This window comes from Phyllobacterium bourgognense (genome assembly GCF_003337575.1).
Lineage (GTDB): Bacteria > Pseudomonadota > Alphaproteobacteria > Rhizobiales > Rhizobiaceae > Phyllobacterium > Phyllobacterium bourgognense.
The window spans coordinates 113172-168733 of the sequence record NZ_QPJM01000010.1 but is presented as its reverse complement, the minus strand read 5'-3'; the positions used below and the strand labels follow the sequence as shown (position 1 = coordinate 168733).

General features: G+C 57.2%; 60 protein-coding genes (2 of these 60 cut by a window edge). 26 read left to right on the top strand and 34 right to left on the bottom strand.

The window, feature by feature from the left end; all coding sequences use genetic code 11:
* From C7476_RS17760 to C7476_RS17745, 4 genes are all read left to right on the top strand, one after another.
* Window positions 1-1685, top strand: partial view of a propionyl-CoA synthetase gene (locus C7476_RS17760; RefSeq protein ID WP_114431213.1) — the 3' portion only. Its footprint begins 223 nt before the window's first position; only the last 1685 of its 1908 coding nucleotides appear in the window; its start codon lies beyond the left edge, outside the window; it ends in the stop codon at window positions 1683-1685.
* Between the two features lie 83 nt (window positions 1686-1768).
* Entirely contained in the window at window positions 1769-2068 is a 300-nt protein-coding gene (locus tag C7476_RS28215; RefSeq protein ID WP_181872494.1) for a DUF1127 domain-containing protein, read from the top strand.
* A gap of 29 nt (window positions 2069-2097) precedes the next feature.
* Window positions 2098-2697: a DJ-1/PfpI family protein gene (locus C7476_RS17750; protein WP_114431242.1), complete on the top strand. Its 600-nt coding sequence runs from the start codon at window positions 2098-2100 to the stop codon at window positions 2695-2697.
* Window positions 2684-3394: a helix-turn-helix transcriptional regulator gene (locus C7476_RS17745; RefSeq protein ID WP_114431212.1), complete on the top strand. Its 711-nt coding sequence runs from the start codon at window positions 2684-2686 to the stop codon at window positions 3392-3394. Before C7476_RS17750 ends, C7476_RS17745 begins: the two co-directional genes overlap by 14 nt.
* 50 nt (window positions 3395-3444) lie before the next feature.
* On the opposite strand, the gene C7476_RS17740 is transcribed toward C7476_RS17745, so the two are convergent.
* A complete protein-coding gene (locus C7476_RS17740) occupies window positions 3445-4140 on the bottom strand; it encodes a DUF1013 domain-containing protein (protein WP_114431211.1) in 696 nt (231 codons plus the stop codon).
* Between the two features lie 227 nt (window positions 4141-4367).
* On the opposite strand from C7476_RS17740, the gene C7476_RS17735 reads away from it, so the two are divergent.
* Window positions 4368-6566, top strand: a complete 2199-nt coding sequence (locus C7476_RS17735) for an esterase-like activity of phytase family protein (RefSeq protein ID WP_114431210.1) — start codon at window positions 4368-4370, stop codon at window positions 6564-6566.
* Window positions 6567-6631: 65 nt separating this feature from the next.
* Here C7476_RS17735 and C7476_RS17730 read toward each other — a convergent pair whose 3' ends face one another.
* A complete protein-coding gene (locus tag C7476_RS17730; RefSeq protein WP_114431209.1) occupies window positions 6632-7636 on the bottom strand; it encodes an NAD(P)H-quinone oxidoreductase in 1005 nt (334 codons plus the stop codon).
* A gap of 95 nt (window positions 7637-7731) precedes the next feature.
* Here C7476_RS17730 and C7476_RS17725 point away from each other — a divergent pair, with 95 nt between their 5' ends.
* The 3 genes from C7476_RS17725 to C7476_RS17715 all read left to right on the top strand — a co-directional run bounded on the left by C7476_RS17725 (window position 7732) and on the right by C7476_RS17715 (window position 9626).
* A complete protein-coding gene (locus tag C7476_RS17725) occupies window positions 7732-7917 on the top strand; it encodes a DUF1192 domain-containing protein (RefSeq protein WP_114431208.1) in 186 nt (61 codons plus the stop codon).
* A 146-nt stretch (window positions 7918-8063) separates the two neighbouring features.
* Window positions 8064-9305, top strand: a complete 1242-nt coding sequence (locus C7476_RS17720; protein ID WP_114431207.1) for an MFS transporter — start codon at window positions 8064-8066, stop codon at window positions 9303-9305.
* 57 nt (window positions 9306-9362) lie between these two features.
* Window positions 9363-9626 (top strand): ArsR/SmtB family transcription factor, encoded by a 264-nt coding sequence (locus tag C7476_RS17715; RefSeq protein ID WP_114431206.1) that lies wholly within the window; start codon window positions 9363-9365, stop codon window positions 9624-9626.
* 115 nt (window positions 9627-9741) lie between these two features.
* On the opposite strand, the gene C7476_RS17710 is transcribed toward C7476_RS17715, so the two are convergent.
* A complete protein-coding gene (locus C7476_RS17710; RefSeq protein WP_114431205.1) occupies window positions 9742-9921 on the bottom strand; it encodes a YdcH family protein in 180 nt (59 codons plus the stop codon).
* 226 nt (window positions 9922-10147) lie between these two features.
* Between C7476_RS17710 and C7476_RS17705 the strand changes: the two genes are divergently transcribed.
* From C7476_RS17705 to C7476_RS17685, 5 genes are all read left to right on the top strand, one after another.
* A complete protein-coding gene (locus C7476_RS17705) occupies window positions 10148-10351 on the top strand; it encodes a YdcH family protein (protein ID WP_099997693.1) in 204 nt (67 codons plus the stop codon).
* A gap of 87 nt (window positions 10352-10438) precedes the next feature.
* Window positions 10439-10936, top strand: a complete 498-nt coding sequence (gene purE, locus C7476_RS17700) for a 5-(carboxyamino)imidazole ribonucleotide mutase (protein WP_114431204.1) — start codon at window positions 10439-10441, stop codon at window positions 10934-10936.
* A gap of 2 nt (window positions 10937-10938) precedes the next feature.
* Window positions 10939-12012 carry a 5-(carboxyamino)imidazole ribonucleotide synthase gene (locus C7476_RS17695; protein ID WP_114431203.1) on the top strand — a complete coding sequence of 358 codons (1074 nt, stop codon included), beginning with the start codon at window positions 10939-10941 and terminating at the stop codon, window positions 12010-12012.
* A gap of 166 nt (window positions 12013-12178) precedes the next feature.
* Window positions 12179-12304 (top strand): type B 50S ribosomal protein L36, encoded by a 126-nt coding sequence (gene ykgO, locus C7476_RS17690; RefSeq protein WP_091880250.1) that lies wholly within the window; start codon window positions 12179-12181, stop codon window positions 12302-12304.
* Between the two features lie 62 nt (window positions 12305-12366).
* Window positions 12367-12972: a tetratricopeptide repeat protein gene (locus tag C7476_RS17685; RefSeq protein WP_114431202.1), complete on the top strand. Its 606-nt coding sequence runs from the start codon at window positions 12367-12369 to the stop codon at window positions 12970-12972.
* A gap of 152 nt (window positions 12973-13124) precedes the next feature.
* On the opposite strand, the gene pyk is transcribed toward C7476_RS17685, so the two are convergent.
* Both pyk and C7476_RS17675 read right to left on the bottom strand, forming a co-directional pair.
* Window positions 13125-14561: a pyruvate kinase gene (gene pyk, locus C7476_RS17680; protein WP_114431201.1), complete on the bottom strand. Its 1437-nt coding sequence runs from the start codon at window positions 14559-14561 to the stop codon at window positions 13125-13127.
* Window positions 14558-14983, bottom strand: coding sequence for a DUF1036 domain-containing protein (locus C7476_RS17675; RefSeq protein WP_114431241.1), 426 nt, complete (start codon window positions 14981-14983; stop codon window positions 14558-14560). Before C7476_RS17675 ends, pyk begins: the two co-directional genes overlap by 4 nt.
* A 631-nt stretch (window positions 14984-15614) precedes the next feature.
* Between C7476_RS17675 and C7476_RS17670 the strand changes: the two genes are divergently transcribed.
* Together C7476_RS17670 and C7476_RS17665 are read left to right on the top strand one after the other, a co-directional pair.
* Window positions 15615-15920 carry a DUF1244 domain-containing protein gene (locus C7476_RS17670; protein WP_112524550.1) on the top strand — a complete coding sequence of 102 codons (306 nt, stop codon included), beginning with the start codon at window positions 15615-15617 and terminating at the stop codon, window positions 15918-15920.
* 120 nt (window positions 15921-16040) lie between these two features.
* The gene (locus C7476_RS17665) at window positions 16041-16310 is read left to right on the top strand and encodes a DUF2312 domain-containing protein (protein ID WP_370637210.1); all 270 of its coding nucleotides are present in this window, start codon (window positions 16041-16043) and stop codon (window positions 16308-16310) included.
* A 316-nt stretch (window positions 16311-16626) separates the two neighbouring features.
* On the opposite strand, the gene C7476_RS17660 is transcribed toward C7476_RS17665, so the two are convergent.
* The gene (locus tag C7476_RS17660) at window positions 16627-17568 is read right to left on the bottom strand and encodes an aldo/keto reductase family protein (RefSeq protein ID WP_245426402.1); all 942 of its coding nucleotides are present in this window, start codon (window positions 17566-17568) and stop codon (window positions 16627-16629) included.
* Between the two features lie 162 nt (window positions 17569-17730).
* Between C7476_RS17660 and coxB the strand changes: the two genes are divergently transcribed.
* The 5 genes from coxB to C7476_RS17635 are packed head-to-tail and all read left to right on the top strand — an operon-like array spanning window position 17731 to window position 23367.
* The gene (gene coxB / locus C7476_RS17655) at window positions 17731-18720 is read left to right on the top strand and encodes a cytochrome c oxidase subunit II (protein WP_342633351.1); all 990 of its coding nucleotides are present in this window, start codon (window positions 17731-17733) and stop codon (window positions 18718-18720) included.
* A 13-nt stretch (window positions 18721-18733) separates the two neighbouring features.
* Entirely contained in the window at window positions 18734-21247 is a 2514-nt protein-coding gene (locus tag C7476_RS17650) for a cbb3-type cytochrome c oxidase subunit I (RefSeq protein ID WP_114431238.1), read from the top strand.
* 7 nt (window positions 21248-21254) lie between these two features.
* Window positions 21255-21632 (top strand): hypothetical protein, encoded by a 378-nt coding sequence (locus C7476_RS28210; protein WP_181872490.1) that lies wholly within the window; start codon window positions 21255-21257, stop codon window positions 21630-21632.
* Window positions 21629-22282: a cytochrome c oxidase assembly protein gene (locus tag C7476_RS17640; protein ID WP_245426401.1), complete on the top strand. Its 654-nt coding sequence runs from the start codon at window positions 21629-21631 to the stop codon at window positions 22280-22282. The genes C7476_RS28210 and C7476_RS17640 overlap by 4 nt, the downstream gene beginning before the upstream one ends.
* Entirely contained in the window at window positions 22282-23367 is a 1086-nt protein-coding gene (locus tag C7476_RS17635; protein ID WP_114431198.1) for a c-type cytochrome, read from the top strand. Before C7476_RS17640 ends, C7476_RS17635 begins: the two co-directional genes overlap by 1 nt.
* A gap of 43 nt (window positions 23368-23410) precedes the next feature.
* On the opposite strand, the gene C7476_RS17630 is transcribed toward C7476_RS17635, so the two are convergent.
* The 8 genes from C7476_RS17630 to C7476_RS17595 form a co-directional block, all read right to left on the bottom strand.
* Window positions 23411-23656 carry a hypothetical protein gene (locus C7476_RS17630; RefSeq protein ID WP_114431237.1) on the bottom strand — a complete coding sequence of 82 codons (246 nt, stop codon included), beginning with the start codon at window positions 23654-23656 and terminating at the stop codon, window positions 23411-23413.
* Complete coding sequence (locus C7476_RS17625) at window positions 23613-24110, bottom strand: nuclear transport factor 2 family protein (RefSeq protein ID WP_181872488.1); 498 nt, start codon at window positions 24108-24110, stop codon at window positions 23613-23615. Before C7476_RS17625 ends, C7476_RS17630 begins: the two co-directional genes overlap by 44 nt.
* Before the next feature lie 65 nt (window positions 24111-24175).
* Window positions 24176-24394 carry a hypothetical protein gene (locus C7476_RS17620; protein WP_114431196.1) on the bottom strand — a complete coding sequence of 73 codons (219 nt, stop codon included), beginning with the start codon at window positions 24392-24394 and terminating at the stop codon, window positions 24176-24178.
* 38 nt (window positions 24395-24432) lie between these two features.
* Complete coding sequence (locus tag C7476_RS17615) at window positions 24433-24630, bottom strand: hypothetical protein (RefSeq protein WP_114431195.1); 198 nt, start codon at window positions 24628-24630, stop codon at window positions 24433-24435.
* An 8-nt stretch (window positions 24631-24638) separates the two neighbouring features.
* Complete coding sequence (locus tag C7476_RS17610; protein WP_114431236.1) at window positions 24639-24824, bottom strand: hypothetical protein; 186 nt, start codon at window positions 24822-24824, stop codon at window positions 24639-24641.
* Window positions 24825-24902: 78 nt separating this feature from the next.
* Window positions 24903-26879, bottom strand: a complete 1977-nt coding sequence (locus C7476_RS17605) for a protein-L-isoaspartate(D-aspartate) O-methyltransferase (protein WP_114431194.1) — start codon at window positions 26877-26879, stop codon at window positions 24903-24905.
* Window positions 26880-27010: 131 nt separating this feature from the next.
* On the bottom strand, window positions 27011-27658 hold the full coding sequence (locus tag C7476_RS17600) for a DUF6766 family protein (RefSeq protein WP_114431193.1): 648 nt from the start codon (window positions 27656-27658) through the stop codon (window positions 27011-27013).
* The gene (locus C7476_RS17595; RefSeq protein WP_114431192.1) at window positions 27631-27864 is read right to left on the bottom strand and encodes a hypothetical protein; all 234 of its coding nucleotides are present in this window, start codon (window positions 27862-27864) and stop codon (window positions 27631-27633) included. The genes C7476_RS17600 and C7476_RS17595 overlap by 28 nt, the downstream gene beginning before the upstream one ends.
* A 162-nt stretch (window positions 27865-28026) precedes the next feature.
* Here C7476_RS17595 and C7476_RS17590 point away from each other — a divergent pair, with 162 nt between their 5' ends.
* Window positions 28027-28230: a CsbD family protein gene (locus tag C7476_RS17590; RefSeq protein ID WP_114431191.1), complete on the top strand. Its 204-nt coding sequence runs from the start codon at window positions 28027-28029 to the stop codon at window positions 28228-28230.
* A gap of 365 nt (window positions 28231-28595) precedes the next feature.
* Window positions 28596-29684, top strand: coding sequence for a flavodoxin family protein (locus tag C7476_RS17585; RefSeq protein ID WP_114431190.1), 1089 nt, complete (start codon window positions 28596-28598; stop codon window positions 29682-29684).
* 98 nt (window positions 29685-29782) lie between these two features.
* Here C7476_RS17585 and C7476_RS17580 read toward each other — a convergent pair whose 3' ends face one another.
* The 12 genes from C7476_RS17580 to C7476_RS17525 form a co-directional block, all read right to left on the bottom strand.
* Window positions 29783-30961, bottom strand: coding sequence for an acyltransferase family protein (locus tag C7476_RS17580; RefSeq protein WP_114431189.1), 1179 nt, complete (start codon window positions 30959-30961; stop codon window positions 29783-29785).
* 316 nt (window positions 30962-31277) lie between these two features.
* Window positions 31278-31655 (bottom strand): cytochrome o ubiquinol oxidase subunit IV, encoded by a 378-nt coding sequence (gene cyoD, locus C7476_RS17575; protein ID WP_114431188.1) that lies wholly within the window; start codon window positions 31653-31655, stop codon window positions 31278-31280.
* The gene (gene cyoC / locus C7476_RS17570; protein WP_114431187.1) at window positions 31655-32275 is read right to left on the bottom strand and encodes a cytochrome o ubiquinol oxidase subunit III; all 621 of its coding nucleotides are present in this window, start codon (window positions 32273-32275) and stop codon (window positions 31655-31657) included. The genes cyoD and cyoC overlap by 1 nt, the downstream gene beginning before the upstream one ends.
* Complete coding sequence (cyoB, locus tag C7476_RS17565) at window positions 32272-34224, bottom strand: cytochrome o ubiquinol oxidase subunit I (RefSeq protein ID WP_114431186.1); 1953 nt, start codon at window positions 34222-34224, stop codon at window positions 32272-32274. The genes cyoC and cyoB overlap by 4 nt, the downstream gene beginning before the upstream one ends.
* 1 nt (window position 34225) lies before the next feature.
* Window positions 34226-35080 carry a ubiquinol oxidase subunit II gene (gene cyoA / locus C7476_RS17560; RefSeq protein ID WP_114431185.1) on the bottom strand — a complete coding sequence of 285 codons (855 nt, stop codon included), beginning with the start codon at window positions 35078-35080 and terminating at the stop codon, window positions 34226-34228.
* An 82-nt stretch (window positions 35081-35162) separates the two neighbouring features.
* A complete protein-coding gene (locus tag C7476_RS17555; protein ID WP_245426405.1) occupies window positions 35163-37115 on the bottom strand; it encodes a pyrroloquinoline quinone-dependent dehydrogenase in 1953 nt (650 codons plus the stop codon).
* A gap of 29 nt (window positions 37116-37144) precedes the next feature.
* Entirely contained in the window at window positions 37145-37504 is a 360-nt protein-coding gene (locus C7476_RS17550; RefSeq protein ID WP_114431183.1) for a hypothetical protein, read from the bottom strand.
* 282 nt (window positions 37505-37786) lie between these two features.
* Entirely contained in the window at window positions 37787-38971 is a 1185-nt protein-coding gene (locus C7476_RS17545; protein WP_114431182.1) for a M20 aminoacylase family protein, read from the bottom strand.
* A 31-nt stretch (window positions 38972-39002) separates the two neighbouring features.
* Window positions 39003-39776 (bottom strand): amino acid ABC transporter ATP-binding protein, encoded by a 774-nt coding sequence (locus C7476_RS17540; RefSeq protein ID WP_181872487.1) that lies wholly within the window; start codon window positions 39774-39776, stop codon window positions 39003-39005.
* The gene (locus C7476_RS17535) at window positions 39763-40677 is read right to left on the bottom strand and encodes an amino acid ABC transporter permease (RefSeq protein WP_114431181.1); all 915 of its coding nucleotides are present in this window, start codon (window positions 40675-40677) and stop codon (window positions 39763-39765) included. Before C7476_RS17535 ends, C7476_RS17540 begins: the two co-directional genes overlap by 14 nt.
* 6 nt (window positions 40678-40683) lie before the next feature.
* Window positions 40684-41538 (bottom strand): ABC transporter substrate-binding protein, encoded by an 855-nt coding sequence (locus C7476_RS17530; protein WP_425374001.1) that lies wholly within the window; start codon window positions 41536-41538, stop codon window positions 40684-40686.
* 45 nt (window positions 41539-41583) lie between these two features.
* Complete coding sequence (locus tag C7476_RS17525) at window positions 41584-42546, bottom strand: substrate-binding domain-containing protein (RefSeq protein ID WP_114431179.1); 963 nt, start codon at window positions 42544-42546, stop codon at window positions 41584-41586.
* 97 nt (window positions 42547-42643) lie between these two features.
* On the opposite strand from C7476_RS17525, the gene C7476_RS17520 reads away from it, so the two are divergent.
* Window positions 42644-43978, top strand: coding sequence for an aminotransferase-like domain-containing protein (locus C7476_RS17520; RefSeq protein ID WP_114431234.1), 1335 nt, complete (start codon window positions 42644-42646; stop codon window positions 43976-43978).
* 84 nt (window positions 43979-44062) lie between these two features.
* On the opposite strand, the gene C7476_RS17515 is transcribed toward C7476_RS17520, so the two are convergent.
* Genes C7476_RS17515 through C7476_RS17495 form a run of 5 tightly spaced genes read right to left on the bottom strand, consistent with a single transcriptional unit; the run spans window position 44063 to window position 49845 of the window.
* Window positions 44063-45178, bottom strand: coding sequence for a porin (locus C7476_RS17515; RefSeq protein WP_114431178.1), 1116 nt, complete (start codon window positions 45176-45178; stop codon window positions 44063-44065).
* Entirely contained in the window at window positions 45175-45432 is a 258-nt protein-coding gene (locus tag C7476_RS17510) for a hypothetical protein (protein ID WP_114431177.1), read from the bottom strand. The genes C7476_RS17515 and C7476_RS17510 overlap by 4 nt, the downstream gene beginning before the upstream one ends.
* A 1-nt stretch (window position 45433) precedes the next feature.
* Window positions 45434-46669 carry an aminomethyl transferase family protein gene (locus C7476_RS17505; RefSeq protein WP_114431176.1) on the bottom strand — a complete coding sequence of 412 codons (1236 nt, stop codon included), beginning with the start codon at window positions 46667-46669 and terminating at the stop codon, window positions 45434-45436.
* A gap of 4 nt (window positions 46670-46673) precedes the next feature.
* Window positions 46674-48239, bottom strand: a complete 1566-nt coding sequence (locus tag C7476_RS17500) for a phytoene desaturase family protein (RefSeq protein ID WP_114431175.1) — start codon at window positions 48237-48239, stop codon at window positions 46674-46676.
* Window positions 48226-49845 (bottom strand): phytoene desaturase family protein, encoded by a 1620-nt coding sequence (locus C7476_RS17495; RefSeq protein WP_114431174.1) that lies wholly within the window; start codon window positions 49843-49845, stop codon window positions 48226-48228. Before C7476_RS17495 ends, C7476_RS17500 begins: the two co-directional genes overlap by 14 nt.
* Window positions 49846-50125: 280 nt before the next feature.
* Here C7476_RS17495 and C7476_RS17490 point away from each other — a divergent pair, with 280 nt between their 5' ends.
* Genes C7476_RS17490 through C7476_RS17480 form a run of 3 tightly spaced genes read left to right on the top strand, consistent with a single transcriptional unit; the run spans window position 50126 to window position 53209 of the window.
* On the top strand, window positions 50126-50797 hold the full coding sequence (locus tag C7476_RS17490) for a TetR family transcriptional regulator C-terminal domain-containing protein (protein ID WP_245426400.1): 672 nt from the start codon (window positions 50126-50128) through the stop codon (window positions 50795-50797).
* A 22-nt stretch (window positions 50798-50819) separates the two neighbouring features.
* Window positions 50820-51902, top strand: a complete 1083-nt coding sequence (locus C7476_RS17485) for an extracellular solute-binding protein (protein ID WP_114431173.1) — start codon at window positions 50820-50822, stop codon at window positions 51900-51902.
* Entirely contained in the window at window positions 51899-53209 is a 1311-nt protein-coding gene (locus C7476_RS17480; RefSeq protein ID WP_114431172.1) for a flavin monoamine oxidase family protein, read from the top strand. The genes C7476_RS17485 and C7476_RS17480 overlap by 4 nt, the downstream gene beginning before the upstream one ends.
* Here C7476_RS17480 and C7476_RS17475 read toward each other — a convergent pair.
* The 3 genes in view from C7476_RS17475 to C7476_RS17465 are tightly spaced (at most 7 nt apart) and all read right to left on the bottom strand, a layout consistent with a single transcriptional unit that may run on beyond the window.
* Window positions 53173-54246, bottom strand: a complete 1074-nt coding sequence (locus C7476_RS17475) for an ABC transporter ATP-binding protein (protein ID WP_114431171.1) — start codon at window positions 54244-54246, stop codon at window positions 53173-53175. The genes C7476_RS17480 and C7476_RS17475 overlap by 37 nt on opposite strands.
* Window positions 54247-54253: 7 nt before the next feature.
* The gene (locus C7476_RS17470) at window positions 54254-55075 is read right to left on the bottom strand and encodes an ABC transporter permease (protein ID WP_114431170.1); all 822 of its coding nucleotides are present in this window, start codon (window positions 55073-55075) and stop codon (window positions 54254-54256) included.
* Window positions 55072-55562, bottom strand: the 3' portion of a protein-coding gene (locus tag C7476_RS17465) for an ABC transporter permease (RefSeq protein WP_114431169.1). Its footprint extends 427 nt past the window's final position; 491 of the gene's 918 nt are visible here — the last part of the coding sequence; the start codon falls outside the window, past its right edge; the stop codon is at window positions 55072-55074. Before C7476_RS17465 ends, C7476_RS17470 begins: the two co-directional genes overlap by 4 nt.

Sequence of the window (55562 nt, the reverse complement as noted above, 5' to 3'; positions counted from 1 at the left end):
TCCACGACAGCGCGGTCACCGGGACCCAGCGCAAGATCACCTATTCGGAGCTTTTGAGCGATATCAATGCGCTGGCAGCAGTTCTGACAGACAAGGGCGTAAAAAAGGGCGACCGCGTCATCATCTACATGGCCATGGTGCCAGAGGCCGTTGTCGCGATGCTTGCCTGTGCTCGCATCGGGGCCGTGCATTCGGTGGTCTTTGGTGGCTTTGCAGCGCATGAGCTTGCCACGCGCATCGACGACGCCAGGCCAGTGATGATCATCGCGACCTCGTGCGGCCTCGAACCTGGGCGGGTCGTCGCCTACAAGCCGATGCTCGACAAGGCTATGGAGCAGGCTACACATAAGGTAAGTGCCTGCCTGATCCTCGTCCGCCCGCCGCAGCCGCACGAGATGGTCCAGGGACGCGATTTCGATTATGCGGAGGCGGTTGCCGCTGCGGCGGGACGTGAAGTGCCATGTGCCGCGCTGAAGGCCACGGACCCGCTCTATATCCTCTATACCTCCGGTACGACTGGCCAGCCCAAGGGCGTCGTACGCGACAATGGGGGGCATCTGGTGGCACTTGCCTGGTCGATGGGTGCGATCTATGACACAAGGCCGGGCGATGTGTTCTGGGCGGCCTCAGACATAGGCTGGGCCGTGGGCCATTCGTATATCGCGTATGCGCCACTGTTCATCGGTGCGACGAGCATCGTCTATGAGGGTAAGCCGGTTGGAACGCCGGATGCGGGTACGTTCTGGCGCGTCATCTCCGAACACAAGGTCAGAGTGCTATTCACGGCGCCGACGGCGTTCCGGGCCATCAAGAAGGAAGACCCTAAAGGCGAGTTCATCGGCAAGCATGATATCTCGTCACTGAAATACCTGTTCCTTGCTGGGGAGCGCGCCGACACGGACACGATCAAATGGGCGGAGGAAAAACTCGGCGTTCCGGTCATCGATCATTGGTGGCAGACAGAGAGCGGCTGGCCTATGGCTGCCAATCCGGCTGGGCTTGGTATGTTAACGGTCAAATACGGTTCGCCGACAGTGCCGATGCCGGGCTACGATGTACAGGTGCTGGACGATGCGGGACATCCGGTGAAACGAGGCGAACTCGGTAATATCGTCGTCAAGCTGCCATTGCCGCCCGCTTGCCTGCCGACGCTGTGGAATGCCGACCAGCGTTTTCGCGAGGCTTACACCACCGAATTTCCCGGATACTACAAGACCGCCGACGCAGGCATCGTCGATGAAGACGGTTATGTCTACATCATGAGCCGCACCGACGACATCATCAATGTCGCCGGACATCGCCTCTCCACCGGCGCGATGGAAGAGGTGCTTTCAAGCCACCCCGACGTCGCCGAATGTGCTGTGATCGGCATTGCCGATCATCTGAAAGGGCAGGTGCCTTGCGGCTTCATCGTGCTCAAATCCGGTGTAACGCGGGACGAGACCCAGATCGAACAGGATTGCGTCGCGTTGATTCGCGAGAAGATCGGTCCCATTGCGGCTTTCAAGACGGCACTGACGGCAAAGCGCCTGCCCAAAACGCGCTCCGGCAAGATTTTACGGGGTACGATGCAGAAGATCGCCGATCAGGAGCCGTGGAATATGCCGGCCACGATCGATGATCCCGCGATCCTCGATGAGATCAAGTTGGTGCTCAATGCACGCGGGATCGGCGTCAAAAATTAATCCGCGCTCATGACATCCTCCTGACAGCAGGTTGTCAGGAGGGGTGTGAGATAGTGTCTCCGTAGTCAAAAGGAGACAGGGATATGACTTACGTAGATTTTGGCATTACCCGCACAGTAAGGCGTCTGCTTTCGGATTTCACAGCGTACCGTGAAGAACTGCGTACGGAGCGTCATATCAGTACGCTTCCAGAGCACATCCTGAAGGATATTGGCTGGCCGGATGCTTACGCCGAACGCCTCGCACGTCGAGGCTCTATGCAAGAAAACGAGGCTGGCACGGAAAGTGCCAGCTCCGACCTCGCTCCATGGCAGCTTGGATGGCCGAAGGCTCGCCGGCCGAGAAAAGTCAGCAAATCGGGTTATTTCGGACTAGAATGCTGAGATAATCGGCCAAAATGGGAGCGAAAGATATGGAGCAGAAAAAGACGATCGGGTTCGTTTTCGTCGATAAATTCGCCGATTGGGAATTCGGATTGCTTTCAGGATCGGCGGTCGACTGGTTTGGCGCACGTACAGTAGCGCTGTCGCCGTCGACCGGTCCGGTCAAATCCATTGGCGGTCTCAGACTGGTGCCGGATCGTGGTGTCGCGCCTGAGGAAAATGCCGACCTCGATGCGGTTGCAGTCATCGGCGCCGAGACCTGGCCAAGCGAGGATGCTCCTGACATTGCGCCCTTATTGAGCGCCACATTGGCACGCGGCGGTATCGTTGGCGGCATTTGCGGCGGGACTTTGGCTTTGGCTCGCGCCGGGCTTTTTGAAGGGCGAAAACATACGAGCAATGGCGCCGGCTGGATACAGTCGAAAATCAACGACTACCCGGGATCTTCGCTTTACCAGGACGTTCCCCATGCGGTGCGGGACGCGCACATTATCAGCGCTCCAGGATCTGCACCCGGTACATTCACGACCAATTTCCTCGAAGCTCTTTACCCTGAAAAGGCCGGGCAGGTTGCGGAGATGCGCGAATTCATCGCCAGAGAGTATAGGACCGACAATGCGCAGGGCTGACCGCCTTTTCCAGATTGTACAGAAGCTGCGCGGCGGGCGCCTGGTAACCGCGCGTCAGCTTGCCGAAAAGCTCGAGGTTTCCGAGCGCACAATCTATCGTGACATCGCTGACCTGCAATCGACCGGCGTGCCGATTGATGGCGAGGCCGGCGTCGGCTACATCCTGCGCGAGGGTTTCGATCTGCCGCCACTGATGTTTACACGCGATGAAGTTGTGGCGCTCGTCGCCGGTGCGCGGCTGATTACAGCGTGGGGCGGTGCATCCATGGCCCGCGCTGCGGAAGAAGCCATCATCAAGATCGGCGCCGTTCTGCCCAAAGAGGAACGACCGCGCATTACGAACACTCATGTTCATTCGACTAGTTATAACATCAGTGACAACGACCGGGCACTCATCGATCTTGCGGAAAACGCTGCGGAACAATGCCGTATCCTGTCGATAACTTATACTGACCTCGACGGTAACGAGAGTGCCCGTGACATCCGGCCGCTTGGTTTGTGGTTCTGGGGCAAAGTGTGGACATTGATCAGCTGGTGCGAACTGCGCAACGATTTTCGTACGTTCCGCATTGACCGGATCGCCAAGGTCGAGAAGATCGACCGGATTTTCCGCCAGGAGCGCGGCAAGACCCTGGCAGATTTCTACCGCCGCGTAGAGTTGAGCGAAACACCCGATACCAAGGCTCGTGCGTCATGAAAAAAGCCCGGCACCGCCGGGCTTTTTCAATTGTTTTGTTTTTGTGAAGTCTATTCTTCGTCTTCGTTTTCCTGATGGCCTTTGAGCGACGACAGCTTGGCGAATACCTTGTCGGCGTCGAGCTCCTGGTCCTCTTCGCGGACCGTTGGCTGAATGTCGAGGTTTTCGGTTGCCGATGCGGGGAGCAACGTATCGCCGCCTTCGCCTGGCTGCTGTACCGGCCGACCGCGGGATGAGCGCTCCACCTCAATGTCGAGGTCGATCTGCGAGGACAGGCCAAGCGTGACCGGATCCATCGGCTGAAGGTTATTTGAATTCCAATGCGTACGATTGCGTATCTGTTCGATGGTGGATTTTGTCGTGCCGATCAGCCGCGAAATCTGCGCGTCCTTCAATTCCGGGTGGTTGCGAACCAGCCACAGAATGGCATTCGGGCGATCCTGGCGCTTCGAGAGCGGTGTGTAGCGCGGACCCTTGCGCTTGGTTTCTGGAACGCGAACCTTTGGCTCCAGAATTTTCAGTTTGTAGTTGGTGTCGGCCTCGCCTTTGGCAATTTCCTCGCGCGACAGCTGGCCAGTGATCAACGGATCAAGGCCCTTGATGCCTTGGGCGGATTCGCCATCGGCAATCGCCTTCACTTCGAGCGGATGCAGCTTGCAGAATGCAGCGATCTGATCGAAGGACAGCGCAGTATTGTCGACAAGCCAGACGGCCGTTGCCTTTGGCATTAGAAGCTGGGTGGCCATAGATATAGTCCTCTCGTTCGTCCGCTCCGGGGGCGCGGGACGTGGGTTCAACCACAATTTCCGGGAATTCGGCGCCTATATAGCGTTATTTTGTTCGATGAGCAAGAATCGGTTTCGATCACAACCTGGTACAACCCGGCGTTTCATCAAACTGTCATCAAATTGTCATTCCATTGCAATGCGGCTAGGCGAACGATCCTCCAACAATAACAGGAGGTTTCCCGAACATGTCGCGCAAATCGCTCTATCTTGGGCTCTGGACTGCCCTGGCAGCGTCCGTCGCCATTCCCGCCGCTGCTGAACCGGTTTTCAACCGTATTGCAAGCTTTCCGGTCGCCGACAATCTGCCAAAAGATGCAGACAAGTCGAAGCCGACATCGTCGGAAATCATCACTGCATCGGAAGATGGCAAGACGCTGATCTATTCCGACAGCCCCTATGGCGCAATCGGCTTTGTCGACATCACCGATCCGGCTGAGCCGCAGACAGGCGGGATCATCAAGGTCGAGGGCGAGCCAACTTCGGTTGCGACCGTTGGCGGAAATGTTCTGGCCGCTGTCAATACGTCCGAAAGCAAAGCCAAACCTTCAGGACGGCTCGACGTTATCGATATTGCCACACGCAAGCTCAAGGCGACCTGCGACCTCGGCGGACAGCCGGATTCGGTTGCGATCTCCCCCGACAAGACTTTTGCCGCCGTAGTCATCGAGAATGAGCGCGACGAAGAATTGAACAATGGCGAAATACCGCAGATGCCCTCGGGCAACCTCAAGATATTCTCGTTGAAAGACGGCGCCCCGGATTGCGCGACCATGAAAACGGTGGACTTGACGGGTCTTTCGGAGATTGCACCATCGGACGCGGAACCGGAATTCGTTTCCATCAACAGTCAGAACCAGATTGCGGTGACCCTGCAGGAGAACAATCACATCGCTGTTGTCGATGCGGCGACCGGCAAGATCGTCAGCCATTTTGCCGCAGGTACTGTCGATCTGGACAAGATCGATGTGAAGAATGACGGCGCTTTCAAGTTCGACGGTAGCATGAAGGGTGTGCTGCGCGAGCCGGACACCGTCAAGTGGCTCGACAACGATCGCTTCGTTGTTGCCAATGAAGGCGATTACAAAGGAGGTTCGCGCAGTTTCACCATCTTCACGAAGGACGGCAAGGTAGCCTACGAGTCCGGCCCTTCGCTCGAATACAAGATTGCGGAAGCCGGACATTATCCGGACAAGCGCAACAAAAAGGGTGTTGAGCTCGAAGGCGCCGAATTCGCCAAGTTTGGCGATACGCCATATCTCTTCGTTGCCAGCGAACGCGGATCCATGGTCGGCGTTTACAAGGACACGGGTGCCGATCCGGAGTTCGTTCAGCTTCTGCCCTCAGGCATTGGACCGGAAGGCGTTCTTGCGATCCCGTCGCGTAATCTTCTGATTACGGCGAATGAAACGGACCTCGTCGAAGATGGCGGTGCCCGGTCGCATGTCATGATCTATGAGCTCAAGGATCAGAAGCCCAATTATCCGCTCATCGTCTCGTCAACGAAAGATGATGGGACGCCTGTCGGCTGGGGCGCGCTATCTGGTCTCGTCGGTGACCTGAAGGAATCCGGCAAGCTCTATGCCGTATCGGATTCGATTTATTATTCCGCGCCGACAATCTATACGATCGATGCCAAGCAGACGCCGGCAAAAATCACTAACGCATTGGTTGTCAAACGTGGCGGCCAGGCAGCCCAGAAGCTCGATCTTGAAGGTATCACTACCGATGGCGATGGCGGTTTCTGGCTTGCCAACGAGGGCGATCAAGCGAAGCTTGTCCCGCATGCCATCCTCAATGTGAACGACAAGGGCGAAATCAAGAAAGAAATCGCGCTGCCGGACGACCTGCTGCCAAACCAGATCCGCTACGGTCTCGAAGGTATCACCCGTGTTGGCGAAGGCGATGACGCTGTGCTCTGGATGCTGATCCAGCGTGAATGGAAGGACGACGAGAAGGGTTTCGTCAAGCTCCTGCGCTACGATATCAAAAAGAAGGAATGGAGCGCGGTTTCCTATCCGCTCGACAAGACGGAAAAGGGCTGGGTGGGACTGTCCGAGATCACTGCGCATGACGGCCAGCTTTACATCATCGAGCGCGACAACCAGGTCGGTGCAAACGCCGTCAACAAGCGGCTCTATCGCGTGGCGCTCGACGGGCTGAAGCCTGCCAAGATCGGCGAAAAGCTTCCGGTTGTCGAGAAGACGCTGGCGCATGACTTCATGGGTGACCTCAAGGCCAGCAATGGTTATGTCGCCGAGAAGCTCGAGGGCTTTACCGTCGACTCCGACGGCAATGGTTATGCGGTGACCGACAATGACGGCGTCGACGGTTCTTCCGGCGAAACCATGTTCTTCAATATCGGTAAGGTTCAGGCAACAAACTGAGCCGGTTTTGCCGGGCTTTCGCGTCCATCCTCCCTGGTCGGGGAGGGTGGACATTTTCTTTTTAATCAACTCACATCGAGCACGATCTTGCCGATATGGTGCCCGTCCTCAATGCGTTCATGGGCCCGCCAGGCTTCATGCAGCGGGTAGATCATATCGATCACCGGCGCCACACGGCGCTCGATCAGCAGGGGCCATACTTTGAGCTCGAGTTCGCGTGCGATCTCCGCCTTGAACTCGACCGGACGGTTGCGAAGGGTGGACCCTGTATGGGTCAGACGTTTAACCATCAGCTTCGATATGTCCGTTGTGACTTTGGTACCGTTCAGGAAGGCGATCTGCACGATACGGCCATCAAGCGCGGCTGCCTCATAATTGCGTTCCGTATAGTCGCCGCCCACCATATCGAGAGTGAGATTGACACCCTTGCCGCCGGTCATCTCCTTGATCGCCTCGACGAAATCTTCATTGCGATAATTGATCGCGCGGTCGGCACCAAGTTTCTGGCAGGCTTCGCATTTCTCGTCCGACCCTGCAGTAGTGATTACTGTGGCTCCGAAGGCCTTGGCCAGCTGGATTGCCGTGGTGCCTATTCCGGACGATCCGCCATGCACGAGAAAGGTTTCGCCGCTCTGCAAGCCGCCGCGCTCGAACACGTTGTGCCAGACGGTGAAATAGGTTTCCGGAATTGCTGCGGCTTCTATGAAGCCGTAGCCCGCTGGGATCGGCAATGCGTTGGTTTCATGTACCACGCAATATTGGGCATACCCCCCGCCTGCAACGAGCGCTGTCACTCGCTCGCCCACGCGAAATCGCGTTACACCTTCGCCAACCGCGACGACATCGCCGGCGATTTCCAGACCAGGGATATCAGACGCACCGGCTGGCGGGGGATAAAACCCTTGCCGTTGCAGCACATCGGGCCGGTTGACGCCGGCGGCACGTACCTTGATGAGGAGCTCGCCGGCTTTGGGCGCCGGAACGCCGCGCTCGCCCGGCTTCAGGACCAAGGGGCCGCCCGGCGCGGTGATTTCGATCGCCGTCATCGTCGTCGGAATTGTTTCGGCCATGGTGATCTCCCTCTGAATTGATTCGCCAGAATGATTTGCAATTCCAAGCAGTTGGGCTGTATCCTCTAACACTAGGACGACAAGTGGAGGAAATAATGTCACTTTTCGACGAAGAACCAAGGCGCAAGGTTGTTCACGATATCGGGCAAGATCTGTCGTTGTTATCGGTTGCCGAACTCGACGAGCGGATTGTCCTGCTGCGTTCCGAGATCACACGTCTTGAGGAGGAGCGCTCACGCAAGGGTGACAGCAAGGTCGCTGCCGAGGCGCTGTTCCGTTGAGCCGACTAGAGCGGAGAACGATTCCATTTGGTTCTCCGCTCTAAGTTTTGCGGGTGACCTAAAATCTCCGCATTGCTGATTGAGACGAAGTCATCACCAGCCTGCTCCAGGCTGGCTCCATTCCCCATTCGCTTGAAGGGTTTGCCGTGTTCCGTTCGTTCATTCAGGTCTTCGCGCTTCTCTGTGGCACCTCCTTCCTCGTTATGGCATCCGGTCTCCACGGATTGCTGTTGCCATTGCGCGGTGGCGCGGAGGGTTTTTCGACGACGTCTCTTGGTCTTTTGGGAACAGCCTGGGCGGGTGGTTTCATCACCTCCTGCTTGCTCGCGCCACGCTTGGTGCGCCGTGTGGGGCACGTCCGTGCCTTCAGCGCCTTTGCATCGATCGCCGCGATTGTCGCGCTCCTTACCGGGATTCTCGTCGATTCGACTGCCTGGATCGTCCTTCGCGCTTTGACCGGCTTTGCCATGGCAGGCTCCTACATGGTGATCGAGAGCTGGTTGAACGAGCGCGCGACCAATGCCAATCGCGGGCAAATTTTCGGCCTCTACATGGTGGTGAATTTCGGTTCGATCACTGTAGGGCAGATGATGATCGGCTTCGGCGACGTGCATACGGGCACGTTCTTCATGCTGTCCGGCATTCTCTTTTGCCTGGCACTCATTCCAACCGCGATTTCCACGGCCAGCAGCCCGAAGCCCCTGACCGAAGTGCAGCTCGATCTGAAGGCACTTTATCGCAATTCGCCGGTGGCTTTCCTTGGCTGTATTCTTATCGGCATCGCCAATGGTGCGTTCGGAACGCTTGGCGCCGTCTATGGCGCGGAGACGGGCATATCAACCACAGAGATCGCTCTGATGATGAGTGCATCGGTCATGGGCGGTGCGCTGATGCAGATCCCGGTTGGCCGCATGTCGGACCGTACGGACCGGCGCTATGTTCTCGCCATTGTCGGGGGTGCTGCGGCAGCGATTGGCCTTTTGATCTTTCTAATCGCGCCACACCACGCCTATGCCATTCTGGCGATGACCGCCATATATGGCGGTTTGGCCTATACGCTCTATCCCGTGGCCGTTGCCCATGCGAACGATTTTTCGGATCAGCAAAGCTTTGTCAAAGTCACGAGCGGGCTCCTGTTGCTTTACGGATTTGGTACGATGATAGGCCCCATCCTTGGAGCCTGGGCCATGGAAAGCATCGCGCCTGAGGGTCTATTTGCCATCACGGCGCTGGCGCATATTTCCATCATGACTCACGCGATTATAAGGTCACGTATGCGCGCACCCGTTCCTATCGAACTGCGCGACAACTTCCAGACGGTTCATTCCGAACGCGCAACGCCCGAGGGTGTGAGGCTGGATCCGCGTGCCGAGACGCTGCCCGAATAGTCCGGTCCAGTACGAAATTCGTTGACATTGCCGCTGGTTTAAAATGACTATTCTCACATGGTCGAAACGGATGCCTTTGCAGCAATTTCTGATCCAAACCGCCGCTATTTGCTCGAGGAGCTCAGACGCGGACCAAAAACTGTGAACGAGTTGGCGATCGGCTTGCCGATTTCCCGTCCCGCCGTCTCCCAACATCTCAAGGCGCTTTTGGACGCGCGGCTTGTATCAGTCAAAGCCGAAGGCACGCGGCGGATCTATGCGGTCGATGACAACGGATTCCTTCATCTGAATCTCTGGCTCGATCAGTTCTGGAACGAGTAATCCGCTGAAAAGCAAAAACCCGGCTCACCGCCTATGCGGGAACCGGGTTTTTTCTGGTTGCCAGTACAACGCTTCTTCAAGCTATCGACTGGAATTCTGCGGTCCTTCTGGGTCGTTAGTGGTGAGTGACGGCTGCTTTCAGTCTTTCAATCTGCTCTTTGAGCACCAGCTTGCGTCGTTTCATATTACTGATCGTCAGGTCGTCGGAGGCGGGACTTAACAGCGCGTCGGAAATTTCCTTTTCGAGCGCTCCATGCTTACGTTCAAGCGTTTCAAGATGAGACTCAATGGCCATCCGGCTTCTCCCTTGGTTGGTTTCGTCACGTATGCATGCTCTGCTTGCAAGGCAGCAAGTTTATGACAGAGCCGTGACACTGTGCCATCACTTTAAGCAATTGTCGAATTTGTTTCGTAGGATTTTCTTGTTCCTTGAAATATGATATGGCGACGTGCTGGCGAGGACAGGTTGTCCACAACCAGAGACGCGATTCTTTTTACAGCGAAATACCGGGAATCACTGCATGTCCGACCAGGATCAGGCTGACATTCGATTGGCAGTCGCAAGATTAAAACAGGAGCATCTGGATTTCGATGCCGCCATACAAGCAATGATCCAGGTTGGCTGCGACCAGCTTCGTATCCAGCGAATGAAGAAGAAGAAGCTCATCATCAAAGACAAGCTCATCGAGCTTGAAGACAAGATCACTCCCGACATTATCGCCTGACCTTACCTTGTTATTGCAGTTCCGTTGCCAGCTTGCGGCGGTCCGTCTTTTCCGTTAATTCCTCCCGACAGATTTACAGGATGCTCGATGGCTGACAAACGCGCCGATGTTGCAATCATCATGGGAAGCCAGTCGGATTGGGCAACCATGCGTCACACTGCCGAAACGCTGGATAGTCTCGCCATCTCTCATGACGACCGCATTGTTTCCGCGCACAGAACTCCTGACAGGCTTATAAGTTTCGCCAAGGGTGCGCGCGAAGCCGGTTTCAAGGTGATTATCGCGGGTGCGGGTGGGGCTGCTCACTTGCCGGGGATGGCCGCATCGATGACGGCGTTGCCGGTGTTTGGCGTGCCGGTCGAATCAAAAGCGCTTTCCGGGCAGGATTCACTTCTGTCGATCGTGCAGATGCCAGCTGGTATCCCCGTTGGCACATTGGCGATTGGTCGGGCCGGCGCGGTCAATGCCGCCCTGCTGGCCGCTGCGGTTCTCAGCCTGAACGATGCCGCGCTGGCAAAGCGGCTGGATGATTTCCGCAAGGCACAAAGCGACAAGGTCGCGTTGAGACCTTCTGACGAGGCATAAGCATGATTTCTCCAGGATCAACAATCGGTATTGTCGGTGGTGGTCAGCTTGGCCGTATGCTCGCCATGGCGGCAGCTCGGCTCGGTTATAAGACTGTCATTCTTGAACCGCAGGAGAATTGCCCGGCGGCGCAAGTCGCAAACGAACATATCGTTGCGGCTTATGACGACCGGAATGCGCTTGAACAACTTGCCGACCTTAGCGACGTCATCACCTACGAATTCGAAAATGTCCCTGTCGATTCGGCCGAAATACTCAGTGAAATCAAACCTGTGTTTCCATCGCCCCTCGCCTTGAAGGTCTCGCAGGACCGCGTCAGCGAAAAACGCTTTCTCAACAACGCAGGGATCCAGACGACACAATGGCTCAGTGTCGAGAATGAGGGCGATCTTGAAGCGGCTCTGTTGGCCTTTGGCGGCAAAGGCATCCTCAAGTCACGTCGTTTCGGCTATGACGGCAAGGGACAGGTCAAGTTTTCCGGCAAAAAAGGTGAGGACGCCAAAAAAGGATTCGCTGCCATTGGCAGCGTTCCCGCCATACTGGAAGCGCTGGTCGATTTTGTCTGTGAAATTTCCGTCATCGCAGCCCGGGACGAAGCGGGCAATATAAAGACTTATGACATCACCGAGAACGTCCACAAGAACGGCATTCTCGCGACCTCGACTGTGCCGGTCTCTGTATCATCGACCGTTGCGGGACTTGCCGCCGATGCAGCCCGTAAACTGTTGGAAGGCTTGGACTATGTCGGCGTTGCCGGCTTGGAATTCTTCGTGCTTGCCAATGGGACTGTACTGGCGAACGAATTTGCCCCGCGCGTGCACAATTCCGGTCACTGGACTGAAGCGGCCTGCGCCGTGTCGCAATTCGAACAGCATATCAGGGCAATCACGGGCCTGCCGCTCGGCGATACGAGGCGGCATTCCGATTGTGTCATGGAGAACCTGATCGGTGACGATATCGCAAAAGTTCCAGAAATCCTCAAGGAAACCGGCGCTGTCCTGCAACTCTATGGCAAGGCGGAAGCACGTCCCGGCCGCAAGATGGGCCATGTGACGCGGATCACGAAACGCCTCTAGCGATAAATAAATGCGTGATTCCCCGATGAATCATGCCATGAATCGTGAGCTGGGTGTTGACAATACAGGTAATCCTTGGCTATTTCCCCGCAACGTGTTTACGGCGCGCTTTTGAGGCGCGCTTTTTATTGGTGCCCGGTTTCGGGCGAAAGATACCGGTGCTGAAATGAAGATCAAGAACTCGCTTAAAGCCCTGAAGGGCCGTCATCGTGATAATCAGCTGGTCCGTCGCAAGGGCCGCATCTATATCATCAACAAGACTGCTCCGCGTTTCAAAGCGCGCCAGGGCTAATATTACCCGTCTCACGGTTATTTGCATTTGACGTTTCGCTGATACGGATTACCATTCGTGTCATGCGGAACGTTGTTGTATTTTCAGCTAGTTTTTTACTTGCCTCGCCGGCAATTGCCATCGCGCAGGATCAACTGCCGCCGCCGCAACAGGCCGCCTTGCCCAACCAGACATTGGCTGAAAAGCGCGCCGCGCGGCTCGACGACCTTTTTGCCTCGCTCAAGCGCGAAAGCAACGAAGTCAAGGCGGCGCGCATTGCCTCACAGATCCAGGCGCAATGGCAGAATTCCGGTAGTCCCACTATCGATCTTATGATGGGCTGGGCCGGTAAGGCTATGGAAGAAAAGAAGTATTCGGTCGCGCTGGATTTTCTGGACCAGGTTGTCGTGATGAAGCCGGACTATGCCGAAGGCTGGAACAGACGCGCAACTCTCAATTTTCTCGTGAACGATTACGGGCGCTCCATGGCGGATATCCAGAAGACACTGGCGCTTGAACCACGGCATTTCGGGGCAATGGCCGGCATGGCGGCGATCCTCAAGGATACCGGCCGCAAGGAGGCTGCACTACAGGCTTTCGAGCGCGTTCTGACAGTCTATCCGATGATGCGCGAGGCGCAGAAGCAGGCGGGTGAACTGGCCGACGAATTGACCGGTCAGCGGACGTAATGCACGTCGCCACAACCATTTTTCCTGCATAAGTAGAAAAACATGCGCCAGAATCGATGATTCTTGCACCGGATTCTGTGGTTCTTGCGTAGGATTCCGGTCATTGCGTTCCATTTGTCCATCGGAACGCAATGACCCTTTTTAAAAAGCGCTTAGATGCCTGTCAGCCCATCCGATCCGATGTAGGCGATGCGCAACATATTGGTCGAACCCGGCGTACGCAGCGGTACGCCGGCAGAGATGATGATGCGATCACCCGGATTGCCGAACTCTTCCTGATAGGCGATGTGACAGGCACGATCCACCATGTCATCGAGGTCGCTGGCATCTTCCGTTACAACGCAGTGCAATCCCCAGACGAGGGAGAGCTTGCGCGCCGTTTCGACGACCGGCGACAGCGCGATGATCGGCAAGAGCGGCCGCTCGCGTGCTGCGCGCAGTCCGGTTGTGCCGGATGCGGTGTAGGTAACGATGGCCGAGAGGTTGAGCGTTTCGGCGATCTGGCGGGCAGCCAGCGAAATCGCATCGGCGCCCGTCGCGTTCGGCTCGGGACGCTGGGCGTGAATGATGCCCGGGTAGTTCGGATCGCGCTCGACCTCTTCGGCGATGCGCGCCATGGTCGATACGGCTTCGACCGGATAGGCGCCGGCGGCGGACTCCGCCGAAAGCATGACTGCATCGGCGCCTTCGAATACGGCTGTCGCAACGTCCGAAACCTCGGCTCGCGTCGGAACCGCTGCCGTGATCATCGATTCCAGCATCTGCGTTGCGACGACGACTGGCTTGCCGGCTCTGCGGCAGGCACGGATGATCTGCTTCTGGATACCGGGAACCGTCTCCAGCGGCATTTCAACACCGAGATCGCCACGAGCAACCATGAGCGCGTCAGAGAGCTCGATGATCTCCTCGAGGCGGGTGACCGCCTGCGGCTTCTCGATCTTCGACAGCAAGGCAACGCGGCCGCGCGAGATCTTGCGTACTTCGGCAAGATCCTCCGGCCGCTGGATAAACGACAGGGCAACCCAGTCGACTTCCTCCTGCAGGACAGCATCGAGGTCGCGCCGGTCCTTCTCAGTGAGGGCGCTGACGCCGAGCGTCGTATCGGGCAGGCTGACGCCCTTCTTGTCGGAAATCTTCGTTCCGGAGACGACACGGCAGCGAATGTGCTTGCCGTCGGAAGCTTCCGCCACGAGCGCGAGCTTGCCATCGTCGATCAGAAGGCGATGACCCGGCTCAACGGCTTCGAGAATTTCCGGATGGGGCAGGAATACGCGGGTATTGTCGCCCGGCGTGTCATTGTCGTCGAGCGTGAAGGTCTGCCCGGCAACGAGATCGGCCTTGCCGTCCTTGAACTTGCCGACACGCAACTTCGGCCCCTGCAGGTCGGCGAGAATGCCGATCGGCCGCCCAAGTTCCTTTTCGACATTGCGCAGGCGGCGCACGAGTTCCCGCATCAGGTCATGGCTGGCATGGCTCATGTTGATGCGGAATACGTCCGCGCCGGCTTCGAACAGCTTGCGGATCATGGCTTCGTCGGAGGAAGCGGGACCCAGTGTGGCTAGAATTTTGACCTTGCGGCGGCGTCTCATGGAGCGGGGGTATCCGTTACAATTGGAGAGGAGGGGGGATTTTCTTCCGTAAGCTGGACCATCCAGCTCGTCTGCTCGCCGGTATCGTATTCCTGGAATCCGGAGCGCTGGAAGCCGCGCGCGAAACAGTCATTGATACCGGTAATCTTGAATTGATTTTCGGCGACGCACATGTTCACCCTGCCATCCCAGCGCCCGCCACTCTGGGCGTCTTCGGCGTAAAGATAATAATAGCGCGAAGTCAGCGGGCCGACCACAAGCGTTGTGCACGAGGACGCATTGACGTGCCACCAGCCCTCGGTGACCCAACCGGATTTGGCCCGGTAGCCGAGCGCGACGCCGACGAGATTTTGCGTTGTGTTGCAGACGCGAAAATCGGCATGGGCCTTGTCGGGCGCAAAAAAACTGCCCGCAATGAAAATGAATAAAAAAGCTGCTAGAGCATTTCCGTTTTTCTTCGAAATACCGAACTGCCCCAGCCTTTTGTTGTTACGCAATTTCGGACGCAAAACCGCTGCGCACTTTTGCCGGAATTGCTCCAGGGTGTGTCGATATTCACGCCATGACGGCCTGCAAATGGCATTTTTCTGCGATACGGTGCTCACGGACCGATAAGTCCGCCGCTGCGCTCCGGTTCTCGAAAACCACCATTTTCGGCTTGGCCTGGCCTGAATCTCAACGCACCCGAGAAAGCCGCCCAATCGCGTCCGCTGATGCTGCTGTTCAGCGTGGAATATAGACCACTTGCGCAATATTGCCTCCGTACGTCATGGTCACCCTTTTCGGTAGTTTCTTGTGCATTGTCAACGCAACCACGTAGAGTTCCTGCAACACTAAGACAAAAGAATGATGCCCGTGGTGAGAGCAATGCTGTGAAAGACAAAAAACAACCCTTGTTCGGTTTGAAAGACCTTCGTTGATTGCGAATTTCCCGTTGTCGTCACCTTCACGGCAATCGGCAAAAAGCAGCTGTTCTTGACGCAATGAATCGTTACTCCATATGTATGGAGCCAGGCATCTGGCCCCGAACCAGACCCGATCGAGGACGTTTAAATGAGCAATCTTACTGACGACCAGCGCATTGCGCTCGAAGCCGCCGTTTTTCGCCGGCTTGTGGAGCATTTGCGGACCCGCAGCGATGTGCAGAACATCGACCTGATGAATCTGGCGGGGTTCTGCCGCAACTGTCTGTCGAACTGGTATCGCGAAGCGGCTGAAGCGTCCGGCGAAGAGCTTTCCAAGGAAGAATCGCGCGAAATCATCTATGGCGAACCCTATGCGGAATGGCAGGCCAAGCATCAGCGTGAAGCCAGCGATGCACAGAAAGCGGCTTTCGAGACGAACAAGCCCGCACATTGAGGGGGCGCACAACCAGACGAATCCGACTCTATTGTCTTGACTCACCACGCACTGGTCGGGCATCGGAACCCCTCGCGCGACCGGTCTTGAGTCGCAAGATGAATTTTTACGGAGCGAGAGATGAGCATGGATGATTTGGCAGCACAGGGTGGCGTCGAAGGTGTGGCTGCGGCAGAGCTTCGACAGTTCATCGAGCGCATCGAGCGACTGGAAGAGGAAAAGACAACGCTCCAGGACGACATCAAGGAAGTGATGGCCGAAGCCAAGGGTCGCGGTTACGACACCAAGATCATCCGCACGATTGTCCGCCTGCGCAAGAAGGACGCCAACGAGCGCAAAGAGGAGGAGGCGATTCTTGAGCTTTACATGAATGCGTTAGGTATGGTCTGAACGGCAACCTGATGTCATAATCCTATTTTGGCATTGCCATCCATTACGCTATCCCTGGTCCATTTCGCATGGGCTTCGGGACGGCATGGCTTCGGTCTCGCTGCAAATCATGAAAGGACGCCAGGCGATCTGGCTGTCCGGAGCGTTACGGGAGAAGACTCTCCCTGCATGTGCTTTTCTGACAGCGGTGCGGGAAAGCGAATCGTTGGCGACGAGCGAGGCAAAACACCTGTGATCCCCAAGTGGCCGGCACAGCCTCCGGAATAGATCTGATCTGCAAGACTCCAGATGCGGGGCATTTTGCCAAAACCAAGCATCACAGATAGGCGAGCGTGCCCAACGACGAATAATGTTGGTTCAACATGTTGAGTTGCCTCATATCGGTTTCGTCAATGGCAAAATCGAACACGTCGAGATTCTCTTCCATATGACTGGCTTGGTTCGCTTTGGGAAGCGGGATCGTTCCGCGCTGCAGGTTCCATCGGATAACCAGTTGCGCCGGTGTTTTGCCGTACCTCGTTGCAATATGTGAGAGGGTGTCGTCGTCCAGACGCCGGCTGCGGGTCAGCGGACTGTAGGCCTGGATCGCGACGCCCCGTCTGGTCGCCTCGCGTAACATAGCCTCACTGTGGCCGAAGGGACTCCACTCGATCTGATTAACCACTGGCGCTTCGCCGGTCGCGTTCGTCAGTTCGTCAATAAGTTCGATCGTGTAGTTGCTGACACCGATATCGGTGGCAAGACCCTCGTTTTTCGCTTGCAGCAGTCCGCGCCAGAGGCTCTCGCCGGAACCTGTTGGCGGTGGCCGATGTATGAGCACCAGGTCTGCATGATCCAGTCGGAGTTCGTCCAGGTTTTTACGGGTCGCCTCGTAAGCATTGTCGATCTCCTCGACTTTGGTCACAAGAAAGATGTCTGCACGTTCGATGCGGCTGCGTCGGATTCCCTCGCCGATCTCTTGCTGCGTTCCATAGTCGCCGGACGTGTCGATGAGGCGGTAACCGAGTTGCAATGCAGTTTCTATCGCCTGCACCGTATCATCTCTTAGCTGCCAGGTTCCCAGACCCATTACAGGCATGCGGTTGCCGCCGCGCAGTTCTATCGCGTTCGTTCGGTCCATCGCCCTTTTCCTCCACTGGTCCACATGCCCTTTCCAAGTTGTTACCTTGTGATTGGTAACATCAGCGCCGGGGATAGGTTCCACCATCGGATTGCCTGCAGCGGCACCGGCCAAAGGATTCGGTGCAGGCTCAACCAATCGGGAACGCCATAGTGGTCAAACACCGTGGTTGCACCAAAACAAGGAGGAACTGGCAACAACCATATTCAGCCGCTTGTTTGAGATAAGCGGAACTAAATCCGCAGGCGAACGCTTTATCGTCATCGGTTGGCGCCGAAAACCGTAGCTGTGAGATTGCGCATGAAAATGGGCGGGGTCTGCAAAATAGCTGTTGTATGCCTTTTCGGGTTTGGATTGCAGGGTTGTTCAGGCGAACGGTCCGCGCTCGACCCTGCCGGCAAGGAAGCCGAAGAACTGGCCAAACTCTTTTGGATAATGCTCTCGGGAGCCGGCATAGTATGGCTGTTCGTCCTCCTTGCGACGTTTGCAGCAGTCAGATTTCCATCTTCAACCTTTGCGGGGATTCGCCCCGGTTTATTCATATTCATCAGTGGCGTAATTTTTCCCACGATTTGTTTGGGTGGCCTGCTCGTCCACTCATTGCGCCTGCTTCCCGGTGCTCGGGACGCGAAAGCCGACATGATCGTCAAGGTAAGCGGTGAACAGTGGTGGTGGCGGGTCAGCTATATGAGCCCCGGAGGTGAGGACGTCGTCTCCGCAAATGAAATCAGAATCCCGTCCGATGCGACGGTCGAGTTCGAACTTACAAGTCCCGACATCATCCATTCGTTTTGGATACCAGTGTTGGGCGGCAAAATGGACATGATCCCGGGACGGACCAACCACTTGCGTCTGCATCCGGAGAAAGCTGGAGTCTATCGTGGTGTTTGCGCAGAATATTGCGGAACATCGCATGCCTTGATGGGGTTTCCCGTCGTCGTTCAAACACAAGCGGAGTTTGACGCCTGGTTGAAACTCGAAAAGTCGGATGCAGTTCCTCCGGGTTCGCCCGCCGCCATCAACGGCGAACGCTTGTTTATGTCCACGGGCTGTCGCGCTTGCCATACGGTTCGTGGCACCGAGGCGAGGGGGCAGATCGGCCCGGACCTGACGCACTTCGGAGGCCGCAAAACAGTGGGAGCCGGCATTCTGGCAAACACGAGTGCCAACGTCGAAAAATGGCTGCGTGACACGGGAAAGGTGAAACCCGCGGTGCGCATGCCGGAATTCAACATGTTGCACTCCGGTGAAACGCGGGATTTGGCAGCTTACCTGACGGGTCTCAAATAGGTGGATGGTATTCATGAGCGACATCCATCAGGGCCAAGCCCATGTCCAGGACGCGCAAACGGAACGTCTCAGAGAGGTTTGGAAAAATCCGGTCGGATGGCGGCGCTTCTCTGAAGTCAACAACTCGGTCATAGGTCACTGGTATACGGCAACAGCGTTCGCATTTCTGATTTTCGCAGGCGGTTTAGCGCTCTTGATGCGGGCGCAACTGGCCGTTCCGGATAATGATCTTGTAACCGCGCAACTCTACAATCAGTTGTTTACCATGCACGGTACAGCGATGATGTTTTTGTTCGCGGTTCCCGTTTTTGAAGGTGTGGCGATCTTAATCTTGCCGGCAATGCTCGGCGCGCGCGATCTGCCTTTTCCGCGTCTGTCGGCCTTCGGCTATTGGTCATTTCTCATCGGCGGCGTTTTTGTCTGTGGCTCGATATTTTTCAACGCCGCGCCGACCGGCGGATGGTTCATGTACCCGCCGCTGACCACGGATACGCGTCAATCCGGCATCGGTGCAGATATCTGGTTGCTCGGGCTGTCATTCATCGAAGTTTCATCGATCGCTGCGGCGGTGGAACTGATTGTAGGTGTACTGAAGTTCCGGGCTCCCGGTATGAACATCAATCTAACGCCACTCTACGCCTGGTATGTTCTTGTCGTGGCTGGCATGATTCTGTTTGCGTTTCCTCCTTTGATTGTCGGCGATTACCTGATGGAATTGCAACGGGCCTTCGACTGGCCGTTTTTCGATCCCAAGCGGGGCGGAGATCCGCTCCTGTGGCAACACTTGTTCTGGATTTTCGGTCATCCCGAGGTCTATATAATTTTTCTCCCCTCCATCGCCTTGTTGGCCATGATCGTTCCGACTTTCGCACAGCGTCCGATAGTCGGTTATTCATGGATCGTCCTGTCTGCCCTCGGTACGGGTTTTCTGAGTTTTGGACTGTGGGTGCACCACATGTTCACCACCGGGCTCCCGTCATTGTCTCTCGGGTTCTTTTCCGCCGCCTCGGAAGCCGTCGCCATCCCGACCGGAGCTCAAATATTCGTACTCATTGCCACGTTGGCACTGGGAAAAGTCGTTTCGTCCACGCCATTGCTGTTTGCTGCAGGCGCGCTCGCCATTTTCGTATTTGGAGGGCTGACCGGAGTGATGCTCGCGCTGGCTCCTTTTGATTTCCAGGCGCATGACACCTATTTCGTTGTCGCCCACCTGCACTATACCCTGTTCGGGGGCATGATTTTTCCACTGCTCGCGGGCGTATATTATTATTACCCCTTCGCGACCGGGCAAAAACTTTCGGATCACGCGGGAAGGGTTGCCTTTTGGTTGATGTTCGTCGGCTTCAACGCCACCTTCCTGCCGATGCACTTCACGGGCTTGCGCGGCATGCCGCGCCGGGTGTTCACCTATCCGGCGGATGTGGGCTGGGACTGGTTCAATTTCATTTCGTCAGTCGGCGCGCTCGTCTTTGCCGCCGGCTTTTCCGTCGTCCTTATCGATGTGCTGCGACCCAAGAAACAAAAAGCTGATTTGGACGGCAATCCCTGGAATGCAGGAACGCTCGAATGGCTCGCGCAACGCGATGAAAGTTTTGGCATGCGCACCATACCGATCATCCGTCATCGTTATCCGATCTGGTACCAAAAGAACTTTGTTCAGGACGTACGCGAAGGGCGTTTCTATTTGCCTGACGCGGAGGATGGCAGGCGTGAGTCTCTCGTAACGTCGGTTTTGGACGCTGAACCCGAGCAATGCGCCCGGATACCCGGGCCGACCTTCCTCACGCTCTTCGCCGCGATCTTTCTGGGCGCTACTTTCATTTTTGCTACTTATCACTGGTGGATATCCACGCTCGCGAGCGCTTTTCTGACGCTTGCCACGATCTTGTCGTGGTTGTGGACGGGCACAGGCGAAATCCCCGAAAAGCAGTTTCGAGATATCGGACTTCAACGCCGGGTACCGCTGTATCGCTCGGGACCAGCCTCCACTGGCTGGTGGGCCATGTTCATCACCATGACAGGCGATCTCACGGCATTTCTCAGTCTCATGTTCTGCTACTTTTTTTACTGGACCATTCACACCGATTTTCCACCAGGGGCAGACGGCAGTGGAACGTACTGGCTTGCAGGCTCGGCATGCCTGGTCATCCTGGCCTGGACTTCGACGCTCTTGGCGCGGCGATTGAACAGCGCCGGTTACCCTACAGGTTTTCGATCCGCACTTTATGCTGGAGCAGCGTTGGGGATCCTGGGCGTTGTGGCCATGCTTGCCGGTCCCTGGTTTTCGAAAATGGACCCAACAGCCAATGTCTATCCGGCGACCGTTTGGGCGATTGTCATCTGGGTTGCCGTGCATACGTCTGTGGGGGTCATCATGCAGGCCTACTGCATCGCCCGCGCCTATGCAGGGAGGTTGACTGCCCGACATGACATGGAGATCTGGAATGTCACCTTATACTGGCACTTCGCCTGTTTTAGCGCGGTGGTCGCCTTGGCCACGCTCGTTGCTTTCCCGAACCTGACATGAGGGCGCCATGACACGCGAAACCGAAACGGGTCACAATCTTTGGCGGATGCTTGCGCCCCTGACGATATGGGCGCTGCATTTTCTCGCCTGCTATGTTGCGGCTGCGATCCTCTGTGCCAAATACCCTCAGATCGCAGACCTTTCGCCCCTCCGCCATCTGATATTTCTTGTCACTTTCCTTGCGGTGGCAGGTGTCGCCTACATCGGATTCTCGACGCTGCGAATATGGCGGTACAGCCTGGATGGCGATCTGGATTATGACCACGACACGCCCGAGGAGCGGCATCGTTTCCTTGCGCACGTTACGCTGATGCTATGTGCATTATCTGTTATAGGAATCCTGTACGTCGCCATTCCGGCCGCAATAATCGGATCATGCCGATGAAGGAAACGGCTAGCCTCGCTGCGGGACTTATTGTGCTGGCCATGGCTTGGAGCGGGCCGTTGGCGGTCGTCAGCCAACCGGGTTTTTCCTTCCAGATGTTGACGCACATGCTGGTGATTGCAGTCGCTTCGCCACTTTTGGCAGTCTATCTGCGGCCTGTTCTGCAAGCCCGGGCATCCCCGATAGTGATCGCCACAATAGCATTCGTTTCCAGTCTGGCTGATTTCATCGTTATCTGGGCCTGGCACGTTCCTGTCCTGCACGATTACGCGCGCTACAACAGCTTAGTGTTATTGGTTGAACAGGCATCATTTCTCTTCATAGGAGTCGTGGTCTGGACGTTTGCGCTGGCCACATACCAGACAGCAAGGCGCACAGCGGGCCTCGTCGGAGCGGGGGTTCTGTTTTTTACATCGATGCATATGACGCTGCTTGGTGCGCTCCTGGCGCTGGCGTCTCGCCCTCTTTACGGCAGCTGTCTGGATGGAGCGAAGGCGCTCAACATGAGTGTTCAGGAAGACCAGCAACTCGGAGGCGTGGTTATGCTGGTCATGGGCGGTTTGATTTACCTTGGCGTCGGCCTTGCCCTGGCCGGTGCCTCCATCGGAGCAAATGACGACTTGTCTCTGCGTAAAAAGGAAGGGAGCTGATGCGCTCGCGCTTCGTGCTGGTAATTGCCCTTGCAGGGCTATTCATTGCTGCGGTTTTTGCCTGGTCGGGTCTATTCAACGTGGCTGCGAGCAGTGGGCATTTCAAGATCACAGCATGGTTCCTGCACTACGTGATGCGCCAGTCGGTGAAGACCCATTCGATCGGCATCGTGCCGCCTGATCTGGATGATCCTGTGCTGATCCGCCGTGGCGGAGCCCACTTTGAGACGGCTTGTGTTTATTGTCATGGAAGTCCTCTTGCGGATAGTAGCCCCGTGGCACGACAGATGACCCCAGCCCCTCCGCGGCTTCGACACACCTTGGACAAGTGGAAGTCCGCCGAGCTCTTCTGGATCGTCAAGCACGGCATCAAGTATACGGGCATGCCAGCATGGCCGGCTCAGGACAGGGACGACGAGGTCTGGGCGGTGGTCGCATTCCTTGAAGTCCTGTCGACCATGTCCGCTGCGTCTTACCGAGAAATAGCGTTCGGGACTGAATCCGAGCGTGTCGCTGTACCGACCGATGTCCCGCAATCGAAAGGCTGTGCTCGATGTCATGGTCAAGACGGCGAGGGCGATGACATCGAGGCGTTTCCCCGGTTGGACATACAGTCCGAGCGATATCTTGGTGCGGCACTGCAAAGCTACGTTCAAGGCCGGCGACAGAGCGGCATCATGGAAGCTGCCGTTTCCGGACTCACGCCCGCTGACATCGAAGCACTCGCCCGTTACTACCGGGCACCCGCCGAATACGGTCAGGCCAAGCACCAATCAGCAGGCGATGCGACCTTACTCAAGGGACAGAAAATTGCGCGGGAAGGTATTGCTGAAAAACAGATTCCCGCATGCAATAGCTGTCATAAATCAGAGGGCAACATGCCCAATTTCCGTCCCGATTTTCCTCGATTGGCAGGACAGAACAAGCGGTTTCTGATCGATCAGTTACATCTGTTTGCCGCTGAAAAAGATCGAGGTGGAACGGCCTTCGCCGGGCTTATGGCACCCTTCGCGCATAAACTCGACAACGAAGATATAGACGCCGTCGCGGCCTGGTATGCTAGTTTGGCTGCCAGTAGCAATTGAGATTCGTCGGGAGCGGCGATAGCAGCTACCCGGCGTCAGTCTCCTAGTCATCAGCGCGTGGTTTATTATGGCCGCTTTCCTGATTGAGGCCGCGGATCTCCGGGCGTTTGCCGCTATCGGCAGCATCGGCGGGGGGAGCTCGAAATTTGTCACCCTGGCGATAGGCCTCGCGTAATTTCTTCGATTGTTTCAGATCGCGCTCCGCGGCCCCGGGGTCCACTTCCTCGTCCGGGCTTAACCGGCCTTCAATGATGTCTATCTGCCTGTCGTGTGTTTTTCTTCCGACCATGGTTCTGATCCTTCATATGTGTCTGTTGTTCGGGCGGCAGCGGCGTTTGCTGATGGTGCACAAGGAGCCACTGCGAATTCGTGCGCGTGTAGATGGAGCTGCAGAGCGCCCTGTAGGGGAGATCGCCATCGCGTTGCGCTATTGCCCGATAAGTCAGCACCGTTACGCGAGTGTCCAGTTCTACCAGGCTGCCGTTCTCCATCTCGATCGTTTGCCAGCGGGGCGCCTGCTCAAGTGCCGCGGTGATCTCATTTCCAACGAGGACGCCGGGTGGTTCCGGAAACACCATGATGCAATCGGGCGCCAGAAACGTCGTGTAGTAGGCCGCATCATTGAGCCAGAAGCCACGTTCCATCTCCCACAGCGCTTCGCCGTTAGCGCTGTCGTTTTGTGTCACGGAAGTCCTGACAAAGAATGGCAGCAGTTCGGAGATGCCGGAACCCAAGAGGTTCATATCTATTCTCCTCGTCATTGCAGCAGCCCTATGGCCGCTAAGGTGGATGGTTGCACCGGCCTTGCTCAATCGTCGTTCAAACGGTTTGCCGCATGATCATGGTACTGTTCGGTCTGTATCTGTTTGCCGTCCGCACCACGGTCACGCGAGTGCTGTGCCTTGTCCCTGTTGGACAGGACCCTGTTTTCAGGAATCTTGTCCTCCGGCGTCTTTGACATTGCGCCTTCGCCTGAGCCTTTGCCCTGTGAACCTTTGCCAAAATGCTTTTTACTGGCTTGCGCCATGGGAGTTTCCTTTCATGCTTGTTCCACGAGTGGAGCGATCATTTTCCAGCCTTTTTCCGTGGATCGTGCGTGTGATGGCTATCTCGCTCTCCGCCGCCGCCCGATATCTTGCTCTTCGCGCGCTGATCGGACTCGGCCGGTGGCTTGTGGATTTCGAGCGGTGCCTTGGCATTTTCGTGCGAGGCTCCCGGACCTCCCTGGCGAATGCTGGCTGGCGTCTTGGTTGATGTTGGCATGATGCACCTCAACGATCCTGCTGATAACCCTGATGGGTCGTGTTGACTTTGGTGTTGCCGGTCTGGCCGCGCTTTTCCGGATGGTCGGTTGCACTTCCGTGCTGGGCCTCTTGCTTATCCTCAGGATTGGCGGCATCGCCGGTTCCCTTGGGCGAACGATTGTCCTTGGGGACAGGGGGTGGTTTGGCAGTCATGGTTTTTTCTCCTTTCCGTTGCAAACCAATCAGTCCACCGAATGTTCCATCAGAAACATTCATCGTGGGGAACCGCGCTCACAAGCCAAACGGATAAGTGTCTGGCACACCCGGCTTGGCATGCTCCGCCCCGAGCGGTGTGAGGGCAGAGGTTTCGTCAAACCAGACAAAAGCATCGAATTGACGCGCAAGCGACGCTTCAGCGTAATGGCTGAGCACCTCGGTTTCCGGTCGATAGATCACACCGATAAACCGCTCCAACCGCGGTTCCGTCAGGCGCTGGCTGAGCAGCTCGTGTCGATCAAAATCAAGAAGGAAACGCGGAATGGCCGCCTCATGGCAAAGCCGTTCGTAGCTGTCGTGGTGCGAGTGGCGCACGTCCATTATCTGCATCTCGCCATCCCAATCGGCGGCTGCAGCGACCGTGCCGGCATGCGTGCTGAATCCGATCAGAACTGTTTCCTTGTGGAAGCGCTGGCGGCAAAGTTGGCCGATGTTCAGTTCGCCGCGCACGACACCCATGTCGGTATAGCGAGCGTCGCCGATGTGCGAGTTGTGCGCCCATACCACTGCCTTGGCATCCGGGCCCCCTGTCTCGAGGATACGGCAGAGCGTCTCGAACATATGCGTGTCGCGCAGGTTCCATGATTCAGGACCACCATAATACATGGTGCGGTAGTAGCGCTCCGCCGCAGCGACGAGGCGTGCGTTTTGCGCGGCATCGAAATAGTCCTTGCCATCCCGTGCCGCGTAGTCGAGGCGGCGATTGAGCAGATCGCGGCACTGGGCGACAACCGCATCTTCGCATCTCCGGTAGCCGGCGGTGAGCACGGCGCGTCCGTAGCTGGAAGGCTCCTTTTGCCAAGGCGTCAGACAGCCGTAGCGTTCGCGGGCGATCGCCGCCGACTGGGGATCGATCTCATCCAGATAGTCAAGGACGGCTGCGATGGATCCGCTCATGTTGTAGATGTCGAGGCCGTAAAAGCCGACCCGTCGTTCTGGCTCAACCCTTCCATTGTATTGACGCATCCAACCAATAAAGGAATCCACATCGGTGTTGCGCCACATCCAGGTGGGAAAGCGCTGGAACGGCGGGTCGGAACCGGGCCGTGCCTGCCCGTGCCGAACATAGCGGTCGATCTCCGCTGCATCGGGCCAATCCGCCTCAACGGCCACGATCGTGAAACCGTGTTTTTCGACAAGATGCCGGGTGATCGCGGCTCGGGCACTGTAGAAATCCGATGTCCCGTGGCTGGCCTCGCCAAGCAGGACCACACGCCGGTCAGCAAATCGGCCAAACAACTCTCCGAACGCCGGGTCATCGGATCCAGGCAGCGGTTCTGCGGCGTCTGCGATCATGTCAGGCAGGGTTTGTTCGCGCGCTGCGGTGACGGGACGGCCACTCTCGTCTGCCCAGCCCTGCTCGCCAATCAAGGGGACGAACATCACCGAGCCGAGGTCCTCCGTCTCAAAGTCGGTTTCGCTCGTGCGGGTCAGTTTGCGAAGCGTCTGACTCCATTCGTCAAGGCCGACCGGGATCACCAGGCGACCGCCAATCGTCAGCTGCTCTTTCAGCGCCCGGGGTACCTCCGGTCCGCCCGCCGCGACCAGAATGACATCGAAGGGCGCGGCTTCTGGCCATCCTTTCGTGCCGTCACCAATACGCAGATCGATGTTGTCGTAGCCGAGTTCCCGCAACCGCTTGCGGGCGGATTCGCCAAGGGTGTGATGGCGCTCGATGGCAAACACCCGCTCAGCTATCTGGCTGGCTACCGCCGCCGCATAGCCGGACCCTGCGCCTACATCGAGAACGGTTTCACCGGGCTTCAATTCCGCGGCTTCAATCATCCGCGCAACGATGTAGGGTTGCGAAATGGTCTGGCCCTCGCTTATCGGCAAGGGACTGTCCTCATAGGCAAACTCTTCAAATCCCGGATCGACAAAAACTTCGCGCGGCACACGGCGCATGGCCTCTAGAATGTGGGAGTCATTTATACCGCGCCGGGCGATCTGAACATCTACCATCCGGTTTCGCGCGCGGGGAAGGTCGAGCATTATCAGCGCTCCAGCAGTGGTGTATCCGCTTTCTTAACCTCGAACGAAGGCAATGGTTCCGGTTTTCAATTTCCAGCAAAAGCGCGACTGCATCGCCGCGAAGGGTGCACGCAGGGCTGACCCGCGTCCAACTACGCACCGGTATCGTCGTGACTCGCGCTCAGTGGTTTGGATTCGGGCGACCCCTTGTAGCGAAGGAAAATTGACAGAACGACCAGCATTGCCGTTGAGAAGAATTCGGACTGCCAGTTCTGAAACGATTCAAACCAGAACCGCGCACCGCCAATATAGGCAAGTAGCGACTGCGTGCTATTTCCATGGGTAACGGCTTCGGCATTCGATGATACGTGGCTGGCCAGCATATGCCCGAGGAAGGAAAGGATAAACAAGAACACCAGGGCCAGACCAAGGGAGTAGCGATACAGCCAGCGTAACAGAGGAACATTACGCAATTTGGCCGGGTAGCGGGGCTTGTCGTTCTCGTCGCCTTCTTCGGGTGGTGCCTCCGGGTCGCGGGATTCGGCAGATCCCTTCTGGAAGAGATATGCGGTAAGAACAACGTAGGTTGCCATTTGTAACCATTCGCTCTCCCAATTTTCAAACAGCGCCGACAGGAAATTTGCGTTGGTCAAGTATTGGGCGAGTGATACCGCAGGCAGGCCATGTTGCGTCAGCCGTTCGTTTTCATGGTAATGGCCGGCGACGGTCATGCCGATCATGCTAATGAGGAACGCGGTCAAAAGGGCAACAGTCAGGCCGTTGTTGCGCAGTGTACGCATATCGGTTCTCCGGTGGTAGAATCTATCGATTCACCAAAGTCGCGCCAATCGACAACATCATGCAGGACACCGACCATCCTTTCATCCTCCCCATCCAAGGCGAGCATCACCCGCAATGGGTGGAAGATATACGGTTCTTCATCGTCGGCGAGATAAGCAGCATGGGCGCTCGCAGCAATCGAGATAGCGTGCTCCAAAGAGGTCATGCGGGGTTTCTCCCAGCGCTTGGTGATGACTCTCTTTAATCCTCGGAAGAACAAGGCGTTCCATCCAACGTAGGTTTTCTTTCGCTGGCGTCGGCATGGCTTTGTTGATTGGAACACGTGATTAACTTGTGCGTTTCAATCCAGCAAACAAGGAGGTCTGTCATGGACTGGAATCGCGTGGAAGGTAATTGGATGCAGGTAAAAGGCAAGATCAAGGAGCAATGGGGAAGGTTGACCGACGATGATCTCGACGTCATCGCCGGGAGACGAGACCAGCTAGAAGGCAAGATTCAGGAACGATACGGCAAGGCGAAGGACGAAGCCAGGCGCGAGATCGACGACTGGTACAACAGCCAGACCTGGTAGCCTTCCAACCGGTGACAAGGTTTCTGTCCGGCACCGCCGGGTTGCTGGTCCGCTGCTCACGAGCGTTAGCGTTTCACGCACTGCCTTGAAACGCGTCTACGGGCGGTGGTGCATTCGGGAGCAATGCAGAAGAAACCGAACACGCTGCGAGGACCGTAGACCAATTGCGACGCGCTATTGCTTAACCGAACCCGATGCAAGCGCTCTATTGGAGCGCGGTGATCCTCGGCGTCGTCGCAGTCCTGTGATGATCGTGATGATCGTGATGATGCTCATGGCCACACAGCCTCTCACAGATGATCGGTCCAGCGCTCCATATATCTGGATGGATTGCGACCTTATGCCGTGATCGAAAGGAAGAGTTCATGAACGAGCACACGACGCCCGAGCCCCGTAAGGGTACGCCGAGCCCAAGAATAGAAGAGCCGGAGTTTCGCCAGCGCTTTTTGAGTCAGTTCAAGGACCCAGCCTTCGATCCTCTGAGGACTGAACTTGATCAGGTCGTGACGGCTGCCTGGGACGCTTACGAGCACCAGCGCAAGAGCCCGGAAACGTCAAAGGCAGGTCCAGGATTTCACGACCCTGAGTATGACCTCGCGGTCGACTGGATCAATGCAAAGGCAAAGGTCGATGCGGCACAGCGCCAATACGACAACAGCCCGGTCCGCCGCCGGGTGCTGTTGATCAGCGGATCGTCACGGAGCGAGCATACCTGCCCCGGCGAAATGTCCAAATCCTTTCGCCTCGTGGAAATCGCTCGTGAAGCGTTCAACCAATCGGGCGAGGTAGACATAGAGGTTCTGGAGCTTGGCAGGCTTACGTCCGAGTATGGTCGCAACATCCATCCCTGCAAAGCCTGCTTTTCGACCTCGCCAGCGCTGTGTCATTGGCCATGCTCATGCTATCCCAACTATTCGCTCGGCCAGACACAGGACTGGATGAACGACATCTATCCGATGTGGGTTGCGGCGCACGGGGTGATGATCGTCACGCCTGTGAATTGGTACCAGGTCTCATCCCCGATCAAATTGATGATGGATCGGCTGGTCTGTGCCGATGGTGGAAACCCCGACCCGACCCTGACGCAGGGCAAAGACGCCAAGCTGGCAAAGCAGATAGAATTGGAGGGCTGGGACTATCCGAGACACCTCGCTGGCCGCCTCTTTTCGGTGGTCGTGCATGGGGATGTGGAAGGGGTGGAGAATGTCCGCCGCAGCATTTCGGACTGGCTTCGCTTCATGCAGCTGTTGCCGGCGGGTCCGCTTGCCGAAGTTGATCGCTATATAGGTTACTGGAAACCCTATGCCACGAACCATGAAGAGCTCGATGCCGATACTGCCATTCAAGACGAAGTCCGCAACGCCGCTCAAACGCTATTGGAGGCAGTGATTGCCCAGCGTGACGGACAATTCGTTGCAGCCGGACAAGATCTGAAGCAACCCCGCCAGAAATAGGCATGGCTCAAAAATCCCAATCACTGGCAAGCCCTTCCTCCGACGGCCGGTTGCCGGGCGGATATTCCAGTAGCCAGATGCGATCGCGCAAGGAGAACCTACGCGGCTCGATGGCTTGGCTCGAGCGAAGGGCGAAAGCGCTTGAGCAGTGCCTTTCCCAGCCGGATACCGTACATCTCGATCGTTCTGTGCAGCCCCCAACTGATTACATAGACGGGTGGGGCTGTAAGGACAATCGCTATCAGCACGCGATATTGTTCCGTCATTCCGACATAAGCGGGAAGCCCAGACAGAATGCCTATAATCGGAATCATCAAAAGCAGGTGAACCAGGTAAACGCTGTACGATGTATCGCCAAGGAAACGAAATGGTCGCCAGTCAAGCCTGCTGACCAAGTCTTCGATCCACGGTTGGCCGAAACGTGTGGCAATCCGCTTGTGAAGGACAAGGAAGCCAAACCCCAGTGCCATAGCGCCCTGTGTGGCAGCATACGTCGCCGACTTCGACCCGAAAATCATACCCGGCACAAGCACCAACATCGCCAGCGAGCCAAAGAAAGCGGATCGCCTGTCTGCATAAGACGCCGCAGCTGCAAAGAGCATGCCTGCCAGGAAGACATCGATTTTCAAAGCCAAATTTGCTGGCATTGGATAGGCGTCAAAATAGGCGGGTACGAGCATCTGAAGGGCAAAAGCAACCGCCAGGCTCGCCAGCACGGCCGCGGCTGTCCCAACCCGCGCCCAAAGCAGCATTATGATCGGAAAAGCTACATAAAACTGCATTTCCAGACCAATGCTCCAATCGGGCAAAGGTGTGCGAAAACTGTATTCGGGCAGTAGACCAAACAAAAACGATCCGTGAACAAGTGCATTCAACGGTGACTGGTCAGTGTACCGAAGCATCGTGGTTGCCGTTGAAGGCCAAACTGTAGCGATCTGTTCACGCCAGCCGCCGACCGAGTTGCCGACGATGAACGAAACGAGCAGAAGAAGGTAGAACACAGGAGCAATCCTGAAAAAGCGTCTCAACCAGAACATTTGCCATGTCATCGGCGCTCCCCAAGGCTCTGCAACAGACCGCTGGATATAGTGGTGCGTCATGAGGAAGCCCGACATCATCATAAAGAGATCGACCGCGAAACCGCCTTCGGAGATGATGGGCCAATGAACCGCATTCAACACCGCTGCGTGTGAGGCAAGAACCCAAAACGCAGCCAAACCCCGGACCGCGTCCAGGTAGGGTAAATGTCTGGCATTCAAGGGTGCAAAGGTCGACATGGCTATTCTTGCTGCATTGCGAAGATGTTCTTGGCTGAATTTTTGCAATGCAGCATAGGGTGACGCTAGGGTCAATAGCTGACGTCAGGTTTGTTTCTCAATTGCCGCGTGGCCCTTTCTGCTTCTGCAGAAGAACTGCCAGGATAATTTATGCGCGGTCACAGCAGCAATTATAAGTACTGTTGGATCGCGTTCGGAAGCCATTGCCATACCTCGAAGTGCGCGCTGGATCACGCGCTTCGAGATCCTTGTTCTACGAATTTTGATTTCGTCCCGCTTCGTCGGGACTCCACACAGCCAACGCGTGTGGAGCGGACTAGCGCTGCATATTCATCAGTTCCGGCATCGACATCATGTTCGCATTGAGATTGGCCATGATGATCATTGAACCGAACACGACAAGGGCAACGACGAAGACGCCAAAGGCCAGCGCAAGGATGTTGTTGAGGCTGTCGGGTGCGCTCGAAATGTGAAGAAAGAAGACGAGGTGGACGCCCATCTGGGCAATCGCCAATACGGCAAGCAGGATCGGCACGCCGGGTCCCCAGATCATATCGGTTCCTGCAACCCAGAATGAAGCCAGCGTCAGTATGATCGCAAAGACCAGCCCGATAAGGTAGCCCTGCCAACTTCCCCCGGCCACGCGCGGTGCACCGGCCTCCTGATCCTCAGTCGTTTCAATGGATTCGGCCATTAGTGGGCTCCAAGATAAACGATTGTGAAAACACCAATCCAGACAATATCGAGCGCGTGCCAGAACAGGCTGAAACAGCGTAGCCGCCGGAGGACCATTGGACGGAAACCGAGCGTCAGCACCTGCGCGAACATCACCAGCAACCAGAACAACCCCGCCGACACATGCAGGCCATGTGTGCCCACCAGAGTGAAGAAGGCGGAGAGGAAGGCGCTGCGATCGGGTCCGGCACCGCTCTCAATCATGCCATGGAATTCAGACAGTTCCATGCCGACAAAGGTCGCACCGAGCAGGAATGTGACCGCGCCCCAGCTCGCGGCCGGGATCAGTTTGCGTTGTTCGACGGCCAACGACATCAGGCCGCAGGTGAAGCTCGACGCGAGAAGAATAGCAGTCTCCAGAAGGACGCGGCTGCGATCGAAGAGATCGTCTCCCGATGGTCCGCCCGCCGTCTCATGTGACAGCACCGCAAACGCTGCGAACAATGCGGCAAATATGACGATGTCGCTGAGGAGAAACAGCCAAAAGCCGAAACTGACCACCACATTCCTCGGCGCAGGACCACGTTCCGATAGTGGAATCTCGCGAACCTCTGAGTGGGTCAATGAACTTGCACTCATATGGCTGCTCGCGACGCTTCGCTCTCAACGATGTATTCGACCTCGTCCGAAACGCGCCAGGCGTGGGCAAGAATGGTCATGAGAGCCCCTATCAATCCGGCGATGGCCATCCACCAGATATGCCAGATCAACGCAAAGCCGGCCATGACGGCAAAGAACGCCAGCACGAACCCGATGGGGCTGTTGCGTGGAACTGAGATTGTTTCCGGTTCGGGATCATTTTGAAGGCGGGATTTGGGACTTTTCTTTGCTTCCCAGTAAGCGTCGAGGCCGTCTACCGATGGCAAGACCGCATAGTTCCATGCGGGCGGCGGGGAAGGCGTGGACCATTCGAGTGTGCGCCCATCCCATGGATCGCCGGTAAGATCGCGTCGCTGGTCACGTGTGCGGATACTGACGACGAGTTGAACCCCGGTGAGGACGATACCGGTGAGGATGACGATTGCGCCAACCAGTGCGACCAGCATCAGAGGCTGCCACCCGGCGACATCGTAGTGCTGCATCCGCCGCGTCGCGCCCATCAGGCCGAGAACGTAGAGCGGCATGAAGGCGAGATAGAATCCGATAAACCAGCACCAGAAAATTGCCTTGCCGATACGCTCGTCCAGCTTGAAGCCAAAAGCTTTGGGAAACCAGAACGTATATCCTGCGAAAGCACCGAAAAGCACGCCTCCGATGATCACATTATGGAAATGCGCCACGAGAAACAGGCTATTGTGCAGGACGAAATCCGCAGGCGGAATTGCAAGCAAAACGCCTGTCATGCCGCCAACGACAAAGGTAACCATGAAGCCCAGCGCCCAATAGACCGGCGCGTCGAAGCGGAGACGGCCGCCATACAGTGTGAACAACCAGTTAAAGACTTTCACGCCGGTCGGCACCGCGATGATCATCGTCATGATCCCGAAAAAGCCGTTGATGTCCGCGCCTGCGCCCATCGTGAAGAAGTGATGCAACCACACCATGAACGAGAGCACACATATTGCCATGGTGGCGATGACCATGGAGCGATAACCGAACAGCGACTTGCCGGAAAAGGTGGCGATGACCTCGGAGAACACGCCGAACGCGGGCAGGATCAGGATATAGACCTCAGGATGGCCCCAGGCCCAGATGAGGTTGATATACATCATGGCGTTACCGCCGGCTTCATTCGTGAAGAAGTGAAAGCCGAGGTAGCGGTCGAGGAGGAGCATCGCAAAGGTCGCGGTCAGGATCGGAAAAGCCGCGACGATCAGAAGATTGGAAGCGAGTGCCGTCCAGCAGAAGATCGGCATCCTCATATAGCCCATGCCGGGCGCGCGAAGCTTCAGGATGGTCGTCGTCAGGTTTATCCCCGACAACAACGTGCCCGCGCCGGATATCTGCAGCGCCCAGAGGTAGTAATCGACGCCAACTCCGGGCGAGTAGGCCAATTCCGACAGCGGCGGATAGACCAGCCACCCCGTCCTCGCGAACTCGCCAATGACCAGCGACATGTTTACAAGAAGTACACCCGCCGCCGTCAGCCAGAAGCTGACCGAGTTCAACACGGGAAACGCCACATCGCGGATGCCGAGTTGCAGAGGCACAACGAAGTTCATCAGGCCGACCATGAAGGTCATCGCCACAAAAAAGATCATGATCGTGCCATGAGCCGAGAAGATCTGATTGTAATGCTCTGGCGGCAGGTAACCCTGCGCGCCCCCAGCTGCCAGTGCGAGTTGAGAGCGCATCATGATCGCATCGGTAAACCCCCGAACGAGCATGACAAGTGCAAGCAGGATATACATGACGCCTATGCGCTTGTGATCGACGCTGGTGATCCATTCCGACCAGAGATAAGGCCACCAGCCTTTCCACGTGACAAGCAGCAATACCGCCAACATGGTGAGTATGACCATCAGGGATGCGATCATGGGAATGGGCTGGTCAAAAGGTATGGCGGCCCAGCTGAGTTTTCCGAGCATGTCAGGTTCCGTCAGAGATTGAGGGTGCAGAGTGGTGCCCGGCGGGGGACATACCGGATACGGGGTTGTTTGAATTCACGATATCATTGAACAGGTTTTGTTCGACCTGACCAAAGGTTGACGATGCTACCGCGGAACTCGGACGCGCCAGTTGCATATAGCTGGCCTTGTCCAAATTCCCGCCAGCGGCGCGCGTGTCTGCGGTCCACTGGTCGAAGGCTTGCTGTGGCATTGCCTCGACCACAAACCGCATGTCTGAAAAGCCTTCGCCGCTGAACTGCGCCGAAAGTCCCGGATACTTTCCCGGCTTGTCTGCGAGCAGATTGAGCCGTGTCGTCATGCCCTCCATCGTATAAATCTGGCTGCCGAGCTGTGGCACGAAAAAGCTGTTCATGACAGTTGCCGACGTCAGCTGAAAGCGTATCGGAACACCTGCCGGCACCACGATGCTGTTTACGCTTGCTACGCCCAGATCTGGATAGATGAAGAGCCATTTCCAATCGAGGGAAACCACCTGCACATTGAGTGGAGCGGCATTGGAAGCGATCTGCTTGCCGGGATCGAGGTCGTGGGAGCCGACCCAGGCGATACCGCCGAGGAACAGCACCACCAATGCAGGAATCGACCATACGATCAGTTCGATGCGGCCAGAATAGGACCAGTCAGGCATGTATCGAGCCCGCGCATTGCTGTGCCGAAACCACCAGGCGAACCCGAGAGTGAGCAGAATGACAGGAATGACCACTGCCAGCATGATCGTTGTTGCGTTCAGCAATATAGTGTTCTGTGCGGCACCGACCGGACCCTGCGGGTCGAGAACGCCGCTGCGCCAGTAAGAGCCCGCTACGTCAGACATGATGTAATAACCAGAGCCCGGATTGTCTCATTAACGAAGCCTCTTTTGCCACCCGGTTCCAAGTTGCAATGCTGATGGCGTGTCAGTTCGGCAGGGCGAACGCGATGATTTCGTCGCTGACCTTTGGAGTGAGGATCGAATTGCCTCCCGCTGCAAACACGACATATTGTTTGCCTTTATACTCATAAACCGCCGGAAGCGCGACAGCCGGAGCTGACACGAGAGACTTCCACAACACCTTGCCGGTTGCAAGATCAAGTGCGCGCACCATCGAGTCCATAGAAGCGCCGATGAAGATCAAGCCACTTGCAGTGATGACAGGACCTCCCAAGGTGATCGATCCCCACGACTCAGGCATATAGAAGCCATATTGCTGAACCTGGCCGAACGGCACGTCCCAAAGCTGCTTGCCGGTCTTCAGATCATAGGCAGCAATTGAACCATAGGGAGGCTTCCAGCAGGGCATTCCCAGAGGATTGAGGAATGTTGTGAGCTGGACTCCGTAGGGTGCGCCGGTCATCGGAAAGAACCCGCCGGTTTCCAGGCCCCCGACAGTTGCTGCCCTGTCATAGTCAGCGCGCGGGATCAACTTGTAGATCTGCACTGCACTCGAATAATTGACAACGAAAGTGCCGCTCGACGGGTCGACCGCTCCGCCACCCCATTCGATGCCTCCAATCGTACCCGGATAAACCAAAGACCCTTCAAGGCTGGGCGGTGTAAACCGGCCCTCGTCGCGCAACGTCGCGGCGGTGCGGCTGCAATAGCCAAAGCTCACGATGTCCGCCAAGCCAAAGACGCCCGGCCACTTGTCTTCCACTACGGATTTCGGCAGAGGCACGTAGGGTTGTGTTGGTGAGGCCTTCTCTCCCGGTACTGTTGATGCCGGGAAGGGGCGTTCCTCGATCGGGTAGACCGGCTCACCCGTCTCGCGGTTGAGGACATAAAGGAAACCCTGCTTGGACGTCTGCACGAGCGCCGGAATTGTCGCTCCATCCTTCTGGATATCGATCAGTGTCGGCGCCGAATTGGTGTCGAGGTCCCAGATATCGTGGTGCACGAGTTGTCTTGACCAGACGACTTTGCCCGTGTCCACATCGAGCGCAGTCACCGATGTTCCGAGCGATATCGCGTCCAGCCTGTTGCCGCCGAAGAAGTTGGGACTTGGTGAGCTGACCGGCAAGAACAGCAGGTTGCGGTCACGATCGACTGCCATACTTGCCCAGACGTTTGCGGTGCCGCTCTTGGCAGCGTCCGCGGCATCCAGAGCATGGAACGTCCACCGCAGCGCACCTGTGCGCGCATCAAGGGCGAAGACTGTGCCGGGTGGATCGACGGCATCGGCCCAGTCCTTGCCCGCCCAGCCGACGAAGAGGAAATCCTTGTAAACGGTCGGAGGCTGCAGAATGGACAGCGGCCACTTGGCGTTTTCGACATTCCACTGGTTGATATCCACGACACCGTCCTTGCCGAAATCGGCGCAAGGTTTGCCCGTATCTGCATCAACGGAATGCAGCTTCGCGTCCATCGTACCAATATAGATGCGTTTCTGGCACGCTTGCGCAGCGTCAGGGGCATCCGCCTGCCAGTAAGCAACGCCGCGGTTCTTGAGGTCAGGCTGCGTCAGCGCTTCAAGTACAGCATCGGTGTCATAGCTCCACTTCACCTTTCCCGTATCAGGTTCGAGTGCAAAAATCCGGTAAAAGGGCGTTCCAAGATAGACGGTGTCATTAACGAAAAGCGGCGTCGCCGACCACACTGTAGGTGGAAGATCGGCCTGCGGACCAGTGGCCGGCGGGCGATTGTGCATTCCAGAAGGCGGAGGGCCGCCAGCCGACACGTCACCAGTATGGGTGCGCCAGGCAACCGTGAGATTCCCCACATTTTGTGGAGTTATCTGCTTTAGTGGCGAGTATTTTTGTGCTGCGAGATCACCGTTGTAAGTGCTCCATTCGACGCTCTGGGCTCGCAGTTCGCCACAAGTTGCCATCAACGCCACAACAGACAGCGCCGACAATAGATACTTTGTCCACATCACGTCGGTCACCATTGCAAAAGCTTGGTTCAGGCAAACGCGCGACGCCGTCTGAACACGTGAAGAATCCAGCCGAGAAAGCTGACGAGCATAAGGATCACAAGTGTTTGACTATGCAGGAGATACCCGGCGAATGATGTGCCGGCGATATTGAGGATAGAAGAGACGATGAAGAACGACCGGAGGAAGCCGGTGTTCAATTTGCCGAGCGCCATACCGAACAGGGCCAGCAGAATGGTGGACGCAATCACGAGAAGCGTTCCCGGCTCGCCGGCGATACCGCTATCGGGATTGAAGTAGTTGAAGATGGAAACGATGAGACCGCCAAGCGATGCCAGCACCATGAGTGCAGCTCCAGCATCGTCAAGGATCCCAGAAATTTTGGTCATCGTCCCCCCTCGCTCCGATAGTATTGGAGCAAGCGAGTAGCAAAGTCTAGTTGGATTTTTACAGCCCGGTAGCTCTTTTGATCAGTCTAAACCCAGTAATCGCCAACATACCTAAACAATGTTGCATATAGCCTGAGTCCTCAGCTTAAACAGAGATGCAATTCGCTGTCCGGTCGGGAGGCTGCGCGGCTGAACTCGAACAAGGATGCGGGAATCCATCAACACGTGCACGTCACGGTGACGCTTCTTATAGTTCGATGGAAGCAAGGGTTGTTTTCCAGGCTACAACGATAAAAATCGCTCGGTCAGCCGGGCCCACATGGCGGCACCGGTGGTCAGGCTGTCGTCGTTGAAGTCGTACTTCGAGCTGTGCAGGATCGGCGAGTTCTCGCCGTTGCCGAGGCGCAGGAAGCAGCCTGGCTTGTGTTCCAGGAAATAGGCGAAATCTTCGCTGCCCGGAATCATGGGGCACACACCCACCTTTTCGTCGCCCACCAGTTCCTTGAGGACATCGATGGCGAAGGCCGTTTCCTTCTCCGAGTTGATGACGACGGGATATCCGCGCTCATAGTCGATGGATACGCTGGCCCCATGCGCTTCGGCGATCGACGTTGCGATGCCACGTACTCGCCGTTCGAGCATGTCGCGGACCTCGGGCGAGAAGGAGCGAATGCTTGCCACGATCTCGGCCGTTTCGGGGATCACGTTCGATGCCGTACCGCCATGGATCGTTCCGACCGTCACGACGGCGGTTTCGATCGGATTCACGTTACGGGATACGACCGTCTGCAGCGCCATGACCATGTTGGCCGCGACGACGATCGGGTCGACTGTCAAGTGCGGGCGGGAGGCATGCCCGCCCTTTCCGACAATGGTTATCGTCGCGGTATCGGAGGCAGCCATTAATGGACCCGGCCGCAACAGGAAGGTGCCGGCGGGCGCGCCTGGATGATTATGCAAGCCGAAGATTGCGTCGCAGGGGAATCGATCGAAAAGCCCGTCTTTGATCATTGCCTGGGCGCCGCTGCCCTTCCCGGCTTCCTCGGCAGGCTGGAAGATCAGATTGACCGTGCCGTTGAAATGGCGGGTACGCGCCAGATATTCGGCTGCACCGAGCAACATTGTCGTGTGGCCGTCATGGCCGCATGCATGCATCTTGCCGGCGGTCGTACTGGAATAGGGCAGACCGGTTGCTTCCATGATAGGCAGGGCATCCATGTCCGCGCGAATGGCGATGCTGCCTCCGCCTGCACCCTGCCGCAGCCGACCGACGACGCCAAGACCCCCGACGTTGCGGGTGACCTCGTAGCCCCAGCGTTCCAGGCGATCGGCAACGTAGGCGGCCGTTTCATGTTCCTCGAACGAGAGTTCCGGGTGTGCGTGGAGATGCCTGCGCGTCTCGATGAGCTCGGCGGTCCGATCGTCGAAATCCGCAATGCGAGCGAACTCGTTTGAAGTTTGGGGCATGAGACTGTCTTCCGTTTTGTTCGGCGACCGCTTAGATGAAGCGGCTGAGGAAACTTCTGGTGCGGGGATGGGATGGATTGGTAAGGACCTCTGCCGGCGGACCCTGTTCCACTACGACGCCTCCGTCCATGAACACGACGCGGTCCGCTGCTTCCTTGGCGAAGCCTATTTCATGGGTGACCACGATCATGGTCAAACCTTCCTTTGCAAGGTCGCGCATGGTGGCCAGCACCTCGCCCACCAGTTCCGGATCGAGGGCTGATGTCGGTTCGTCGAACAGCATCAGTCTGGGTCGGATTGCCAGCGCGCGGGCAATCGCCACACGCTGTTGCTGCCCGCCCGACAACTGGCGCGGATAGGCGTCTATCTTTTCCGCCAGCCCGACGCGGTTGAGAAGTTCCTTGGCGTAGCGGACGGCTTCGTTCCGGTTCTGGCCGTGGACGCCGATAGGCGCTTCGATGACGTTCTGCAGCGCCGTCATGTGCGGGTAGAGGTTGAACTGCTGGAACACCATGCCGATCTTGCTGCGCTGCACGGCGATGTCGCTATTGGAAAGCTTGATCAACCGATCGTCCCTGAGCCGATAGCCAATCTGTTCGCCATCGACTTCGATGAAGCCCTGGTCGATCGCCTCAAGATGGTTGATGCAGCGAAGGAAGGTGGATTTTCCCGAACCTGACGGACCAAGGATCACAACCACCTCTCCGGGCGCGACGTCGAGATCGATACCCTTGAGGACTTCCAGCGGTCCGAACGCCTTGTGAACATTGCGGGCCCGCACGAGGCTTGTTTCAGACATGCTCATGGGCCGCTCCTACCATAGGCGTGGCGTATTCTTTGGTCCTGTCCGCAGGCGTAGAGCCACGATCGCCACGATTGTAATAACGTTCGATGGCGCCCTGTCCGACATTGAGGATCGACGTGATGAACAAATACCAGAGTACAGCGACAAGCAGCATCGGGATGATCTCGAATGTCCGGTTGTAGATCGACTGAACCGAGTAGAGGAGATCGGCCATGGCGATGACGCTGACGAGCGAGGTCGCCTTGATCATGCTGATCAGCTGGTTGCCGGTTGGCGGCACAATGGACTTCATCGCCTGCGGAATGATGATGCGCCACAAGGCGCGCGCCCTGTTCATCCCGAAGGCTTCCGCCGTCTCGGCCTGACCCTTGTCCACCGACAGCAGACCGCCGCGGATGATCTCGGCCATATAAGCGGCCTCGTTCAGGGCTAGCCCGACAATGGCTGCGGTCAACGGCGTAATGAGGTCGTTCGTATCCCAGCTCGCGATTCCGATGGAAATGCGCGGGAACAGCGTCGACATGTTATACCAGAAGATAAGCTGCACGAGCAGCGGTGTTCCGCGGAAGAACCAGATGAACAGACTGGCCAGGGACGATGCCAGCCTGTCGTTCGACATGCGTGCGATGGCGAGAATGAGTCCGAGCACCACGCCGATGATCATTGCGACGACCGTCAGGCCGAGTGTCACCCACAGGCCCTGCATGACCGTAGGGTCGAAGAGATACTGGGCTACGACCGGCCAGCCGAAGTTCGGATTGATCGCCACGATGTAGGCGAATCCGAGAGCGACGGCCAAGGTGAAGATCCAAAGGGCCAGGCGTGTGACGGGGAACGGCACGTGCGCGAGTTTGACGTCGCGCAGCCTGTCGTCGGTTTGAATCGATGCGGAACCGGACATGACCCTCTACTGCCCCTGGTTGATGCCGGGGGTGTCGATCAGATTCTTCTCGAGGCCCCATTTCTTCATGATCTGGGCGTAGGTGCCGTTCTCGATCAAAATCTTGAATGAGTCGAGCAGTACGCCGCCCAGAGGCGAGCCCTTCTTTACTACGGCGCCTTGATAGATGTCCTTGAATCCGTTGGCCTGGCCGACTGCAGCCAGCTCGAGCTGGCCGTTGGCCTGCTGAACGAAGTAGGTCAGGGGTGCCTGAGAAGAGAAGAAGCCGTCGGAGCGTTTCGACCGGACGGCCAGGATCGAGCTAGGCTGGTCGGTGAAGGACTGGACCTCGACCGCCGGATTACCCGCAGCCACGCATTTTTCGGACTGTTGATTGATAACCTTTTCCGCCGAGCCACCGGCCATCACTGCAATGCGCTTGCCGCACGAGGCATCGAGCGACGTGATGCCCTTCGGGTTGCCCTTCTCCACCGCGAAGACGACATATTCGCGCGCCCAGTCGATGAAGTCATTAGCCTTCTGGCGGTCGGGATAGTCGCCTACCGGGCCCATCGCGAACTGGTAGCGGCCGGAATTGATGCCGCTGAGCAGGGCCGGAAGGCCGGCCACGGATGCATGATCGATGGTGATCCCGAGCAATTCGCCGATGGCGATCGAGATATCGTTCGTCGCGCCGGTCAGTTCGGTCCCGGTGACGATTTCATAAGGAGGGAAGGAGCCATTATTGACGGCGACCATCTTGCCCGCGTCGCGGATCTCCTGTGGCAAGCGCGAGCGCAGCTCCTCATTCTGCGTCTGTTTCTGAATGTCCTGAGCCCATGCAGCGGTTGCGGCCAAAGCCGCCACGAGCGAGGCGAGAATGCGGATGGATTTCTTCACGGTACACTCCTCTTGGGTGAAATTACGTCAGGCGACGCTGGCTTCGAATGGAAAAAGCGAATGCGGCGTAAGCTCGGACTGCAGGATGCCCTGTTCACGCAATTCAGTAATGAAATCCTCGATCATCCTGAAATTTGCGTCCAGTCCACTATCGTTCCATGTCGGCGGCAAGTCGCGCGCCGAGCGCAGCAGCTCGTCGAACATCCACGGCGTCGTTTCTGCATATTTGCGGCGCTTCGAGGTCCAGAGCCGCTGACTTTCGTCGACAAGACGGGTTAATTCGTCGGCTAGCCATGGATGATCATGGACCAGCTCTGCCTTGACGGCAATTATGTGCATGCCGGGTATATATCCGACTTCGTTGAAATAGGCCTTCTCTGCGGCTGCGAAGTCCGGCAGCAATTGGCGAAGCCCCGCCCCGTTCTCGAAATAGCCGTCGGGCATGAAGGGGGTGAAGATCGCATCGAGCTCGCCATTCGCCAGAAGTTCCAGCATGGGACGTTCACCGGGAGCCGCCTCGATCCTGCCAGGCCTGCCAAAGCCGTCGAGCCGATCGACGATGGGGTGGTTGGCCGTCAGGCGACCGGCGAACCAGAATGCGTCTTCGATACCGACGCCTTCCCTGCGCAGGGCAGCCCGGGTCCAAGTATTGCCCGAGTCGCGCCAGCCGGTAACGCCGATCCGCTTCCCGGCCAGATCGGACAGCCGAGTCATCGGGCTCGCTGCAGTGGTGATGATGCACCTGTGGCGGAAGCCGCGCATGATGAAGCAAGGAATGCCGACGATGGTTTGCGCGCCCTCGGCCATGGCGGAGGTGTAGCGGCTGAAGGAAACTTCCGCGGCGTCATAGATATCGCTCGAAGCAAGATCGGGGATCAGCGTTCCAACGCGGTCCACCTGGAGTTCGACCCGATCCGACGAGATGTCGCCGAAGATCAGCGGAGTAAGGTAGTCCCAATCCCGGGTGGCAATTTTGATGGGAATGCGCATGGATTTCCTCATACCGGCGGTTTGACGAGACCTCCGTAAATGTTTATGTTGATGCAATCAAATGTTATTATGACATTAAACATTTAAAGTTCAGATGATGACAGATCAATTCGACGCTCAATGGTTTGCTCATCGTCTTGGCGATCGGACCTCGCGCGGCATCGCGCTTGAGACGGGCGCGATGATCCGCTCGGGCCTTCTGCCGGTCGGAACCAAACTGCCGTCCGTGCGAGATCTCGCCTTCACGCTGGGCATAAGCCCGGCGACCGTTTCCATCGCCTGGGCCGATCTGCGCCGCCACAAGATCATAGGTGGCAGAGGGAGAAATGGCGCCTGGGTGATGGGCGACCGATTTGCGCCGCGTCCGACGCGCCTCGTGAACATAGGCAACTACGTGCCGGACACCCTGGAACTCGCGACTGCGTCGCCGGACAGGTCTTTGCTTCCGCCGCTGGAAGCTGCGCTGGTGCATGGAGCGCAGGCCGAAGCGCTCAACAGCTACGAAAGGGTGCGCATTCTGCCCGAATTGGAAGACGCGGTTCGTCCATCCTGGCCATATGATCCGGGTGCATTCCTGGCAACCAATGGAGGGTATAACGCCGTATACACCTTGCTGCATGCCTTGGTGCCTGCCGGTTCGCCGGTTGCAATAGAAGACCCGACGGCAATGCGGCTTCTGGACATTCTGGAGGATCTCGACGTTCCGATCATTCCGGTCGCGTGCGACGGGCACGGGCCACTTCCGGACGCGCTCAGGGAAGCGTTGAAAGAAAAACCGGTGGCGTTTCTTTTCCAGCCCAGGGTGCATTCCGTCACCGGCTCCTCCATGACGGCTGAAAGACTTGAAGCGTTGGGCGACGTGCTGAAAGGGTCCGAAACACTCATCATTGAAGATGATGGTGTCGGCGATATTTCAGAGGCGGCCCGGCAGTCACTGGGTCGGCGTTTTCCGGACCGCGTCATCCATATCCTTTCCTATTCGAAAACACTCGGGCCCGATCTTAGGCTGGCTGTGTTGTCGAGTTCAGCGCGCATCGTCGAACAGATTCAATCGTATCGAAGCTTCAGCGCAGGCTGGACGAGCAGGATCTTGCAGGCTGCAGCATCCTGGCTTCTTCAAGACCCTTCGACGGATGAAATCATTCTTCGAGCCAGAGCGATTTATCGGGAGCGCCGGCAAGCATTTGCCTCGGAATTGCTCCGGCGTGACATAAGAATCGATACTGGAGACGGACTGAGCGTACTCGTCCCGGTCATGTCGGAGAACTTTGCTCTGATAACCTTGGCGTCCCGCGGCATCGCGGTTCATCCAGGTTCAAAATTCTCCATGAAACCGATCAATTTCATACGCGTAGCCACCAGTGTCCTTCAATTGCCTGATGTCGACAGGGTCGCCGCTGCGATCGAGGTGGCGGCCGCTGTACCCAGATGAGCATCCAGCGGATTGTTTCAAAACAAAAACGGCCTGAGAGTTCAGGCCGCTTTCATGTATTCAAAAATGGGCGCCTGTGAGGGTTCAGAAATTCCTCTGGAAGCGGATTGTGCCACCGAAAGCGTCGTCATCGCCGCCATTGGCAACCGAGAAGGCTTCGCGAGCGCCATCGAATTTGGTGTAGTTAAGCTCGGGTGTGATTACGAAACCGGGAACGAGTTCGTATTCAACGTTGAGAGCAAAGGCGTAGGTACCTTCGTCTTCCCATGCCGCTTGGCCATTGAGGGTTGCCTTTTCGGCGACCTTTGCGGTGAAGCCACCCCATGCAGCCCAATCGCCCTCCCATGTGCCAAACCAGTTGCGGTTGAACTGATCGACATCGCCTGTCGCGGGATCGAAGTCATTGTCATAGCCGGACTGATAGCCACCCATAATGAAGACCGAGAACTTGTCGTTGATCGTGACGTCGAGTCGGAGCTTGCCGGCAAATTCCTCGACATTGGAGTCGTAGCCGACAACGCCGGAAACACCGCCCCAGTCTTTCTCGAGTTTTGCACCGGCGAGAACGTGAGGCATATAGTCCTCGATGACATATTGTCCGCCAAGCCCGGTAACATCATCCTGGCCTTGTTCGGCACCAATCATGGCCGAGAAGCCGTTGCCCCCTGTGAAGGTATAGCTGACCTGATTGCTCTGGCCTGACTGATAGTTGATCACATCGTCATTGAGGACATTGCCGGCGTAGCCGACGAATGATCCGAAAAGTTCATCGGCAGTGCCGATGCGGAAGCCGCCGAGTTCGATCCAGGCTTGCGGGAGTGTACCGCCGGTGGAGACGCCATTCTCGTACTCAAGGCGGGTCTCGGCATAGGAGCGCAATGTGCCCAGTTCCGTTTCGGAGCGGGCGTCGAAGCGAACCTCTGCACGGGTGAGCTTATACCAGGTCTCGTTGCCCTTGGCGCCGACATTGGTCCCGTCATAGGGATTGTCGCCGGCTGCAGCATCGTAACGAACATAACCGTCGATCTTCAGGCAGGTCTCTGTACCAGGTATGTAAAAGAAGCCGGTGCCGTACGCATCGCAAACACGCACATATTCAACGGGCTCCGGTTCGGCGACTACGACTGCATCTGCAGCGTGTACGCCGGATGCTGCAGCCAGAACTGCAATGGATCCTAGTAAAAGGCTTTTGATATTCATCGTTCTTCCCCATGTTGATAGTCATTGATCTTTGCCAACCAGTCGCTTCCGATAGAATGCGATGTCAGGATCGCAAGAGGATCTTCCCAATCCAGACGCGAACAGATGCGATAGATCTCCAATGTCTCCGCATCCATTTCGCCCCGCCGGTTGAAGTACATGGCGGCGGCATAGCGCGTTCGGCCCGACCATTCCTGTCCCAGCGGCGTATTGATCAAGGCCCACTGTTCTCGCTCTATGTCGTCAGCAGACATGTCAGAAATCCGCGGGCGGGTTCGCAGTGCGTCGATCGAGCTTGATGAAAGGCCGCGGCACCACCTTGGCCCGCTTCATCAGCTTCTGATAACGCAACTCGCGCATCGCATAGATCTCGACCCACAGATCGCCGGTTATGGTGTCGCCGTAGGGGCGCTCCAAGCTGGCCAGCGCAATGTTGCGCTTGGCCATTGGCGACCATATCGCCGCACTGACGAGGCCAACCTCGCGCTTGCCCTGGTGATAGACGATGGCGTGTTCGGCAGGGATATTGCCTTCGACTTCGAGCCCTACGAGGATGTGCTGTAGACCGCCCTTGACACGGGCTTGCTGGATGGCCCGTCGTCCGTTGAAGTGGGGCTTTTCCATATCGATCATGAATCCGAGACCAATCTCATCCGGCATTCGCACACGATCGGCGCGGATGGCGTGCTCGGCGGTGATGAAATCCGAGTTGGCGACGATCAACCCTGCTTCGAGCCGCGCCCGGTTGAGTGCGGCATAACCTATTGCGCGCAAGCCGCGCTGTTCTCCCGCTTGCCATAGCCTGTCCCAAAGACCAAGAGCCAGTTCCTGGTCCACGAACAGTTCATAGCCAAGATCGCCGGTAAACCCAGTGCGCGAGATCGTGACGTTTTCGCCGTCGTGCTCAAATTCGGCAAGATCGAAGACCTTGAGCGCGTCAACATTCTTGAAGCCCGCATCGCGTAGGACCGCAAAGGATGCTGGTCCCTGCAGGGCCAAAGCAGCGATAGACTTGGTCTCCTCGATAATGCTGACGTCGAACCCGATGCCGCTATCGAGCAGCCAGGGTAAATGCCGTTCCTGGCTGCAAAGGCGAAACCGATCACTCCTCAGGCGGAAAAGCGTTCCGTCATCGAGCACGTGGCCTTCATCATTGCACCAGGCCGTATAGTGAACCCTGCCGGGCTTCAGCTTCCTGACGTCTCGAAGGGTAACCCGGTTCAGGAATGCTTCGGCGTCCGGTCCTTCAATGCGGTATTTCACCATGGGCGAAATATCGAACAGCGCGGCCTGGCTGCGAATGGCAAAATATTCGAGTTCTTCGTCCCAAAGCGAAAGGGGAGCCTTGTAGCCTGCCCAGTCGTACCACTCCTCCGTTCGCATCAAGGCCTCGATGCGCGGCTGAAACGGCGAGGCGATGCGAGGCGTGCGGAAATGGTCCTGTGAGGCGTTTTTCGCCATCAGCAGCTTTTTTGGGTCGCTGTGCTTCATGACGTTATCCTTTCCTCGCAATGATGCGCCGCGCTGCGTTCAAACCCGGAACACCCGACACGCCGCCGCCCGGATGTGAGCCGGAACTTGCAAGATAAAGTCCGTCGATGGGCGTGTCGTAACCTTCGGCACCGAAAACGGGGCGGGACATCAACATCTGATCAGCCTGCAGTTCTCCGTGGTGCCAATGTCCACCCGGCATGCGATAACGCTGCTCGATGTCGAGGGGCGTCAGGAGTTCGGCGTGGACGATCGACTTGCCGATTCCTGGCGCATGAGCCTCCAGCTGGGCAAGGATTGCCTTGAGGAATTTCGGTTTGCCTGTGGTCCAGCCCTCTTTCAAAGCATAGGGAGCATATTGGACGACGGCGGAGAGACTGCAGGCCCCGTCCGGCGCTAGCGATGGGTCGAGCAAGCTTGGCAGGGTTATCTCCATGACCGGCTGGGGCGAGAATTCTCCGTATTTGGAGGGATTGAATGCGCGCTCCACGTGATTGACGGAAGGGGCGATAACCAGCCGTCCATTCAACTCGGGTGCGCGCAGGCCTGAAAATTGCGGAATTCTGTCCAAGGCCAGATGCAGTTTCGCGGCATCGCCATTGACGCGGATATTGTTGATCCTTCGGACAAATCCCGTATCGATCTCGCGGGTTCCGACAAGATTGAGAAACGTCGTGCGAGGACTAATAGCGGATACAACCGTTTTCGCCCGGATTTCCTCTCCACTCTCCAGCACGGCACCGACAGCCCGGCCATTCTCGACGATGATCCTGGCGACGGGAACATTCGAGCGGATGGCCACGCCGGCCTGCTCTGCAGCCAGTTCGATTGCCTTGACCACGGCGCCGGTACCGCCGATGGGGTGCATCTGCGCGCCGGGCTTGCCACCGATTTCGCCTGCGAGCCGGTAATAGAGCCCGAGCAGGGAGGTCGGGGAGCGCGGTCCAAGATGACTGCCAAGCGTGGCATCGAACGCGAGCAGGCCTTTCAGCCGGTCATCTTCGAGATGCTCATCCAAAACGTCCGCGACATTCATCAGCAGCATGCGCAGAAAATCGCGCATGTCCTCCTTGCCGAGCCGGCGCAGGGAGATGCCGGTCATGGCCAGCGCCGACGTTTCCGCAAAGGACATGCCGCCCAAATCGGGAGGTCTGCGCGCGAGCAGGGGCTTCAGTATCCCGGCATAGCGCAAGAGCTGACTGCGCAGTCCGCTCCACGCCTCCTGTTCCGGCTTTGACGCGCCGACGAGAGTTTCACCATATGCACCGGCCAGAGTAAGTGGGGCACCGTTCGCTGAAAGCACGGTGGTCGGCATGAGACGGGACACGTCCAGTTTCAATCCATGTTTTTGCAGCTCCAAAGACTTGATCACCTCGGGGTGCAACCTGTTGATCAGGTGGGCTACCGATGATGTCCGGAAACCTGGTGCAAATTCCTCGGTGCGCGCAGCACCACCGGTTTCACTATTCGCTTCCAGCACGAGCACTTTTCTGTCGGTTTTCCCGAGGGTAGCGGCAGCCACCAAGCCGTTATGGCCGCCACCAATGACTATCGCATCAAATGACGTCATGGGCGGGACTCATATGTTTCGTGCCACGTGACAGATCACGCAGGATTTCAGCTGCAGCGTTGCGCCCGGGTGCTCCCATGACGCCGCCGCCTGGATGTGTGGAGGAACCGCACATGTAAAGGCCGCCGACCGGCGAACGGTATTGCGCGTAGCCGGGGACAGGGCGGTTGAACAGCAACTGATCGAAGGTCAATTCGCCCTGGAAGATATTGCCCTCCGTCAGGCCGACTTCCGCTTCGAGTTCGCGCGGGGTGCGCACTTCCATATGGATGATGCGATCACGGAAACCCGGAGAATAGTCGGCGATCTGCGAAATCACTGTCTCGCCGAAAGCATCGCGGTCAGCGTCTGTCCACTCCTTGCCTTCCACCTTGGGTGGGCAATATTGAACGAAGCAGCTCATGAAGTGCTTGCCGGGCGGCGCCATTGTCGGATCGAGCGTCGTTGGAATGACCATGTCAAGGAAAGGATCGGCCGACCAGCGCCCGGCCTTCCAGTCATCATATCCGCGTTCCATGCGTTCTACGCTATCGGTGAAATGCATGTCGCCGCGATAGACCGGCGAATCCTTTGGAAGTGCCGGAAATTCCGGCATGGAATCGAGGGCTATGTTCACCTTGCCGGACGAGCCGCGCATCTTGAAGTTCCTGACGCGTCGCAGGAAAATATCGGGAAGTTCCTTCTCCTCGACGAGTTTGAGGAATGTTCTTTTTACATCGGCGTTGGAGATGACCATCTTGCCGGGGATTTCCTCCCCGTCCACAAGCACGACACCCTTGGCGGATCCATTCTTGACAAGAACGTGGTCAACTTCGACGCCGGTGCGGATCGTGCCGCCGGAGGCCGCGAACGAGGCGGCGAGCGCCTTGGTAACCGCGCCCATGCCGCCGCGGGCGTAGCCCCACGCGCCAACGGACCCGTCGACCTCACCCATGTAATGATGCAAAAGAACATAGGCCGTTCCCGGTGACATCGGCCCGAGCGCCGTGCCGATAATTCCGGACAACGCGAAATTCGCCTTGATCACGTCTGTCTCGAAATATTCATCGAGGAAATCCGAAATCGACATCGTCCAGAAACGCAATGTATCGGCCATCTCTGTCGCGCCGAGACCGGCAAACTTCTTGCCGAGATACATCAACTCCGAGATATCGCGCGGCCGGAAGCTCGTTGGATCGGCAGCGGTGCGCATGAGCAACGGCTGTATGAACCGGCACTGTCTCGTCACGTCGCGCGCATACCGGTCATAGGCTTCGGCGTCGCGCGGCGAGAAGCGCGCAAACTCGCGGCGGTGCGCGTGATGATCGCGATAATTGGCAAGATAGTCGCCGTCTTGGGTGAACACTGCGCCGCCCTCATACGAGATGACCTGCAAACCAAAGCGCGGCAGTTCGAGGTCGCGCATGATTTCGGGCCGGAACAGCGAACAGACGTAAGAGCAGTTCGAATACAGGAAACCCGGGGTAAGAGACCGGCTGGTCGCGGCGCCGCCGATCCAGTCATTCTTCTCCAGCACGAGCACGTCAAGTCCGGCGCGCTGCAAATAGCACGCGTTGACCAAACCATTGTGTCCCGCGCCAATGACGATGGCGTCCCATTTTTTCATTCGTTACCCGTTCCCACTGTTCTTGCTCCATAATTCACACGAGAAATAACGGCTTGTCCAGCAGATATTGAATGAATGTTCAACAAATATGATTGCGTTCTGGACGACTCGGGTTATTGTTGAGCTGGATTGTGGACGGTACGCCCTTGACGGAAGCAGAGATCATCCGGACCTGGAAACGATGCAGAGCGAGCTTGACAATGACGGCTTTCACTTCACTCATCGACATGAGGATGCCGGGCGTGTTTTGCAGCCCAGCCAGATGCAAATGAGGTCAAGCATGAAGGTCACACCAATCAAGGAAAAGGACGCGGAGAAGCGCGGCAGAAAGGCGTCGAAGGAAACAAGGCAGCTGCAGCTTATCGAGGCGACGATCGATTCGCTCGCCAAGCGCGGCTATTCCGAGACGACCATGGCGGATGTGGCCGATGGCGCCGGTCTTTCGCGAGGCATCGTTAATTTCCATTTCGAGAGCAAGGAAAAGCTGCTCATCGCCACGCTGCAATACATGTCGGAGGAATATTCCGTTCACTGGCGCAATGCCTTGGCAAAGGGCGGCGATGATCCTGCCCGGCAACTTGCCAGCGTTGTTGCTTCCGATTTCGATCGTGCCATCTGCAACAAGAGAAAGCTTGCCGCCTGGTGTGCCTTTTGGGGGGAGGCGAAATCCCGGCCGACCTATCAGGCGCTGTGCGGCGCGCGGGACGAGGCTTATCAGAACGTGATCATCGACATTTGCAGAAAACTCAAGGCCGACGGCGATTATTCGTTCGATGCCACTGCAACTGCACTTGGACTAAGCGCCATGCTTGAAGGTCTGTGGCTGCGTCTCATGATGGGCACCGAAGATGTGACGCGGGAATCTGCCCATTTTGCCGCCTGCGACTATCTGGCCTCCGTATTTCCAAAACACTTCTCAAGGGAAGCCTTGCCTGCAAAGAAAACCGCATGAACGGTTAAAAAGGGGAATGAGCATGAAGAAATCGGGCCGCCATCTTGGCATCATACTTGGGGCCGCCGCCGCGCTGTCGGCTGCTGTCGCGACGATAGCCATCGCCGCAGACAAGGATCTGATCGTTTTCGACTGGGCCGGGTATGAGGAGCCGTCGTTCCACCCCGGCTATGTTGCCAAGAATGGTGAGTCTCCAACATTCGCTTTTTTTGGCGACGAAGATGAAGCCTTCGAGAAGGTTCGCTCGGGCTTCAAGTCGGACCTCGGCCATCCATGCTCGCAGAGCGTGAAGAAATGGCGCGAAGCTGGTCTGCTGCAACCATTGGATATGACGAAGATTGCCGGATGGAATGATTTGGCGCCGAACATCATGGCGATGAAGGACCTCGCAACCACTGCGGACGGCAAGGCGTGGTTCATGCCCTGGGATTGGGGGAATACGTCGCTGACCTATAATACCGACAAGGTTGACGCGAAGGACGTGCAATCGCTGAAAGCCTTTGCCGATCCGAAGTTCAAGGACCGCGTGTCTATCGGAGACAATGTCGATGATGCTTACGCCCTGGCCAGTCTCGCGATCGGTTTGAAGGACTGGACGCAGATGACTGACGACCAATTCAAGCAGGCGTCGGATTTCCTTCGTCAGGTCCATAAAAACGTACGGCTCTATTGGACAGATACCACCGAGATCGTGCAGGCGATGGGTGGCGGGGAAGTGGATCTGGCCTGGGCCTGGAACGATGCAGCGACGCAACTCACGCTCGCGGGCACTCCAGCGGCCCGAAAGCCCGACACGGACGAGGGCAATTCAACCTGGGTTTGCGGTTATGTCCGCTTCAAGGACGCGCCCGGATCGGAAGCAAAGGCTTATGATTTTCTCAATGCGGTCAATGATCCGGAAATCGCGACCTATATGGTGAATGACTGGGGATATGGCATGGCGAACGCCAGGGGCATGGCATCGGTCGATCCGAAACTGCTGGAGGAAAAAGGCTATGCCAACAACGATAAATCCGCCGAGAATACCTTGTTCCAGTCGCCGCTGCCCAATGAGTTGAAGGCGAAAATGATCGCTGAATTCGAGAAGATCAAGGCTGGGTATTGAGCGCTGACATTTCCTCGCGCGTTGTCATCGTCGGCGCAGGCTTTACCGGCCTGTCGGCCGCGACGGAGCTGCAACGCGCGGGCATCGACTTTGTCCTGCTTGAAGCGCGGGACAGGGTGGGTGGCCGTGTCGAGTCGAAAGCAAATCGCTCTGGTGACCTCCATGATACTGGAGGTCAGTTCATCTGCGATGACATGCCGGAGATCATGGCCTTGGCGCGGACCCACGGCAAAACATTGGTTGAGACACCCACATGCGGCGACAGCGTCGCCCAGCCGCCGCCGCATGGCCGGCACGATGCGGACAAAGTTTCCGCAGGCTCGATGGCTCTGCGTCGCCGCTTGCGAGAGCTTTATCCGAGCGATCCAGCCCTATCGGGACTGACTGTGCGCGCATGGGTCGACAGCCAACAGGCGGACCCCACCGTAAAAATGCGATTTCTCTCGTTGATCGAAGGACTATGGTGCCGGCCCGCAGAGCTTGTGCCGCTGTGGTTCATTATCGACAACGACCGGCGCATCACAAACAAGGTCTCCGAACTGCAATACTTTCTCAAGGAAACGATGCATTCGCTGGCAGCGGATATGGCGCGGTCGCTGGGGAAATCGCTGCTATTGAGTGAGCCCGTCGACAGTGTCGAGACGACTGCATCCGGTGTGATGGTACGCACTATCCGCGAAGCTTATGCGGCCGACGAAGTCATCATTGCTGTGCCGCCGGTGATGGCGCGCAAGATCATCTTTCATCCCTCCTTGCCTGAGGCAACGAACTACGCGCTCGAGGTCTGGAACAGCGGGACGATCGTCAAATTGCTCATACGATATTCCGAAGCATTCTGGCGGAGGACGGGCCTCAACGGCAGTGTCATCTGGGTCGATCCACGCGGGCTCTATGCGTGCGATGCGAGCCATGATGACCAGCACCCGGCGCTCGTGGTGTTCGTCGGCGGACCCATTGCTGTCGAATGGTCGAGCCACGGTGAGGAGGCGCTCAAGCAGGAGGCGGTGTCGAGACTGGTGGTGGCGCTTGGGCCGGAGGCTGGCGCGCCGCTGGACATCCTGCTCCGCAGTTGGATCGACGACCCGTGGAGTGGTGGTGGCTATTCGGATATTGTCGAGGTCATGAACGCGACCGAAGCCGAAAATACGCTTCGTCGCGGCGTTGTGGGTATCACTTTTGCTTCTTCGGAGCTTTCGCCATCGTTTCCCGGCTATATCGAAGGAGCCATTGTTGCTGGCCGCCTGGCGGCCCAGCCAATCATCGAGCGTTTTCAGTCGGCGAGTGCCACCAGCGCGTCAGGGTCATAGGCCAGACGGATCGGGGCGCCGACAGGTATGTCGTCAGCGCCGAAATTATTGGTTTCCGTCACCGAGAGCGGTTTGTCAAAACCCGGTATCTCGATCACCAGATGGGTTATCTCGCCAAAGTAATGCCGATCGACGACTTTGCCGGCCACCTCGTATTTGTCTGTCGCATCATCCCACAGGACGCGCAGGCGTTCCGGTCTGATCCCCAGCGTCGCGCCTTTGCCGTTCCGCACAAAAGCCGCTGGCTTGTCGGTCTTCACGCGTCCAAAGCCCGGCGTATCCAATATCATCGAGGCGCCATTTTCCTCGACAATCTCGGCCTTTACGAAGTTCATGCCGCCGAGAAAGTCGGCCACCTGACAGTTGACCGGCCGCTGGTAAATCTCTTTCGGCGATGCGACCTGCGCGATTTTCCCGCCGAACATGACCGCGATGCGATCCGACATCGCCAACGCTTCGTATTGATCGTGCGTGACGAGAATGAACGTGATGCCGACGGCCTGTTGCAGCCGCCGCAATTCAACCTGCATCTGCTCGCGCAGCTTCTTGTCGAGGGCTGAAAGAGGCTCGTCGAGGAGGAGCACCTTTGGGCGCATGACGAGCGCGCGGGCGAGAGCGACACGCTGACGCTGTCCACCGGACAGTTCGGTCGCGCCGCGCTTTCCAAGCCCGGTCAGCGATACTTGCGACAGGGCTTCTTCGACACGACGCTTTTCTTCGTCTGCACCAAGGCGGAGCCGTTTCAGCCCATAGCAGACGTTCTGTTCGACATTGAGATGCGGAAAGATGGCGTAGCTTTGAAACACCATATTGGTCGGACGCCGATTGGCGGGAATACCATCCATCGGCTGGCCATCGACCGAGATCGACCCGCTTGTCGGCGTGTCGAAGCCGGCGATCATACGGAGCAGTGTGGTCTTGCCGCATCCGGAAGGGCCGAGAAGCGAGAAAAACTCACCCTCGCGGATCGTGAGTGACGTCTCATCGAGCGCCTTGAAGGCCCCGTAGCTGCGCGTCACGCGTGAAATCTCGATCATGGAGCGTTCAGGCAATTATGCCTCCCATATTCTGGGTGCGATTGCTTGCGCGGCGTCGCACGATTTCTGCGATGGTCAAAAGGACAATAGAACCAGCGAGGAGCAGTGTTCCGAGCGCGAGCACGCCCGGGAGCTTGGCGGCAAATCGCAACTGGCCCCAGATATAGACAGGCAGAGTTGCTTCGGTACCGGTCAGGAAGAATGCCATGATAAATTCATCGAGCGAGATGGTGAAGGAGACGAGTAGGCTCGAAATGATAGCAGGCGAAACCATGGGCAGCGTCACACGCCGGAACGTTCCGAAGGCGCTTTCACCAAGGTCCGAGGAGGCTTCCTCAAGGCTTCGGTCGAACCCTTCGAAACCTGAAGTCAGCACGCTCAGCGAGTATGGGATGCAAATGAGGACATGGCCAAATACGACTGTGATCAGCGACAGGCTAAGGCCGAGTTGCAGCATGACAAGCAGCATCGAGACTGCGACGATGATCTCCGGCAGGACCAGTGGCGCCATGAGAAGGCCATTGATGGTGCGCCTGCCCGGGAAGCGGTAGCGCGTTATGGCGCGCGCGGCGCATATGCCGAATATCGTGCTTAAAAGGGAGGCGGAGACGCCGACGAGCAAGCTGTTCCATGCCGCGTCGGTCAGTGCCGGGGTGCGGGTAAGATCGCCATACCATTTGAAGGTGAAACCGCTCAGGGGAAATTTGGGTGTCGCCGATGTGTTGACCGAAAAGATCGGCAGGAAAATCACCGGCAAATAAAGGAAAATGACATAGAGAAAAGCATAGGTTTTCAGCCAGCTTGGTGCAAAGTTCCGCAAGGTCTTCATCGGATTCGCCTCGCTGCCATGCGGATGACGAGAACGACAGAGGCAGCCATTGCTGTCACCACCGCCATGGTCGTTACCGAAAGCGCTGCGCCGAGTGGCCAGTTTGCGGCTTTGCCGAACTGAGCCTGGATTGCGTTGGCGATCATCACACCGTCTTTGCCGCCGACGAGACGCGGCGTCACGAAATCGCCGACAGTCGGGATCATTACGATGAGTGTTGCAGAGATGATCCCAGGCGCCGACAGGGGTAAGGTGATTCGCAGGAACCGACGCAATGGCCCATCGCCGAGGTCGGTCGCGGCCTCGACAAGCGATCGGTCGATTTTCTCCAGCGAGACGAAGATCGGCAGTACGGCAAATGTTGCCCATGCGTGCGTCAACGTGATCACAACGGCACTGGTGTTGTAGAGGAAGGCGTCCGATGGCCCGTTGGTGATCCCAAGCCCCATCAACGTCGCGTTGAGAACGCCGTTATAACCAAGGATGA

Coding starts and splice junctions, on each gene's coding strand:
- C7476_RS28215 (WP_181872494.1), top strand. CDS start 1,769: ATGACTTACGTAGATTTTGGCATTACCCGCACAGTAAGGCGTCTGCTT.
- C7476_RS17750 (WP_114431242.1), top strand. CDS start 2,098: ATGGAGCAGAAAAAGACGATCGGGTTCGTTTTCGTCGATAAATTCGCC.
- C7476_RS17745 (WP_114431212.1), top strand. CDS start 2,684: ATGCGCAGGGCTGACCGCCTTTTCCAGATTGTACAGAAGCTGCGCGGC.
- C7476_RS17740 (WP_114431211.1), bottom strand. CDS start 4,140: ATGGCCACCCAGCTTCTAATGCCAAAGGCAACGGCCGTCTGGCTTGTC.
- C7476_RS17735 (WP_114431210.1), top strand. CDS start 4,368: ATGTCGCGCAAATCGCTCTATCTTGGGCTCTGGACTGCCCTGGCAGCG.
- C7476_RS17730 (WP_114431209.1), bottom strand. CDS start 7,636: ATGGCCGAAACAATTCCGACGACGATGACGGCGATCGAAATCACCGCG.
- C7476_RS17725 (WP_114431208.1), top strand. CDS start 7,732: ATGTCACTTTTCGACGAAGAACCAAGGCGCAAGGTTGTTCACGATATC.
- C7476_RS17715 (WP_114431206.1), top strand. CDS start 9,363: ATGGTCGAAACGGATGCCTTTGCAGCAATTTCTGATCCAAACCGCCGC.
- C7476_RS17710 (WP_114431205.1), bottom strand. CDS start 9,921: ATGGCCATTGAGTCTCATCTTGAAACGCTTGAACGTAAGCATGGAGCG.
- C7476_RS17705 (WP_099997693.1), top strand. CDS start 10,148: ATGTCCGACCAGGATCAGGCTGACATTCGATTGGCAGTCGCAAGATTA.
- purE (WP_114431204.1), top strand. CDS start 10,439: ATGGCTGACAAACGCGCCGATGTTGCAATCATCATGGGAAGCCAGTCG.
- C7476_RS17695 (WP_114431203.1), top strand. CDS start 10,939: ATGATTTCTCCAGGATCAACAATCGGTATTGTCGGTGGTGGTCAGCTT.
- ykgO (WP_091880250.1), top strand. CDS start 12,179: ATGAAGATCAAGAACTCGCTTAAAGCCCTGAAGGGCCGTCATCGTGAT.
- C7476_RS17685 (WP_114431202.1), top strand. CDS start 12,367: ATGCGGAACGTTGTTGTATTTTCAGCTAGTTTTTTACTTGCCTCGCCG.
- pyk (WP_114431201.1), bottom strand. CDS start 14,561: ATGAGACGCCGCCGCAAGGTCAAAATTCTAGCCACACTGGGTCCCGCT.
- C7476_RS17670 (WP_112524550.1), top strand. CDS start 15,615: ATGAGCAATCTTACTGACGACCAGCGCATTGCGCTCGAAGCCGCCGTT.
- C7476_RS17665 (WP_370637210.1), top strand. CDS start 16,041: ATGAGCATGGATGATTTGGCAGCACAGGGTGGCGTCGAAGGTGTGGCT.
- coxB (WP_342633351.1), top strand. CDS start 17,731: ATGAAAATGGGCGGGGTCTGCAAAATAGCTGTTGTATGCCTTTTCGGG.
- C7476_RS17650 (WP_114431238.1), top strand. CDS start 18,734: ATGAGCGACATCCATCAGGGCCAAGCCCATGTCCAGGACGCGCAAACG.
- C7476_RS28210 (WP_181872490.1), top strand. CDS start 21,255: ATGACACGCGAAACCGAAACGGGTCACAATCTTTGGCGGATGCTTGCG.
- C7476_RS17640 (WP_245426401.1), top strand. CDS start 21,629: ATGAAGGAAACGGCTAGCCTCGCTGCGGGACTTATTGTGCTGGCCATG.
- C7476_RS17635 (WP_114431198.1), top strand. CDS start 22,282: ATGCGCTCGCGCTTCGTGCTGGTAATTGCCCTTGCAGGGCTATTCATT.
- C7476_RS17630 (WP_114431237.1), bottom strand. CDS start 23,656: ATGGTCGGAAGAAAAACACACGACAGGCAGATAGACATCATTGAAGGC.
- C7476_RS17625 (WP_181872488.1), bottom strand. CDS start 24,110: ATGAACCTCTTGGGTTCCGGCATCTCCGAACTGCTGCCATTCTTTGTC.
- C7476_RS17620 (WP_114431196.1), bottom strand. CDS start 24,394: ATGGCGCAAGCCAGTAAAAAGCATTTTGGCAAAGGTTCACAGGGCAAA.
- C7476_RS17615 (WP_114431195.1), bottom strand. CDS start 24,630: ATGCCAACATCAACCAAGACGCCAGCCAGCATTCGCCAGGGAGGTCCG.
- C7476_RS17610 (WP_114431236.1), bottom strand. CDS start 24,824: ATGACTGCCAAACCACCCCCTGTCCCCAAGGACAATCGTTCGCCCAAG.
- C7476_RS17605 (WP_114431194.1), bottom strand. CDS start 26,879: ATGCTCGACCTTCCCCGCGCGCGAAACCGGATGGTAGATGTTCAGATC.
- C7476_RS17600 (WP_114431193.1), bottom strand. CDS start 27,658: ATGCGTACACTGCGCAACAACGGCCTGACTGTTGCCCTTTTGACCGCG.
- C7476_RS17595 (WP_114431192.1), bottom strand. CDS start 27,864: ATGACCTCTTTGGAGCACGCTATCTCGATTGCTGCGAGCGCCCATGCT.
- C7476_RS17590 (WP_114431191.1), top strand. CDS start 28,027: ATGGACTGGAATCGCGTGGAAGGTAATTGGATGCAGGTAAAAGGCAAG.
- C7476_RS17585 (WP_114431190.1), top strand. CDS start 28,596: ATGAACGAGCACACGACGCCCGAGCCCCGTAAGGGTACGCCGAGCCCA.
- C7476_RS17580 (WP_114431189.1), bottom strand. CDS start 30,961: ATGTCGACCTTTGCACCCTTGAATGCCAGACATTTACCCTACCTGGAC.
- cyoD (WP_114431188.1), bottom strand. CDS start 31,655: ATGGCCGAATCCATTGAAACGACTGAGGATCAGGAGGCCGGTGCACCG.
- cyoC (WP_114431187.1), bottom strand. CDS start 32,275: ATGAGTGCAAGTTCATTGACCCACTCAGAGGTTCGCGAGATTCCACTA.
- cyoB (WP_114431186.1), bottom strand. CDS start 34,224: ATGCTCGGAAAACTCAGCTGGGCCGCCATACCTTTTGACCAGCCCATT.
- cyoA (WP_114431185.1), bottom strand. CDS start 35,080: ATGTCTGACGTAGCGGGCTCTTACTGGCGCAGCGGCGTTCTCGACCCG.
- C7476_RS17555 (WP_245426405.1), bottom strand. CDS start 37,115: ATGTGGACAAAGTATCTATTGTCGGCGCTGTCTGTTGTGGCGTTGATG.
- C7476_RS17550 (WP_114431183.1), bottom strand. CDS start 37,504: ATGACCAAAATTTCTGGGATCCTTGACGATGCTGGAGCTGCACTCATG.
- C7476_RS17545 (WP_114431182.1), bottom strand. CDS start 38,971: ATGCCCCAAACTTCAAACGAGTTCGCTCGCATTGCGGATTTCGACGAT.
- C7476_RS17540 (WP_181872487.1), bottom strand. CDS start 39,776: ATGAGCATGTCTGAAACAAGCCTCGTGCGGGCCCGCAATGTTCACAAG.
- C7476_RS17535 (WP_114431181.1), bottom strand. CDS start 40,677: ATGTCCGGTTCCGCATCGATTCAAACCGACGACAGGCTGCGCGACGTC.
- C7476_RS17525 (WP_114431179.1), bottom strand. CDS start 42,546: ATGCGCATTCCCATCAAAATTGCCACCCGGGATTGGGACTACCTTACT.
- C7476_RS17520 (WP_114431234.1), top strand. CDS start 42,644: ATGACAGATCAATTCGACGCTCAATGGTTTGCTCATCGTCTTGGCGAT.
- C7476_RS17515 (WP_114431178.1), bottom strand. CDS start 45,178: ATGAATATCAAAAGCCTTTTACTAGGATCCATTGCAGTTCTGGCTGCA.
- C7476_RS17510 (WP_114431177.1), bottom strand. CDS start 45,432: ATGTCTGCTGACGACATAGAGCGAGAACAGTGGGCCTTGATCAATACG.
- C7476_RS17505 (WP_114431176.1), bottom strand. CDS start 46,669: ATGAAGCACAGCGACCCAAAAAAGCTGCTGATGGCGAAAAACGCCTCA.
- C7476_RS17500 (WP_114431175.1), bottom strand. CDS start 48,239: ATGACGTCATTTGATGCGATAGTCATTGGTGGCGGCCATAACGGCTTG.
- C7476_RS17495 (WP_114431174.1), bottom strand. CDS start 49,845: ATGAAAAAATGGGACGCCATCGTCATTGGCGCGGGACACAATGGTTTG.
- C7476_RS17490 (WP_245426400.1), top strand. CDS start 50,126: ATGAAGGTCACACCAATCAAGGAAAAGGACGCGGAGAAGCGCGGCAGA.
- C7476_RS17485 (WP_114431173.1), top strand. CDS start 50,820: ATGAAGAAATCGGGCCGCCATCTTGGCATCATACTTGGGGCCGCCGCC.
- C7476_RS17475 (WP_114431171.1), bottom strand. CDS start 54,246: ATGATCGAGATTTCACGCGTGACGCGCAGCTACGGGGCCTTCAAGGCG.
- C7476_RS17470 (WP_114431170.1), bottom strand. CDS start 55,075: ATGAAGACCTTGCGGAACTTTGCACCAAGCTGGCTGAAAACCTATGCT.